Raw genomic sequence first — 57,671 nt, forward strand, 5'->3', positions numbered from 1 at the left:
ATAGGGATATATTCACGGCGACTTGCAAAAGCTCAATGCAAATGAGTTGCATCGAAAGCTGAATGCCCCTTAGCGACTTACAATTTGCGCCAACTAACATCACTACTCCCCCCTGCTCTTGTGCTAGCGATTGCTTAACCTAATACCCGACCAAATAAAAAGGGAGCCTATGGCTCCCTTGAATTGATATTGCAGCGATTAACTAGATAAACTTGTGCTACCAGCTGCGCATCTTATGGCCTTTAAGCGCATAAAATAGGATGAATAGATAACAAGGCAGACACACCCAGTAAGCTAACTGGGTATTGTCAGCGAAATGAGCTACCTTGCCGAACACTAGTGGCAGTATCGCACCACCAGAGATCCCCATAATAAGTAGCGCCGAACCTTGAGCGGTGTACTTACCTAGGCCTTCAAGCGCTAGCGGCCAAATTGATGGCCACACCAATGCATGGGCAAGCCCCATCATAGCCACGAATGTAACCGTATTTGGAATAACAGGAATGCCACTCCATCCCCATAAGATATCAGCGATAAAGGTGCTATCAGCAGAAGCCGTCGTCGCGCCGATGACACACAGAATACCCGCGATAGCAGAACCTAACAGCGCTTTTTCTTGAGTAATAAATCGCGGTATACAAGTCACACCAATAATGTAACCTAGCACCATAAATACCATGGTGTATGAAGTTAATGAGGCAAAATTATTCACTCCAAGACTCGCGCCATATAGGCCAATAGTGTCACCAGCAATCACCTCAACGCCTACATAAGCAAACAGCGCCACGGCACCTAAAATCACTTGGGGGAAATGAGTAATACTACCTTTGGTTTGATGGTCATCTGCCGCCTCAAACTCCAACTCAGGCAATGATGAAAACTTAACTAAGCCAATCAAAAATGTCAGTGCAACCGCCATGTATATGTACGGTGCTACAAGTCTTGAAGAAAGCTCACTAATCTGCGCTGTACGTTCAGCTTCAGTCAATGCCGCTAAATGGTCGGCGGTAAAGTTCTCAAACCCTGACAGTACAAGAGCTGTGAACAGGATCGGTACAATCACACCCGCACCTTTGTTTATCAGGCCCATGATGCTAATTCGCATGGCAGCACTTTCTTTAGGACCTATATGCACCACATAAGGGTTAGAAGCTGTTTGTAGGATGGTTAAGCCTGTACCTAAAACAAATAGTGCGCCTAAGAATAGAATAAAGTTGGCACTTTGAGCTGCGGGAATGAATAGCAAGGAACCGACAACCATAATGGCTAGACCGATGGCCATGCCATTTTTATAACCAGTTTTTTTTAGTATTGATGACATGGGTAATGCCATCACGGTATAAGCAATATAAAAAGCAAACGTGACAAATAACGCTTGAAATTCATTGAGCTCACAGATGATTTTAAGAAATGGGATCAAAGAGCCGTTAAGCCATGTCACAAATCCAAAGATAAAAAAGAGCACACCTATTATGGTCATAGGTAGAATACTGCTCTTAGGGCTAACTTGAGCCTGAGTCGTTGCTGTCATGTATTTAAACCTGCTTCTTATAGTAATTAATTTGATGATAGCAGAATCGCCTGCTATCCCATCCTTCCATTTTATAGTCTTATCAACAACAGATATTTATCTGTTTTAAGTGCCCTACTTCAGGCTTTTGTTTCACTGATGTTAAAACATTACCACCAAAAAGACAACGCTGTCATTTTTACTTTTAACCAATTCATTTCACAACGTCACCCTTAAGGTAGCGACTTCGAATGACAAGTGTTGAGCATGATAGTAACAAAGCCTTAAACTTTTATGAAAATGGCACGCTTATACATCCAATAAAGCACCAACCACTGCACTAGTAATAATCCTATCACTGCCATTAAGCTCTGAGCCGATACAGGAAAACTATTGATTATCCCACCAAATAAGCTTTCAGCAGTATACTTCCAGTTAACAATACTGGTGGCAAGGTAGATAACAATCGCGTTACAGCCAATCACAATAAGTGGAAAAGCCCAGCGGCTAAACTTCATGACATCGATAACGCCATAAAAAAATGCCAGTAACAACATACTCCAACCAGATGTAACCAGTACAAAGCTGCTGGTCCACAAGGTCTTATTGACCGGAATAATAGGTGATATCAGCCAGCCCAGAACTAGTAACCCTATACCTAACAAACACATTACAGCAAGCTTATACCACTCCCCTTTAGCATGGGTTTTAACAATAAAGTGACCGACAAAAACACCTAGAAGGCCGTTAACTACTGCGGGAATAGTTGATAAGATCCCTTCAGGGTCAACCGCTGCATTTTGATAAGTGACGCCAGGTAATAGCATACTATCGATAGCCGCATTAATTGATCCGGTAGCTGTAAACGAGCCAGTAGCATCAAGTGTTATAAATGGAAACAGTTGCAATACCGCGTAAGCAACTAAAATAGTAACGCTGGTGATCACTTGGGTTCTGAGGCTGGTATGCCAAACTAGCAAAGCACAAAAGAACCAAGCAAAAGCAATGCGGCCGAGTACACTCGCGTAGCGAATATCGCCTAATGCCATAGGAGCACCGGTGCCCCAACCATGGTTATAAATGACCCCAAGCAACAGTAATAGCAGTAGCCTTTTTACTGCGTGCTGATAGAGTGGCATTCGCTGGACCATTGGCAGCTTATCTAGTCTTTTTGGCGATAACCCAAGTGCAACACCTGATAAAAATATAAATAGCGGAAAGATTAAATCGTAGAAGGTGAAACCATGCCAAGCACTATGGTGCATCTGTTTATCGAACCAATGTAAGCCGCCCCACCCCGTTAATACGATGAGTGCTGCGAAAATGGCTTCACCACCCAAGATCCAAAACATATCGAACCCACGAAGCGCATCGAGTGACTTAAGTCTTACTTTGTTCTGTTTAGGACTGAGATCTGTCTGTGAATGGATTTCTTTTATTATTGTCATTAGTATCACTCTTTAAACAAATAGCTGCTATGGCTCAATTTCAACGATTTTGATGTATAACAAAAAACCTCGATAGCCTAAGCTACAGAGGTTTAGCTAAAATGAGTCTCATATCTTTTAACGCGCAGAAAAAATTAATTGCCCGCCAATATAGGTTTGCTGCACCTTATATTCATCGTTGATTAACACTAAATCAGCACGCTTTCCAATCTCTAGCGAGCCGAACTGCTTGTCTAACCCTAAGAATTTAGCGGGGTACAAAGAGGCCATCCTTATCGCCTCCTCTGGCGACAGCTCAAGCATGGAAACAGTATTCTTAACCGCCCCAGCCATATCAAGTACGCAGCCAGCAAGCTCGCCAGTCACCGCATTAAGCCTGTCACCAACACGTATGACTTCTGTGCCAAATAGCTCGAAACTCTCTTCGCTATCAAGCCCTACTGGCGGCATAGCGTCAGTGACTAACATGACTTTGCCTTTAGGCTTGGCGTTAATTGCCACTTTAGCGGCTGCTGGGTGGACATGATGCCCATCAACAATAAGTCCACACCAAGCATCAGCACTCTCAAGCGCTGCGCCAACCATGCCAGGACTACGTGAGCCAAAAGCTGACATTGCATTAAACAGATGAGTAAAACCTGTGGCACCGGCATCCAAAGCAGCCTTTACCGTGTCATAGTCAGCATTAGAGTGACCCAAGCAAACCTTTACGCCACTTTCCACCAGCGCCGATATAACTTCAGGTGAAACATTCTCCGGCGCAAGAGTGACAACTCTTACTCCTAAATCTTGACGGCTAAACACCTCAAGCTCAGCATTTGAAATACGTCTAATATGTGGCTGTGGGTGAACGCCCTTTTTCGGTATCGATAAATGCGGCCCTTCAAAATGAACGCCTAAAACACCAGAGCTTTTAGCGGCTATAGCATCAGCAACAGCGTCGGCAGCATGTTGCATTACGCTTACGTTGTCGGTTATTAATGTTGGTAAGTAGGCTGTCGTGCCAAACTTTGCATGAGCAAGGCCAATTGCTTCGATCCCCTGACGAGTAGGGGTTGCATTAAACAGTACACCGCCGCCGCCATTTACCTGAACATCAATAAAGCCAGGGCAAACAGTGCCTTTCACTTTAGACTCTTTAGCGCCCTGAACGGTATCAAACGCGATAATATTGCCGTCTTCAAAAGTGATAGGCAGCTCAGAATGAAACTGCTGCCCATCAAAAAGTCGCTCTGCTACTATTGTTTGCTTCATTTGAAACTCACTTTCAATTTTTGTCTATGCCAACCGCGAAACAGCACAAAGCTATTGCTGTTGCTGCTTATTATGCTCTTGCTGTGCGTAGAATGCTGCGCCCCACTCTGGAGGTTGTAGCGTCGGGGCTATTTCAGCTATAACATCATCATCTAACCAATTGGCCAGCGGTTCAGCAAGACCACCAATCATAGAGAAACGCGGTGGTTCTATTGTGAATAGTTTTCTTGCCAGCTCGCTTATATAGCCAGCGCCCTCACGCACAATGTCTTGCGCCACGCCATCTTTTAGTTGAGCAGCTTCGAACACATTTCTCGCTAACTTGGCATAGGTACTAGACGATTGCCCAGCTAAATTGTCTACGATCCCCATGGCATTGTTAACATTGAAATGAGCGAATAAGCGCTCTGTGAGTATGGTTTTCTCTCCAAAACCATCTAGCGCGAGTAGCACCTGCTCACTGGCTTGTTGTCCAAGCCACGCCCCACTACCTTTATCACCTAATCCAAAACCATGACCACCAAGACAAAGTTCCTCACCAGCAACATGTGCATAGCCGCAAGAACCGGTGCCGGTAATGATTACTGCGCCATCACTACCTTCATGAGCACCGATACATGCAGTATGAAGATCAGTGGTTAGGTACATACAAGCAAACGGATGTTGCCAATTCAATACTTGCTCATAAAGCCTAGAGACATTAACACCTGCAAGTCCAAGCCCTGCTATTAAGCGTTTGCTGTCCGAGCTTTTAAGCCCTGCATCTGCCAACGCCAACTGAGTTGATTCTTCAATAGATTGGAATGTTTGTGCTAAACCATGCAGCGGATTGGCACGCCCTGCGACGCCCGTTCCCACAATGCTGAAATCACTCGCATATATAGTTGCGCGGCACTTACTGCCACCACCATCAATACCTATATACAAGGATGCTTCTTTCGCCTGGCCTATGCCCATGACAAACCTCTTTATTGTTCTAATAATTAGTGTTGAGCTGCTCTTGACTAAGAAAGCCACTAAGTTAATCACATGTTACAATACAAATGACAGCGTTGTCATTTGTTTTTTTAACCGAATCCTTAAAACCAATTTAATTGCAGTAACTGTTGAGGGTTACCGCAATTAAACTAAGTAAACACTTACATCGTGATAAGTGACAGAGTAAAGACTTTGTTACTGCACTCTCAACATCCGACCTTTTCGCTGTCCATCTGCCGCAATGGCGCGCACCTCGACCTCACCTTCAACTGCTACAGCAGCCTTATAGCGCTGCCAATCGCCACCATTCACTCGATACTCTATTGCCAATCCTGGATAGATAAGGTTAGCCAATAGTTTATTATCTTTAATTACAGCACCAACGGTCGGCACTCGGTAGCTAATGCCGGCTTTATCTAGCTTTATCAACTCTTTGTGGCCTAAGGTATTAGCAATTGTCTGCCACTCTAATGCCTGCTGCGCTCGCATATCTTGAGTAAACATTCCGCTCTGTTGATTGTAAATAGCGCCTTGATATTGATAAGGAACTTCCCAACTTGGTTTATGCCATGCTCGCTCGGCTAACATCAGCACACGCGGGAACATCAAGTACTCAGCAATCTCGTCACTGCGAACTGTTTCGCTCCAAAGCTGACCTTGAATGCCGCTAAATTTAGCCGACTTAGCAAGCGGTCCACTTACAACATTGCCATTTTCATCACGTTGAACTGTGTCATCAGCTTCAAACGGCAAGCCCTCAATATCAGTCCATTGCTCAGCATTGGCAGGCAAGTTATCGGTCATAAAACTATGCACGTGCTTGCTGTTACTTTGCCTAATGCCCCAGTAATAGCCGTGCTCCTTCGGATCAGCTTCATAAGGGAAGTCAAAGTAAAGTACTTCAGGCTGACTCAATACCGTCTGCCAACCCAAGTTAGCTTGTTGATGAGCGCGCTTGTGGCCTGCATGTGCAACAATGTCCCAAATGTTTGACTGTACCTTTTTTGGCATATTTTCTGGGCGAGTATGGCTCATACCATCACTCCAACCAGCGGCTTCTATGCCTTTTGCTGCAAGTAACGAAGCGGTTCTTTCGATGAAATAAGCCCCAAGTTCACTGCTGTCTTTAACACCTTTATCGTTATTGGCGATAAAGGTGTTACACACAGGAGACTCAAGCCAGGCACCAGCGGTTTCGTCAGCACCAATATGGTACAGCGATAGCGGTACGCCAGCCGTTTTATGCAATTGCGCTATTTCATCAATGACTTTATCAATAAAGGTAAACGTCGACTCCATACACACATTTAAGGTGTTATCGTCATAGTATTGCACCGATGAATAAACCGTTTTGTCGTTACTATCTGATAGTAAATACTGTTTTGCTTCAGCCATTAAGTCTTGCGCAGCCAGCTTACGGTAACGTGCTTCCATCGACTTAATCGCGGCGCGAGAATGGCCCGGCATATCCATTGATGGAATTACTTGGATTTGTCGTGCATTTGCAAATTGCAGGATCTCGATGTAGTCAGCTTTACTGTAGTAGCCATTCACCTTTACATCACTAAAGGGACCGCTTCCAAGTTGAGGTAGCAAACAGTTATCCTCAGTTAAATCATGGCAGCGTTTACTGCCGATATCTGTAAGCTCGGGAAGCCCTTCAATCTCTAGACGCCAACCTTCATCGTCGGCCATATGCAGATGCAACTTATTAAGTTTATAAGCGGCCATTTGATCCAACAGATCTAATATCAGCTGTTTACTATGGAAGTTGCGAGATACATCGATGTGCATGCCACGAAAATCATAGCGTGGGGAATCTTCCACTGACATTGCGTTTACGACTAGCGTGTTTACATCAACCAAAGATGTTAACGATGCTAACCCGTATGAAAAGCCAGCATCGTCATTAGCAGAAATAGTAATCTGTTGTGAGTTAATATCGAGATGGTAGCTGCCTGGCACGGCTTTTACTGATAACGGTAATAACGTAACCGAGAGCCCTTTGTCTGACTCAGTAACACCCAATCTAGCTAGACGTGTAAGTGCAGCCTTAACCGCCTGAGGGTTAACCTTGTTATAGCTAATCTTTAAGCCATCTTTCAAAGAGACTTGCGCAGCATCACGGGTTAACTCCACCGTTGTTGGTGTTGGTATAATGCGGTTTTCTGCCAACTTAGCGTCAATTTTAGTCGCGTGGTTATTTGCATACAAAACGCTTGATGTTGCCCACTCTACTTTATCGTTTTCAGTGCGCTTATACTGCTTTTCGGCATCAGTAAAATCTACAGCGTAAGGGCGGAGTTCTAGGCCAGTCTCTGTATCAATTGTAACCTTGGTACTGTCTATTAATATTGGTGCAGAGCCATTAGCAACAATATAATAGTTAGGCATTGCATCGGTTTCTGCTAGTTGCCAATTATCGCCTCTAAAACGAATCGTTTTAGTCTGCCCTTTAACTAATCCTTTAAACCCTGTTGAAGGTTCAATTTTGTGCAGATCGCCTTTAACACGAGAAATGGTAAATTCATCACCTTCGATAGATTGCACAGGTCTCATCTGAGAGAAGTAAATAGCCCAATCTTTAGCTGCGACATCCACAGGAAAGGTCAGATCTATTTCTGCTACAAAACACTTGCCGCCCGCAGAGTCTTTATCGCACTTATTATCAGCAACATTAGTCACGACTCGATAGCTCACAGCTAACTGCTGACCAATAAGGCTCAACTTGTCTTGACTCAGCGCAATGGGGGATCCGTCTTGTGCACCTTTAGCCGTTATTTCACCATCCTTTTGAGAACACGCACTGGTCGCCAATATCAAGCCAACAGCTGCTACTATTAATCTTTTCTTCATTACAATCCTCATTTCCATATTCTTTTTTATAGGTGGAACGATTTAACCAAGTCGCGTAATTTCTCCCCCTGGTGAAATAAACGATCACTTGATTTTGCAAGTTTTTCACTGTCTATTGAAGCCGAACCCGACACCGCCACTAGATCATCTAAGCTCTTAGAGATCCCGGCTGTAACCTCGGTTTGTTCCTTTGCTGAACTGGCAACATCTAAATTCATATTGCTGATATTAGATACAATTTCAGTCACGTTACCTAGTAAAACTTTAATCTCTTTAGAGTGAGTTAGCGCCTCAGTAGATAAAAGTTGGCTTGACTGCATTACTGTCACAGTTTCTGTAACTCGATGCTGTACCAGCTGGATCATCTTTTGTATTTCACCTGTGGCCTGTTGTGTTCTGCTCGCTAGCGTTCTCACTTCATCGGCGACAACCGCAAAGCCTCTGCCCTGTTCGCCAGCTCTGGCTGCTTCAATCGCTGCATTAAGTGCCAGTAAGTTGGTCTGCTCCGCAATGGCGTTTATCACTACCACCACTTCATCAATTTTCTGCGTCTCTTGCTGTAACTGCTCAACAGATGATGCTGAAAGTGTTAGCTCATTAGCTAAACGGTCAGTAAGCGCTAACCCCGCATCAAATTGTGACTGGCTGTGCTCAACCTCCTGATCGGCTCGAGTAGCCTCATCCGCTGTTGATTTGGCACTATTTGCTACTTCAAAGGCGCTACCACTTAACTGAGTTATCGCGGTTACAGCGGCTTCGGCATCGAGTAGTTGTGACTGTACTCGCTGATTATTGGTATTAGAAAGTGCATCAAGCGCTGTGGCGTCGGCTAATATCTGCTCCGAGGTTTCACTGACTTTAATGATAGTGCTATGGATCTGCGCAATAAACTGATTAAAGGCTAAGCCTAATCGGCCAATCTCATCTTGACTCTCTACCGGCAATTTACGACTTAAATCACCATCACCAATTGCAATCTCATTCATAGCCTCGACGACATGAGCCAGAGGGGCTATCACTAATACGCGTAAAATAAAGAATATAGCCACAACACTAAAAACCAAAATAAGCAGCGCCATAACAATATAAGTCGTCATGAGTTCATTCATTGCGCTATGAATTGGCGCGGCTGAAAACTCAATTGATAATTGCCCAATCGCTTTACCATTATTGGTAAATTTAATGCTGTGGGCTAATAGCTCACTAGCATCAACGGAATAGGGTTGACTGGTCTCTGCCATCGATTTACCACGATGGTCGAGGACTGAAATTGAGTAGATTTTGGAGGACTTTAATGATGTCGATAGCGCTGCACTAATCTGCTCAAAATCATAGTTGAATATCGGTTGTGCCAGGGTAACTTCTAGATTGGCTAAGGTATTTAGTTGGTAATCTTCAAACTGCTGCTCTAGTTTAGATTTTTCAAGTAGGTATGCAGAGCTAAAAAGAATGGTGACGACAACAAACAACGCCGAAGCTAGACCAATTAATACTCTTGTAGATAAAGAATTCATTACATAGCTCCTTCAATACTAAACAGGTCCAACCATAGCTCTGATCTTGATATCGGCGTGAGCAAGCTTAACCCTGGGGTTTGCAAACGAATGATGGCTCGTTGCTTAAAATTAGCTTTGGCATAGAGCTCATCTATCTTCAGGTGCTGCTTGAATAACCGATCAAAACTGCCGTCACCTACCATCAGCTCTAAGCCTTTTAATAGGTCTCTTGCAAGCTCTGGTTGCTGCGGAGAAACGAAGAAATAAGCTGGTGAGCGGTACTGCAGTAACACGCGGTCATCAACCTTTAAACGAGGATCAGGATGTTTATCGAGTTCGCCCCAAATCTCCTGTGCACCAAGGGCTAAATAGTCAAAGCGCTCACCTTCAAGCATCGGGTACAAATTCTTGTATTTATAGGTGGTAACAATAGGAAGACCACCTGCACGAATGATGTCGGCATCTGGCCAATAATGATTTTGCCCTGCTGTAAATTGCTCAAAGTCTGCTTGATTGAGAACACGATTAAAATCAGCTTGAGACTGCTTGCGAATAATAAGCAATCGATTGCCAAGCAAACCTTTAAATATAGGGATCCGAATAGGTAAAACCTGCGACTCAAGCTCAGCTGAAGTCATACTCCAAAATACATCAACATTACCTGCCAGCGATTCTTCCACTTTACGCTTTTGATTCATCTCAGTGGTGATTATTTTAGACTGGTACTGGCTATTGACTCGCTCAAGAGCTGTTTCCATTAGCGTTAATTGCCAACTCTGAGGAATAGTGGTCACCACGTCCTTTGCAAACGCATGACTAGCCATAAGTAATGCGCTAAATAGCAGTATTAACGTCACAGCTATTTTGTTCATATTAGTCACTCCATTAATGGCCTAATCGTGACTATGGTTGTCAACGCTAGGTAAGAGCTATTATTTTTATTATCTAATGATTAAAACTGGTCGAGTCTCTGTAGAAAAAAATGGCCGAGTACTTAACAAGCACTCGGCCTACACTAGTTTCTGGGGAGAGACTATAGGAATAACAAACACAAATTGTTTGTTAAAAACAACACGAATTAGGAGACCTCATCCTATCCATGCAGACCTTACAAACAGCTGCCACACAAGCAGATGACAACGCTGTCATAAGTAAACATACACAAGAACAAACAAGATTTCTACATTTTTTTGACAATTGTTTTTAGCAAAAAAGGCTATATGCAGAGCCTAGTTCTACGCTCCCCTATTCACTAAGGCTTTCACTAAAATTTAGCTGTTGGAATATAATGACAACGCTGTCTAAAGTAAGTAACATCTTGGACACATCTGAATGATATTTTAAGAATAACTAATTCGTGAGGTGTTCTTTGATTGTGCAGTTTTTAGCTGGTTTTCAGCCTAGTAGATTTAAAAAGATTTCTTTCATTACACTATCAGCATTGCTTTGGCTTCTTTGGGCTATGTCATTTGACTCTAGCGTTGAAGTGACGAGTCATTATTTCTACTTTTTATTTTTAGGCATTGTCGGTGCCATATTTGCCAACACCACGGGAGCGGGTGGAGGTGTGATATTTATTCCTATTTTTAACTCACTAGAATTAAGTGAACTGCAAGCTCTCTCTACATCTTTCGCAATTCAATGCTTTGGTATGACCGCAGGTACATTAACCTGGTGGAGATACTATAAAGACAAAGTAAAACATCACTCACAGCTCAATGCTAATGATTGGTCACAGTATCCAATCATTTTAAAATGTTGTATTCCGGCCTCTATAGCAGGCCTATGGCTTTGTCAATTCACCAACCTTCAACCTCCACAATCGATGCCCTTTACTTTTGGGGTCTTTTCCATTGTTCTCGGAGTTATTTTGGGGATCAATTGCATTTATCGAAATCAGCTATCAGATCGTCTCGTTTTATCAAAGAAGGATCTGTATACAATAGTATTCATAAGCTTTTTGGGCGGGGTTATCACTGGCTGGCTTTCTGTTGGTGTCGGTGAGTTGGTCGTCATATATTTGCTATTAAAAAGAACAGCACCAATAGTCGCTATAGCCTTAGGAGTGACCATATCAGCAGCTACTGTGTGGGCTAGCGCATATATTCATTTTACTCCAACAACTCAAACCTATTTTCAGATTGTTCTCTTTGCTGGACCTGGAGCAATTCTTGGTGGGCTATTAGCGCGAAGAATCGTAACGTTTATGTCGGTTAAGAATCTAAAACTAGTATTTTCTTGTTGGATTATCGGTAGTGGCGTTTTTATGTTGCTGCTATAACCAACTAGAACAAAAATAAAGCATAACTAAAATAAGGAGTTCAACATGGAAGCAGCATACGTAGCTTTGAATAACAAAGAACATCAAAACATTCGTATAAAAGACATTAACAGTTTTGAAGAGTTTAGCAGTGACCACATAGCACCATTGATGGTACAAGAGTTCATGCAGGCTTCAGCATCTTTCCCAATCATCTTTACCAAAGATCCAAAATCTACACAGTTCAAAGCTGTCGCTTTATTTGGACTCACTCCCGAGACTAATCAGTTTGTAGTTGAAGGAGAATGGACTGCACGTTACTTACCAATGGTATTGCGAGGACAGCCTTTTATTGCTAGAGAAAATGAAAAGCAAAGCATCATGATAGGTTTTAACCGTAATTCAAAGCGTGTTAATACAACAGAAGGCCACCGTCTTTTCGATGATAATAGTGAACAAACCGACTATCTAAAGCAACAAGTAGCGTTCATGGGCAAGATTGCCGAGTATCACCATATAACCTCATTATTTATAAAGCATCTAACTGACAATGAGTTACTGCAGCAAAAAGTACTAACAATTAAAGGACCAAATGGTAAAGATCATAATATTCAAGGCATTTACGCCATAGATGAAGAACGCCTTAAGGCACTGCCCGATGACAAACTATTAATGTTCGCCAAACAAGGATTATTTGGCCCTATCTACTCTCATTTATCCTCTTTAGGACAAGTTGATTTATTAATAAAGTAGTTAATTAAGGCATGCAAATTTGCGGTGCCAACAATATGTCATGGCGGGAGTGTTTTGATGAAAATAAAACCAAAAAGTATCGTAATTGTTGGAGGCGGTACTGCTGGTTGGATGGCAGTAAATAGCTTACTTTCTTCATGGGGAAATTCAGTTAAAATTACTCTTGTTGAATCAAAAGATATTGGCATTATAGGGGTTGGTGAAGGCTCAACTCCCTACTTGAAACAATATTTTAGCAGCTTGGGAATTAAAGAGTCAGAATGGATGCCAGCTTGCGATGCAACCTACAAAGCGGGCATCAGCTTTCCCGATTGGTCTACAAAAGCTGGATATGAAAGTTACTTCCACCCTTTCTTTTCCAAACTAGATCTAAAGCCAGCAGATCTATTTTTTCATAATAGCGGACTAAGAAGAAGGGGAGTAAATGTTGACGCCCTACCTAACCATTATTTTGTATCATCGCAGCTCATAGAGTTAAACAAATCACCGGTACCCAAAATCGAGCTGCCGTTTGATGTTGATTACGGCTATCACTTTGACTCTGCCAAACTAGGTCGTTTTTTAAAAGAGAGAGCGTTAAAGCTTGGACTTACACACGTCATAGGCAACGTTGCAAGTGTAGATACCTCAATTGATGGCCATATTACTGCTGTTAATGTGGAAGCTCAGGAGTCACTTAGGGCTGATTTTTTCATCGACTGTACTGGATTCGCTGGTTTACTCGTTAATAAAACATTGGGCCTTTCATTTTGCAGCTATAAAGACTCCCTTTTCAATGATGCTGCAGTCGCTATCCCTACCAGTTTAGATCCCCACGCACAGATTCCTCCCCAAACAGTTTCTAGAGCATTAACCAATGGTTGGTCATGGAGAATTCCATTAACCTCAAGATGGGGCAATGGTTATGTTTTTAGTTCTGATTTCATTAGTCCTGATAATGCAGAAACTGAATTACGAACTCAGCTTGGGTTATTAGATGCAGATATCGAGGCTAGACACTTAAAAATGCGTGTTGGACGCCTAAATCAACATTGGCACAAAAACTGTTTAGCTGTAGGTCTGTCACAGGGTTTCATTGAGCCACTAGAAGCGACTGCATTAATGCTAATACAGTTTACAATCGACCGTTTTATTAGCAGTTTTGAGGACGAGTCTAAGTCTGCAGAGTTAACTAAAGCTGACTACAACAAAGATTTAAACAAAACTTTTGATGGTGTCAGAGATTACATTGTAGCTCACTACAAGTTAAATAGTCGTAATGACAGCACTTATTGGCGAGCATGCAGAGAGGACGCACTAACGCCAGATTCATTAGCCAACTTAATAACGACGTGGGACAGTGGAGGCGACTTTGAGAGTGCACTTAAACAACAACAAGACTCATTGGTATATTTACGCCCATCTTGGTACTGCCTTTTTTCAGGGATGGGATGCTTTCCCTCTCCGACTATCGAAGATGCTCAATCTGTTCCCGCGCTAAGAGCAAAAAAATATTGCCAAAAGATAGCAAACGAATATTTTCTCAGCCATAAAGCACAGTTAGAGCAAGTATATCAGAGGTGACCTCAACATTAATCAAGCACAGTAATAACTACAGTGCTTGATCTACATATTACGAATTATAAACTTGCATCAACTGTGCTCTATGTTTTATAAATCCGCTAGCCTTTTCAAGGCATGCCTCTTTGGCTCTTTGATGATTACGTTTTCCAGCTCTAACTGCTGGTTTGCAAGCTTGTTGAAAATGTTCCATTCCAGCCAAAATACAATACCAAGATGTTTTAAAATAAACTTGGTTGTGCATGCTTTCTCGCAGTACTTGGTCAAAGTTACGATTTCCAATCCAGCCATCTAAGATTGATTTAAGCTCTTTAGATTGAGAAATATTAGATCTGCAGTCTTTCCAATATTGCGAGTCATCACGGCCATTGAGTTTGTAATGTGCTTGCAAATAGTCTCGAGTTCCATCAATTAGTGAGTTAATGTCAGCATTAAACTCTTGCTGATACTCCCGAGTGAACTCTGATTTTTCATATAGCTCAACGAAATTCTCAATGCTGCGTTGAATGATATTTAACATAGGAGCTTCTAAAGGCTCTAAAAAACCCTGAGACAGTCCTATAGCGACACAGTTATTCTTCCAGTGCTCAGTTATTCGACCTGGCGTCCAACTTAAATGCAGCGCTTTAACACCTTCAGCTTTCTCTCCCAAATGTTGCCTTAGCTCAAGCTCTGCTTCTTCGGCTGATATATATTTATTGCTATATACGTAGCCGTTCCCATACCTATTCGCTAGAGGGATGTGCCAAACCCAGCCATGACTAAGTGCTTTTGACACTGTTTCAGAAGAAAGCTCCTCATCACCGTTGATGGCTGTCGGAATCGCCACTGCACTATTATTAAATAACTGAGATTGATAACTAACCATCTTCTCACCTAATGCTTGCTGAATCAGTAATCCTTGAAACCCTGAGCAATCAACAAATAGATCAGCAATCAACTCTCCAGCATTAACAGTAATCACACTGCTAATATCTCCATTGCTGTCTAACCTGACATCAGTAACCTTGTCATCAATGTGTACGATCCCTCTTTCAATTCCTTTTTTCTTTAAAAACTCTCCTAATAACCCAGCATCAAAGTGATAACCATAATCTAATCGTTGATGATTTCCCTCTTTGGCAATGGGTGAGCGACATTGCGCTGCCAGCTTCGAAGTAACAAAATAATCATCAGGATGTGCATCAACGTCTAATCCTTCTCGACGAAGGTTAGCATTTGCAAAAAATAGCGGTACTTGTGGGCTATCAATGTAGGAATAGAAAGGATGAAAGTAACTATCTGTTTTAGCAGTTGTAATCCAATTAGGGAAACTAATACCACATTTATAGGTAGCATTCGCCGCTTCCATCCACTCAGACTCGGGAATACCTAATCGATCAAAAAATCCTTGAAAAAATGGAGTCGTTCCCTCACCCACTCCAACAGTACCAATATTTTTTGACTCAACTAACGTAATATTACAGCCTAATTTCGACCATTGATGAGCCATCAAATTTGCAGCCATCCATCCAGCGGTGCCTCCGCCAACAATGACGATTTGATTTGGGAGAGCATTCATATTATCCACACCTTAAAGTCGATGACTAAATCTAATTAAAAACGACTTCCTTTTATGTAACTGTATAGAAATAAAAAGCCAGTCAAATGACTGGCTTTATTACTTTCTAATTAACAATCATTACTCAACATTGGCTTATAAACGGAAGCTTGCACCAAGATAATAACGACGACCATTTGAACTCTGAGTGCCACCTAAACGAGCACCATCTGAAGCACGTTCGTAGTAGTTTTCCCAGATTTCATTGGTAAGGTTGAGTGCTTCGAAAGAAATGGTAATATTCTCAGTTGCATTCCAGCTTAACTGGGCATCCACTTGCTGCTGCTCGTCTCGATACTGGTTACCGATCTCAGTTTTAGCAAGGAAATACTCACTACGGTAGTTATAGTTGACGCGAGCGCTAAACAGGTCATCTTCGTAATAAGCACCTAAGTTATAAGAATTCTTAGATGTATTTGGTAATTCTACATAGCTATCTTGTGTCGCAGCAACGACACTACCATCTGGATTAGTAATCAATACAGCTTCAGTGACTTTAGCATCTGCGACATCAGTGTAGGTATAGTTAACATAACCACCAAAGCCATTGTCGAATGCATGTTGCATCTGGAATTCAACACCGTCGATAGATGTATTACCACCATTGACAGGCGTTCTTAGCTGGTTAATCTGCTCACCTTCAATTACAGCTGAAACAGTTGTTGTGTATATGAAGTTGCTTATATCTTTCTTAAATGCTGTTAAACCAATTACTGATTCAGGAGTGAAATACCATTCGGCACCCAATTCATATTGAGCTGCTGTTAATGGCTCTAAGAATGGGTTACCAGCAGAGCCTGAACTAGTCTCAGGAGTTAGGTTAACCGCTGGAGCTAGCTGGAAGGGTGCAGGTCGAGTTAACGCACGACTTGCCGCTGCACGTAAGATAACGTCAGATGACAGGTCATAGGCGATATTAATACTTGGTAACCATTCAGAATAATCACTTTCATATTTAACTGGGTCGCCTGCAACAGTGCCTTCAGAAGTCGTATCAGTTTCGACATAACGAAGACCAACGTTACCGCGTACGCCTTCAACATTGAACTTGGCCATTGCATATAGTGCACTGATTTTCTCTGCTACATCGAAAGAAGAGCTACCTTGGAATACATCTGTATTACGGCATAAACCAGCACTAGTTGCGGTACATTCATCAACTGCGTATAGCGCGTTATACATAGTGTCACGGTCAGGCATAAAATAGCTTTGTGATGGCATGCTAGTGTCAGCGTGATCAACATTGACCATATCGCCAGACCAGAAGTCACTCGCAGGGCCTAAACTACCTGCACCTATAGGATCTAAACCAGCAAGGTCAGTCTTCCAACGATTCTGTTCCATTGAGCGATCGCGGTACTTACCACCTACTTTTATTTCTTCCACACCACCAAAATCAACGTACCAAGAATAATCTAACTGTGCATAGGTTTCTTTATCGGTTGTTTCATTCAATTGATCAAAAATACCACCTAACCACATTTCATCACCAGGGTTAGTCAACCATGGACTCGCTCCAGTGAAATCAATAGCTGGTGCTGTTCCACCTGGGTTGGTGAAATCAAATGCAGCACGAGGATCCGTAGCATCTACCCAAAACTCAGTAAAGAAATCTCGGTTAGTCCCCTTACCTTCTGTCATACCAATTTGCCAATGCAGCTTGCCAGTATCTAATGCATAATTACCATCGAAATCGATAACTTGGGTCGACATTTCAGAACCATCACGGAAAATATTGTCGTAAGCCATGTGACGTGCCCAGCCTGGACGGTTTGGCAGACCTGTAACATCTAATGAATCAACAATACCGTTAGTTACTGTACCTTCGTTAGTATCTTCACCTAAAAACGCAACACCACGGAATGGGATACCGATTAAGTTAGAGTTAACGTTATCAGCTTTCATGGTTGAGCTAAGGTAATGCAGCGTCATATCAAGTTCATCAGTTGGCGCCCATTGAGCGGTAACATCATAACCAACGCGTTCACGTTCTTGCTCGAATAATGCAGATCCAATTCCCCAAGGAGTTGCGCCTTTTTCATCGGCTCCTTTAGGTGGCTCCATTAATGGATCAATACGCTCGATTGACGGACCAAACCAGCCAAAATCTTCGGTCGTTTCACGACGAACTGAACGTTTCTGATACGATGCAGAAACTAACATACCAAATGTTTCTTCTTCGTTTTTCCAGCTATACAGTCCAGATAGACCTGGATCCCACTCTTCAGAGAGATCGCCATACTGGCCTTCTACTGATGCATTAAAAGTATTAGCCTCTAAATCAAGTGGCTTACGGGTATGTAAAATAACGGTACCACCAAGAGCACCTTCATCAATATCCGCTTGAGATGTTTTATACACTTCGAGCCCAGAGATCATTTCTGATGCTAAAAGCTCAAAGTTAAAGTTACGGGTTGCATCTGAAAGAACAAACCATTGGCTAGTACCAACAGCTTGACCGTTTAATAGTGTTAAGTTTTGGTCAGGCTGTACACCACGAATAGTTACGCCTTGGCCTTCACCAAATGTTCGGTCAATAGTAACACCAGGTATACGTGCTAGAGTTTCTGCAACGTTTTTGTCTGGAAATTTACCAATATCTTCAGCCGAGATGGCATCAACAGTTCCGTCAGCAAAACGCTTTGAGTTCAAGTTGGCAGCCTGTGAAGCACGAATACCACGCACTTCGATTTTTTCAATATTTTCGTCCGCACCTGCGGCATCAGCATCAGCTGCCATTGCAGACATAGAAACAGCGCTTCCAAGCAGAAGCGCTATGTTTGTAGCTAGTACAGTTTTCTTAAAAGTAGATGGTCGCATCTCGTTTCCCTTCCATAACTTATTTTATTTTTTTATATCCATAACCATTCCCCAACCGGAATGACAACGCTGTCATGTCTAGAGCAAACATTACACAATATTTAACAGCTGCGCCACAACAAAATAACTAGCGCATCAAATATATCTCTCAAAAACAACATCGAGACAAAGGGCAAAACATTATTAAACTTTAAATACAGTTAGTTAAACAACCAACATCTGTTACATAAAGATGTAATATTTTTTTTAATTCTGGAAAAAAATCTAAAAAACTACTCCTTGATGATTGCTAATTCCCCTAAAAGTTCGCACTATACGGCTAAAATCGATAACAAATACTGCTATGCACAACCTAATTGTTAATGGTGTGTAGTTGCTGAAGTACTGTTGTCCAGCTCTCTAATTAATGAGAAAACAGCTTTATGAAAGTCACAATTAATGATGTCGCTAAATATGCTGGCGTATCGATAAAAACAGTTTCGAGGGTCACTAACAACGAACCTTCAGTTAAACAGGCAACGATTGATAAGGTTAATGACGCAATTCAAGCGTTAAATTACCAACCAAACCTTGCAGCTAGAAACCTCGCGGGAACAAGCTCTTATGTCATCGGTTTTATTTATGATAATCCGAATGCCTATTATATTATCGATATGCAAAATGGTATCTTGTCTGCTTGTAAGGATCTTGGCTATGAGCTTCTCATTCACCCGTGTGATTCTAAGTCTGCTGACATCTGCCAGGAATTGGTGAAGCTTGTTAAGCACAATCGTTTATCTGGGTTAGTGCTTACCCCACCATTATCTGAAGATCCGGTGATATTGGCAGCGCTTGATAAGATTGATGCCAGCTATGTGCGCATTATTGCAGGGGAGAAAGTTGAAGATAACAATGGTCTCGCGGTACTAGTAAACGATAAATCAGGCGCCATTTCGATCACTCAGCACTTGATTGATCTCGGCCATAAACGGATCGCTTTCCTTAGTGGTGACGAACAACATGAATCAACCAAAGAGCGATTGGCGGGCTTTAAGCAGGCATTAAGAGATAATCAAATTACTCTCGATGATGGTTTAGTCATCGATGGACAATATTCTTTCGAGTCGGGAGTGACTGGGGCTAAAAAAATACTTAACCTTAAAGATAAGCCAACAGCAATCGTTGCCTGTAACGATGAGATTGCAGCTGGGGCATTATTTGCAGCAAGGCTTGAAGGAGTCGATATTCCTGCTGACATTTCAATCGTAGGTTTTGAGGATAGCCCTTTCTCTCGTCAAACTTGGCCTAAACTTACCACGGTACATCAGCCTAATGAGAAAATAGCCCATATCGCAACCGAGCTGCTAATTGCAAAGCGTCGTGCCCAGGCTTCTGAACAATCAAGAGTATTTGTACCTGAACCTGTCATTCGCGACTCATCAGCCTCACCTAAATAATTATTTTAAACAGCTAAGCAGAATAATTAACAATGTGACTTAACATCTTTTCACATGCTTTATTGGATTAAAGCATGTGAAAATACTTTTGCTCGCTTAAACAGCCTCTTCGTTTTCTTCACCGGTACGAATTCGGATAACACGTTCAATATCTGTGACGAAAATCTTGCCATCGCCAATTTTCCCAGTGCGGGCAGTATCGACAATCACATCAATCGCTTGATCAAGTTGCTCATCCTGGATGACTAACTCAATTTTAACTTTTGGTAAAAAATCGACCATATACTCTGCGCCGCGATATAACTCTGTATGGCCTTTTTGACGGCCAAACCCTTTAACCTCAGAAACCGTCATACCGGTAATACCAATATCAGCAAGTGACTCTCGCACATCATCTAACTTAAATGGTTTAATAATGGCTTCGACCTTTTTCATTGTAATACTCCTAAAACTTGCTGAACTGACTCATTCTATGCCAGATAGCTTAGCACGCAGCCCCAAAACTCTGAAGTCTAAAGTGATTTTACGCTGACCTTAAAAGTAAATGCAGTCTTCTTATAACGGAACAATCTAAATAATCAGCCTAGGTTGACTCGCCCACAAAACTACACTCATTAGTCCATCCCACTATATCATTCAAGGATTGAATTTGATGTTAAAGCAAGATCAGGGGTTTACTCTAATAGAATGCATGGTAACGTTAGTTATCCTCACAATCTTATTAAGTGTATCCATTCCCAGCTTAAGTGCAGTCTATGCACAAGTTAGAGCAAACTTATCCATAAAAGAGATAAAACAATCCATTCAACTAGCAAGAAGTTATGCAATATCTTATGGCCAACGTGTGACCGTTTGCCCACTAATAGAAACCCGTTGTAATTCTAACTGGAGTAACAACATTTCAGTTTTTAGTGACACCGGAGAATCAAATCATATTGATGGAACAGATCAATTACTATTCACTATTGGGCCTTTTGATTCTCGAGATTTTGTTCAATATAATCGTAGAGCAATACGATTCTTGCCCTCCGGCCTAGCCTCTGGCACCAACGGTACACTCACTTATTGCCCCGAGTCACTAAATAGCCAATATTCAGCCGCGATTATTGTCAGCCAATCGGGACGCTCAAGGTTTTCTAATAACAAAACCATTGCCTGTAAATAGCCGTAAACGCCATCAGTACTTACCCGCCAATATTTAGCTACTTAGTCATTATTTTGACTAGAAATTAACGTTAATTTCTACTGTAACTATCTATTAACTCCCATATACTAAGAGGGATATTCAAAGAGAGATAAGTAATGAATAAGCGATATTATGACAAAGCATTCACCTTAGTAGAAATGATGGTCACTTTGGCTATTGCTACCATTTTACTGGTAATAGCAGTGCCGTCATTTACCGATTTTTATGAGAACTCGCGAAGTGAAGCCGCAAGCAGTAATATTCAACAATCACTCTTTATGGCTAGAAGCCATGCCATAAGTTATGGCGCAACGGTCACTGTCTGTCCACGTTCAGGCTCTACATGTGGAACAGATTGGATTGATGGCTTTGATGTATTCATCGATGTCAACGGAAATGGTTCTTATGATTCAGCAACAGATCAAGTCATCCGCACAATTGACGCATTTAATAGCGATGATTTTATTAAAACTAGCCTCAAAAGCATAAGTTTTAGCTCTGAAGGGATGATTTCCGGCACGGCAGCTTCCACAAGCACCCGACAATTTATCTATTGCCCATCAAGTAAAACCAGCTCAAACTCCAAAGCAATCGAGGTATCTGTAACAGGAAAAATTAGGCAATCTTCAGGAAGTTTAAGCTGCGGGTAATATTACTTTTAACCAGCAACTAATAAAGCACCGGCAAATAAAGGCTTTAATAGCGATATATCTCAAGCTAATGCCAAAAACCTTTTGCGGCAGCCAAAACCGTAACCGCATTATCTTAGCGTTGCTCTATCAAGTTTTTTAGCTTTGATACTGGAGAAATCTTCCTCTAACGCGACACACTCATATACATCTTTTATATAAGCACTCTGCCCTCGCTCATTTTCAGCGGCTCTAGATGCTGGCAAAGAAGCCATTAGACTCGCAGCCTTATCCACTTGCCAACGATAAAAAACGACTTGCTCATTTATACTTGTGTCTACATAACATTTAAAGTCTTGTTTGGAGATTTTTTCCTCTTCAGCATATACAACACTATTCATTAAGAGGCTCATGAGTATTAACCACTTCATTACCAACATCCTGTAGGGCTCTTTGCCCCAGTTTCTGTAATTTCAATCACTTTGCACGCAGAATCTCTAGATGCCTGCTCTCCTTGTGCAGTCGCTTTCAAAGTAAAACTGCCGGTACCACTTGTTGTCGCAGCGACGCTATAATAGCCACTTTCAGTTACATAAGGATTTTTAGCATAACCTAAACTAACCATATTCGATGTATAGCTGCGATTATCCAAATAGAACTGCTCCTGACGGTTTGCCCCATCCGTTAACACAGTTAAACTTTCAGCCCTAACTCCTTTTGCGACATAATCGATATAAGATGGGTATGCAATAGTTGATAAAATACCAATCAGTGCAACCACGATCATCACTTCAATTAAGGTGAAGCCCATTTTTTTTCTCATACTCTCGCCTAGTCATCAACATGATAGTAAATTCGGTTCACTCCCGGGCCACCACCGATACACTTGTTGTCCCCAGGTTCACAAGGAGGAGGTGGCGGACAATTCAAGCTTCCTTCAGGGCAATCCTTATACTCCATTTTATCTCCAGCTGCACCGATCCCAATTAGGTACATATAACTATCATCCTCACCATTTGGTGGAATAACAAGTTGAGGGGTATCAGGAACTCGCTCACCCATCTCCATATACTCGTGAGTATATGATCGTATTCCTCGGTGCAAATCAAAACCATACAACCTGCCAACGCCAGAAACTAAACATTGGTTTGCATCAGAATTGTCACCCGGTACATAGGAAGTAAAAAAGACTCGTCCTTGAATTATTGTTGCGGCAGAGAGACTTTTCTCACCATTACTACCAAATTGATAATACCAACCACGTTTAGTACCAAATTCAATATTTTCAGATTCTGTCTTAGGTGAAGCGGTAGATACATTGTACAGGTTAGCTAAAGTTATTGCGGCAGGGATCTCGTTACCTGTGGCACCATTAAACGGGCGAGTTACAACGTTTCTATCTTGCAAAGTGAAAAACTTGTCACTTCGCAGCAGATCTAGTGGATGTGGTCTATGCCCAGAACCAACGACAACTGCATCGTAGGGTACATTTTGATAGGTCTTAGTGGTCGTTGTTGTGCCGCCCACAGTTACATCCACTTCTGAAATATTAGTAAACATCGTTTGAGCTACTGCTGGTTCAGCAAAGAAGCGCCTATCTGAAGTCGTAGCACCTCCACCAAGATCGGCAAACTTAAACGCGGTCCAAGGCTTAGTAGAGTCCTTTGGATTGGCGCTAGGTAAATCGATACGCCAAACATTTGCCCCGGTATCTGTTGCGTAGATCCTGTCTGTTAGTTTGTCTCCGTTACTGTCTAGTACAGCAACGGAATTAGGAATACTATCGGTTATCCCAGGAAGCTGAGTAACTGACGCGCCCCCGCTAGCTGCAAATGTATGAATCAGAGCTCCGGTTTCTGCGTCAACAATAAATACCCCACGCCCAAGAGTATCAGGGCTACCAACAGCTGCGCTATCTTTGGTTGCTGGGGAGTAACCTGCGCCCAAAATAAGCACTGGTTTAGCTTTAGAGAACTCGGTATTCCCTGCTGGCCAACCAGGTATATAAGTCACTACGGGTTCAGCCCAAGTCTGTCCAAGCTCCTCCATACCAGTACTATTGGAGTTTATCTTCCACATAAAAGTTGGTTTATCGGGCTTACTTATATCTAAGGCATAGTATGACTTTCCTCCTCGACGCATGCCAACAAAAACCCAGGCCTTTTCTATTGAACCGTCTGCAGCCGATTTGACATAGGAAACAGGAGCGCTATCTAGTCCATATACAGAATGGACACCGGTTGGCACGTTAGCTTTCAATTCACGGATATTAGGTAATAGCTCATAAGGCATAAATGCCCATGATTCAGATACTGAAGTATCTTCATCTTTAAACATATGCAAATATCCATGATTAGTACCAACGATTACCCTAATATCTGGTGAGCCTGCTGTACCAAAGTTCATAGCCAATGGTTTAGAGTGCAACGGGTCGCCAAAAATGTCTTGTCTTGCATCAGTTTTTGAAGAGTCGTTATCGTCATCATCGACATCCTTACCTTTAGCCCAATCAAAATAGCTGTTTAAGCTACTTTGAGTCACTCCCATATAACTCGCTAGTGCAGCATCCCCACCAGCTACAGACGACGCATTGCTCTTACTAAAGGTAGCCAATCCACCATTGGAGCCAAAGTTTCCATATAGTGTACGACTAGAGGTTGTTCTCAACTCGTGTGCGATACCACCAACTCTTACATCGTTGCCATCGCCTCCGCCACTACTAGCGCTACAAACACTGTTAGGGGTCCAATAGGAACAGGCTGAGTTACTTAAATTACCATCAGCTCCAATAGCTTTTTTACCATTTTTATCAACTATATCTCCGCTGCCTGTGACCTTAAACTTCTTAATATTCCCCATCCACCTAGGGCCCTTATTAGGCAAGAACATTGCGTAATAAACAGAGTCAAAGGTTTGAGTTCTATCGAAGTTGTTACTTGCTATCGACGGCGAAGTAAAACTAGCATTAACCTCCAAGATTTGTGAAAAAACTTGTTGCAGAGCTGATTGTAATTGAGTCGCATTTTTAGCGGCAAAGTATGTTCCACCGCTAAGCTCAGCAGTCTTTTTAAGGATAGGAGCAGCATCGGACGCCCCTTCGCTAAAACCAATGGTATAGGTGGTAACAAATTGATCACCCGCTAGTGAAGGATTAACATCTTTACGATGCATAATGCTTGCCAGAGCTGGAAGGTAACTCCCATCAACTCGCTCTGAAGACTTATAGCCACTCATTTTGGACACTTTATAATTTGCAGCAGAATCTTGAGTCGGTGAACCATCTGTGATGTAGACGACATAAGAGCGATTTGAACACTGGGAGCTCTTAAAGGGAGAAATATAATTACTGCCACTTTCAATACTTTTATCTCTAGTAGGCGTCATGCTGCCCGCTTCTTTGGCAAAATGAACTCCACCGCCTGAGAAATAACGATATGCTTCGTACAATGTTTCACAAAGTGGTGTGTTAGTTTCAGCATTTAGGTCGTTAATTTTATCAACGAGACTAATTTTGTCTCCGGTACTAAGTCGCTTAATACCGGAAATTATACGTCCACCGTCGGAACTTTTGCTGGTGTTATAGTTAAAAATTGCAAGACCAAAATCCACGCTTGGCGTGGTGACTACCGTATCTTCCATTACCCGTTTAGCAATTTTCATTCGAGTCTGCCAACTACTCGATTTATAACCATGGTACCAATTGACATAGCGCTCAGTATAAAGTGTTACGGATTTCCCAGTACCAAACTTGGTTAAGAATGCGCTATCTACCGCATCTTCAATATCAGAAGATGACGCACTGCTTGAAATGTTAGTATATGGAACAGGCGCCGCCTTTGAGCCTAAGCTATCGACTGGAAATCCATTTGCAACACCATTAGCATTGCCAAACTTTAAGCTGCTATCGGTTTCAAAGTCTTCAAAACAATCAACTTGGGATACTGAGCTCCCTAAGGTATCCGGTAGCTCTAGCCAAGTACCATTTTCACCAACAAAACCATACTCCCTTAAAAAGCCCGTAAATACTCCATAATCAGTTAAGTACTCTTTTGATGACTCACAACCATTAACTGAATGATAAAAATAATTACTGCTTGTTGGATCAGGGACTGCGCCACCACCTTTTGCATAATAAAGCTTTGTGCTATCCGAAACAGTCTCACCGCGAGAGTAGAAGCTTTCACTGTACTCTTTCGTTCTCATACTGCCTGAATTATCAAAAATGATGAGAACTTGAGGTCTAGAACCTGAGCGTGCAGAAGATTCAAATACATAAAGCTCAGTATCATCAGAATAACTAGCACCAGACACCATAGTAAGCGCTGTCGCAACTGTGATTAAAAATTGTCTAAATTTCATAATCAGTTCCCTGTTGACCCTAATATTTCTTGCTCAATTCCGGAGACAACAGTGAGTTGTCCCATATTATTTCTGCCAAATGTCGCCTGACTGGATATTTCTATCGTCACACAGCCGATCAAATCAGGTTGAGTAGCCTGGCTACTCCTTTTACAAACTCCGTTATCAGCAAGTAGCGTAAGTGCACTTGTTACAGGGAATTCACTATCAGTGATATCTGCAGGGTTAGCCGTCAAAGAAGCGAAGTCAGTCCCTTTGTTATTGTCTACCAGTCGATCGATTGATCCATGAGCGTTAGCCATCGCTTCAATACGTTCAGAACCTGCACCTGCCATTCTTATTGATTGGGTCGAGTTAACCGCTAATGCAACTCCTATTACCGTCATAATAAGGAGGATAATGATTGAGAAAAACAACACGATCCCTTTCTCTTTACGAATCTGCATATTAATTACTCACCAATATTGGATTTTCTAATACGATAGTAGAAGACAATACCCGCCTTCTAAAACCATCATTGGTTGCAGCTATCGTCTTATCGCCAAGTTCATAACTATTGTCGTTATCGTAACTATCATCTTCTTCGAGCGTTCTAATTAAGATATAAATTCTAAGAGCCACTAATCTTTGAGCTGGCGAACCATCCCACATTGCAGAAGTTATGTTCTCCGCAGGCATAAAACTGTCTGCACTATCATCACCGTCAAAATCGAAGCCATACATAACCCTAAGATTCTCAACACCTTCAACTAGTTGTTCATAACTAGCACTGGTTTTCATCCCACCAACTCCGAGTACTCTTCTCATCAGCACTGGGACACCATTGTCAGTTTTGATGAAGTAAATATGATGTTGATATTCCCAAAACCTTGCATTATCTAACGACGGTGCGGCTTGGCTACCAGAAAAAATAACGGCTTGATTCAGGTTAGTCGCCATATAGTAAGAATTAGTATTAAAAGTGGTCACAGCAGGGCCAATTAGGCGCTTTATTTGCAAGACATCTGTACCAGATAACGTAGAACTTAAGCAGCTAAACGACTCAGTGGAGACTCCACTTTCATAGCCCCACATTTTCCTAAAGTTGGCCAGACTATTTTGAACCGGAAAGCTAGCATTGTTAACCCCTCCTCCAACACAATCACTCGTAGTAGCAATAGCACTAGCCTGAATCGTTGTATTCACGCCAACACTGAGATTAGTACCTGTCAACTCAGCCATGAAACCTGCTTGACTCACATCCCGTTCGATCAGTGCCAACGCTACACGGCCATTTTCTTGAAGTTGGTTAAACTGACTAGTTGTCGCCACATTAGATGATGACATTGCGAACATAGAAAAAAGACCAGCCGATAAGAACAAACTCACCAACATTGCAACCATCAGCTCTACTAACGAAAAGCCTGTTTGCCACTTCCCTATTATTTTTTTATTCATAATTTAAATAATTATTGTTTTCAACGAATAAATTCGACGGCGCTTGTTAGCCGAACCACACCCTTTTACCAAAGTAGATTGATTAGTTCCAGCAGCACCATCACTCATCTCCCTGATCCCCCTCCAACTCATCACTACTTCAACACTGCCGCTACTCTGCGCAGATATACAGGCTGTTGTGTCATCCAGTTCAGTAAATAATGTTTCCCATTGATAGAGATCCCAAGATAAGGTTTCTGCATTAGTGCAGGTAACATTAGTACCAACACTTACATCGCAAGATTTCGCAGGTTTAGATAACTTGCCTGTATAGGTTCCGGTATATGATGTGAGCAAGCTACGGTTGAGTTTAATTCGGTTGACAATATCGTTGGCAAGATAAGCTGCTTGAGTTTGCTGAAAAGATTCAAAACTGCCACGTTTGGCAACAAGGTGTAGATTAAAAATACCAATAAGACCAACAACTAAAATAACTAACGAGACCATTAGTTCGATTAGCGATAGCCCCCGTTGTTGATTTTTCATTGCTGTCAATTCCTTTGCCTTCGTCATATTCTTGACGTTAATTTAAGGTTTTTACTCTTTAAAATCTGTGACTTAGCGAGCAAACACCAGCATACATGTTAAATGAAGTTTAGTCGAATACTTGCTTAGTACAAGTCATCGTTTATAGAGTAAACAGCAATGATGTGTCTGAATTTTAAGCATAAAAAAAGAGGCTTCAGCCTCTTTAATATTTGATGTTTAGCAGTAATCGTTAGCGTAATTCAGCGGGTACCGCAAATACGGTATCTTCTAATCGCCCTTCCACTTCGGTAATAACGCTAGGTGCCATATCAGCAATAGCATCTACCACCTGCTTCACTAAAACTTCTGGAGCGGATGCGCCAGCAGTGACCGCTACTCGCTGAATACCGTTGAACCAAGTAGGATCAACATCATCGGCATTGTCTACCAAGTATGAGTTAGTGCCCTTCTTTTGTGCTAATTCGCGCAAACGATTAGAGTTTGAACTGTTCTTGGAGCCAACTACGATAAATAACTCGACTTCTTCGGCAACATTACGCACTGCGTCTTGGCGATTTTGGGTTGCATAGCAAATATCATCTTTACGCGGCCCCTCAATAGCAGGGTACTTCTGTTGCAATGAAGCTATCACGTCCGCAGTATCATCCATTGATAGCGTCGTTTGAGTCACAAAGCATAAGTTGTCTGGATCTTTAACCTCAAGCTTTGCCACATCTTCAGGAGACTCAACTAAGTGTACACCGCCTTCTGGGTTATCGTATTGACCCATTGTGCCTTCGACTTCTGGATGACCAGCGTGACCAATCAAAATACACTCGATACCTTTACGGCTTGCTCGAGTGACTTGCAAATGCACTTTTGTCACCAGTGGGCAGGTAGCATCAAACACTTTCAGGCCGCGAGCTTTAGCTTCTGCGCGTACAGCTTGTGACACACCATGGGCACTAAAAATAACAATGCTTTCATCAGGTACTTGATCTAACTCTTCAACAAACACCGCCCCACGATCTTTAAGGTTCTGTACCACGTAGCGGTTATGCACCACTTCATGACGAACATAGATAGGAGGAGAGAAAAGCTCTAATGCACGCTCTACAATACTAATTGCGCGGTCAACACCAGCGCAAAAACCTCGTGGGTTTGCCAGAAGAATTTTCATAATTACAGTACCTGTACCACTTCAAGCTCAAAGGTTAATACTTGACCTGCCAATGGATGGTTGAGATCGATTGTCACTGAGTCACCAATGACGTCACGCACCATGCCTGGCACTTCACTGCCACCTGGGCCTGCAAAGCTGACTATCACACCAGGCTCAAGCGTCATATCCGCTGGGAAACGGCTCTTATCCATGTGATGCACCGCATCTGGATTAGACTCACCAAAAGTATCGGCTGGCTGCAAGGTAAAACTGTGCTTGTCACCCTCTTTAAGGTTAACAATTTCAGTCTCAAACGCAGGGCTTAAACTTTCATCGCCAACATTAAATCGTGCAGGCTTACCACTTGAGCGAGTACTTTCAGCTGTGGAGCCATCTTCAAGTACGATATTCATGTGGCATAAAATTGAATGGTTATCTGACATTCAGATCACTCCTTTATATCATCTGATTTTTTGACATCTTTATCCGATACAAAAGAATCTAAAATAATTAAACCCGCACCAACACAGATTGCAGAATCGGCAATATTAAATGCTGGGAAATGGCTGGTTTTCCAATAAAAATCTAAGAAGTCGACCACAAAACCATGCTGCAGACGATCGATTAGATTTCCTAGTGCGCCGCCAATGACTAACGTATAAGCGAGATTTAAGCGCCACATTTTACTTGGTTGCTGACGTAGCCATACCGAAAGTAAAATACTAAAGCCGACCGCGACGAAGGTAAATAACCAACGTTGCCAGCCGCCAGCATCACTTAAAAAGCTAAATGCAGCGCCATAGTTACGTACATAGGTAAAGTTAAAGACTGGCAATAACTGTATAGACTCACCAAGATTAAAACTCGACAACACCCACTGCTTAGATAGCTGGTCGGCGATAAACACCAACACAACTATCCAATACCAACGTAGGCCACTGTCTTTCCAAGAAGTGGGCATTACGGATCCTTTATGCAAACTGGCGAGTTTCGCCTTCACCTTCAATATTGGTCACACAGCGTGTACACAGTGTCGGATGCTCAGTCACTTGACCTACATCTTCTCTGTGATGCCAGCAGCGCTCACACTTCTCTGCTTCAGACTTTTTAAGCCCAAGTTTTAGTGATGCAAGCTCAGTTTCAATCGCATCAGCTGGCGCTTCACTTAGTGCTACAACCTCTGTTTGAGAAGTTAACAGTACAAAGCGTAACTCATCACCAAGTGTGCTAAGCGCGGCAGACAATGCTTCATCAGCAAACAGAGTAATTTCAGCTTCTAGTGAACCACCGATCTGCTTTTCACGACGAGCATTCTCAATCACTTTGTTAACTTCTGCGCGAACTGCCAGCAATTGATCCCAGTATTCATCACTCAAGTCTGAATCTAACGTGACTGATTGCAGACCTTCGTACCAAGTTTCAGTAAAGACAAACTCTCCACGCTCACCAGGAAGAAGCTTCCAAATTTCATCTGCAGTAAAGCTTAATACTGGCGCAATCCAACGCACCATAGCCTCAGAGATAAGGTACAGTGCAGATTGACAACTACGACGCGCATTGCTGTCATCTTTTGCTGTGTACTGTCTGTCTTTAATGATATCGAGGTAGAAGCTACCCAATTCTACTGAGCAGAACTGCATCAACTTCTGCGTAACTAAATGGAAGTTGTACTGATCGTACGCTTCTAGTAGCTCTTGTTGCAGCGCAGCTGCGCGACGAACAACCCAACGGTCCAATGCAACCATATCTTCAACGGCAACCATATCGGTCTCAGGGTTAAAGCCATTGATGTTCGCAAGTAGGAAGCGAGCGGTGTTACGAATTCGGCGATATGCATCGGCGCTACGCTTTAGGATTTCGTCAGAAACCGTCATTTCACCACTGTAATCTGTCGCAGCAACCCATAAACGTAAAATGTCAGCACCTAGCTTATTGGTTACATGTTGCGGTGCAATCACGTTACCAACAGATTTAGACATCTTGCGGCCTTTACCGTCAACGGTAAAACCATGAGTCAGCACTTGCTTGTATGGCGCTTTGCCATTCATCGCAGTAGAGATCATTAATGATGACATAAACCAACCACGATGCTGATCGCTACCTTCTAGGTAAAGATCGATTTCGTGGCCGTTAAATTCTGGACGTGAAGCAACCACTGACGAGAAGGTAGAACCTGAGTCATACCAAACATCTAATGTGTCAGTCACTTTACGGTACTGCTCAGCTTCATCACCTAATAGCTCTGATGCATCTAGATCCCACCAAGCTTGAATACCTTCTTGCTCGATGCGGTTAGCAACGCGCTCCATCAGTGACACACTATCTGGGTGTAGTTCTTCTGTTTCACGATGTACAAACAGCGTAATTGGCACACCCCAAGTACGTTGGCGAGAGATACACCAATCAGGACGATTCTCAACCATTTTCTCGATGCGGCTCTGTCCCCAATCAGGGATCCATTGCGTTTGCTCAATTTCGCTCAACGCTTGAGTACGCAAACCTTTTTGATCCATAGAGATGAACCATTGTGGCGTAGCACGGAAAATAATCGGTGTTTTATGACGCCAGCAATGCGGGTAACTATGGTTAATAGCCACATGATTAAGCAGCGCGCCTTTCTCTTCCAATAGTGCAACAACACTCTTGTTAGCTTTAAATACGTGCTGACCTGCAAATATTTCAGTATCTGCTTTATAAACGCCATTATCGCCAACAGGGTTAGCAACCTCTAAGCCATATTTTTGACCGACGACGAAATCGTCTTGACCATGACCTGGAGCGGTATGCACCACACCAGTACCAGACTCGACCGTAACATGCTCGCCAAGGATCACTGGCACATCAAAATCATAGAATGGGTGGTTAAAACGCAGTAGCTCAAGCTCGCTACCTAGCACGTTGGCTAGTACCTTGTGCGATTCTGCACCAAAACGCTCAACACATGATTCAACTAACTCTTGTGCTAACACTAGTGCTTGAGTTTGGCCATCTTTAACCATCTCAACCAAGGTGTACTCTAACTGTCCTGCTACTGATAATGCACGGTTAGCAGGCAATGTCCAAGGCGTGGTGGTCCAAATAACCATTGAAATAGGATGCGCGTACTCAGTTAAACCAAATTTGGCTAACAGCGCAGGCTTATCAACAACGGTGAATGCAACATCGATTGCTGGAGACATTTTGTCTTCGTACTCAACTTCAGCTTCTGCTAGCGCAGAGCCACAGTCTGTACACCAATGCACAGGCTTAACACCTTTGTGCAGGTGACCGCTGTCGATCACTTTTGATAGTGAACGAACGATATTGGCTTCGGTGTTGTAATCCATCGTTAGGTAAGGATTTTGCCAATCGGCAAATACACCTAAACGGATAAAGTCATCACGCTGACCATCAACTTGCTTTGCTGCATATTCACGGCACTTTTGGCGGAACTCAGAAGCGCTAACCTTATGACCCGGCTTACCGACTTTTTGCTCAACTTTAAGCTCAATAGGTAGACCATGACAGTCCCAACCAGGAATGTACGGCGCATCAAAACCAGACATGGTCTTTGACTTAATAATAATATCTTTAAGAATTTTATTAACTGAGTGGCCAATATGGATATCGCCGTTCGCATATGGAGGACCATCATGCAAAATAAACGGTTTACTATCTTTACGGCTTTCACGGATCTGTTGGTACAGTCCTTTCTCGTTCCAGGATTTCAACATCTCTGGCTCACGATTAGCCAAGTTACCACGCATCGGAAACTCTGTTTCCGGCAAATTCAAAGTAGATTTATAGTCGCTCATTAACCCTTTACCGTTTTGTTAGCTAAGCTATTAGCCTGCATCGCTGCCGAGTAAAGCTTTCGCTTTATCAGCATCATTTTTAATTTGTTTTTTCAGCGCATCTAGTGATCCAAATGGCTGCTCGTCTCTAATCTTTGCCACCAACTCAACTTCAACAGTTTTACCATAAAGGTCACCATCAAAATCAAACAAGTGGACTTCTAACTGACATACTTGGCCATTAACCGTTGGTCTAAAACCGACGTTAGCTACGCCTTCATATATATCACTATTATCCCAATAAAGCTTAACGGCAAACACACCTCTAACGGGAGTGACTTTGCGCTTCAATGCGATATTAGCGGTTGGAAAACCAATGGTTCGCCCAATTTTCTGGCCATGTGCGACCTTGCCACTCAGAATAAATGGATGACCAAGCAAGCGTCTTGCCTGTTCCATATTTCCCTCTGCAAGTAGTCGTCTGACTTCTGTAGAGCTAACCCGTGTGTCGCCAAGGACGAAACTTTGTGTACTGACTACAGCAAAACCAAACTTCTCACCCGCTTTTCGCAGCATATCGAAATTGCCTTGACGCTGCTTGCCAAAGCAGAAATCATCACCTACCACTAAGTACTTTACACCAAGAGCTTTGACCAATAACTGCTCAACAAAATCTTCAGCTGTATAATCGGCAAACTTCTTATTGAAATTTATACAGAGCATTCGATCAATTGATAACTCATCGAGTAACATCACTTTGTCACGCAATAAGCTCAACCGAGCTGGTGCATTATCACCGCGAAAAAACTCTTGTGGCTGCGGTTCAAATGTCATCACAACCGCTGGTAAGTCTAAATGCTTTGCTTTATCTACCAGCCTATTAATCACTTCAGCATGGCCACGGTGGACGCCGTCAAAGTTGCCTATTGTTAATACGCAACCATGATGCTGAGGCAAAATATTATGAATACCGCGGATCAATTCCATTATCTTACACGACACATGAGAGTAAATGGGCGGATTATATACCAGCTAGCCTTTATAATCAGCACTCAAACGGCAGCTTTCATCTTCCAAGGGCGAATTCCCAACAAAACTAAGCAAATAAAGTAGCAAATTGCTGCAATTGCAATCAACTTTGCTAACTCCAACCCACGTTCTAACAATGAAAACTCCAACCATGTGACAATCGGCGGCTCTAGATAATAGATGGCTGCGACCATGATGAGGCCAGCAACTAACGACTTCATTGAAAAGATCAAGGTCGATGCACTTAAGCGATACACATTAGCTTTGTGTAATCCCCGATACAATAGACACGCATTTAACAATGCCGACATAGAAGTGGCAATAGCCAAACCAACATAACCAAAAGGTATAGCAAATATTAGGTTAAATACCATATTACTCACCATGGCAATAATGCCATACCGCACTGGCGTTTTAGTATCTTGGCGAGAGTAATAACCTGGCGCTAGAATCTTAATCAACATAAAACTCAGTAGGCCACTGCCGTATGCCATTAAGCTATAGGAGGCCATTTCTACGTCTTCGTAAGTAAAAGCACCGCGCATAAATAATACCATCAACATCGGCTTAGCAAGCATGATTAAGCCACACATAGCAGGAAGCCCGAGTAAGATGATAGCTTTTACGCCCCAGTCCATTGTTTGTGAAAAAGCTTGGCTTTCTGCGTTTACATGACGTTTCGACAATGCAGGTAAGATGACTGTCGCAATCGCAATACCAAACAGGCCAAGCGGAAACTCGAGTAATCGATCAGAGTAATAGAGCCAACTAATGGAACCTGTCATTAAGAAACTGGCAATAAAGGTATCGAATAACAAATTGATTTGTGAAACTGACACACCAAAAAGTGCAGGGATCATCAATGTTCTAATCTTGGTGACTCCTGGGTGACTCCAGCCCCAACTCGGTTTTACAATCGCTTTTTCTCTTAATAAAAAAGGAATTTGAAACAAGAATTGGATCAATCCACCAAAAAATACCCCCCACGCTAAGCCTATTTCAGGCTGCTGTAGATTAGGCGCTAAAAATAGGGCTGCGGTAATAATGGCAATGTTAAGGAAAACAGGCGTAAACGCAGAGACCGCAAAACGGCCGCGAGTGTTCAATATCGAGCCTGCCAAAGCGGTAAAGGTTATAAACCAAAGATAGGGGAAGGTTATTTTTAGCATTAGAGCAGCAAGTTCAAACTTTTCTCCGCCGGGTGCATCATTTAACCAGGCAAGAAACCAACCGCCACCAAACAACGCCGCTAACACTGGAGAAGCGATAACGCCAAATAAGGTTACCACACTGACGAGAACACCCAGTGTTCCTGCCACCTTCCCGAGAAGTTCCCTGACCTCTTCGTCACTGTTTTTTTCTTGATACTCAGTTAATACCGGCACAAAGGCTTGTGCAAATGCACCTTCAGCGAAAAGTCGTCTTAAAAAATTAGGGATCTTATTAGCGAAGAAAAAAACATCTGCACTGCTTCCAGCTCCCATGAGGTTGGCGATAACCACATCTCGAACCAAACCTAAAACGCGTGAAATTAGTGTCATAGCACTGACAATCATGCCAGATCTAAATAGCTTTCTGCTCAAAACGTCCCCTGCTCTTGTTATTAGAGCTAAAATACTTAGGCGATATCACGCACAAAATGGCGCTTGCCTCTATTGTCTCAAAGCAATACCTGCTAGAATTGCGCACCATATTACACGAGTTAGGTTGAAGATAGCCAAGCTGGTTGGATTATTTTGAGTTAATCGAACTGATTCAATCATTGTCATTGACAAAGTGACATAAATAGGGCATATTCCTCGACCTTAAAAATACCAAACCCAGTTTTAGGAGTTGCACCTTGGCTAATAGCAAGTCTGCAAAGAAGCGCGCGCTTCAGTCTGAGAAGCGTCGTCAGCACAACGCAAGCCGTAGCTCAATGCTACGTACTTACGTAAAGAAAGTAATCGCTGCAATCAATGCAGGTGATCACGAATCAGCTACTGCTGCTTTCGTAACAGCACAACCAATTGTTGACCGTATGGCGACTAAAGGTCTTATTCATAAGAATAAGGCTGCTCGTTATAAGTCACGCTTGAATGCTAAAATTAAAGCACTTGCTGCTTAAGTTATAGTTTAAAGCAATTAAAAACCGGCCTAGGCCGGTTTTTTTATGCCTGTAATTTGAGCCCGAGCGATAGTAGGCAATCAATGTACAAATTTCAGACAAAAAAATAGAGAGGATAGCCTCTCTATTTTTTTACAACTAGTGAAACGTTAACATTACAAAGAAAACCTAACTTAGCTTTCTTCTTTTTAATGCTATTACGCTACCGTTTGTAAGCTTTCGCTGTAAATATTATTAAGTAGCTTAATAATCTCAGCAACTTCATCACTTTTTAACGAGTAATATACTGTTTGAGCTTCTTTGCGGGTTTCAACTAAATTGTCTTTACGTAACCACGCAAGGTGCTGCGAAAGCGCTGACTGGCTCAATCCCAATTTCTTGTTCATTTCACCAACGCACATCTCCCCTTCGTTAAGAAGATAGCACAAGATAAACAGACGACGTTCATTAGCCATCGCCTTCAACAATACAACGGCATGGTCTGCTCGTTGCTGCATTAATTCTATATTCATTACGAGCTATTTCTCCTAAAACAAACCGACGGTCTAATATAGCGTTGACTTACAGATATAGTCGGGACATGAAGCACACTTTTTGCTAGATTGTTTTCAAAAATGGGACATAAGTAATAAAAACAAAGGAAACTCATGAAAAGTATCTATCTCAAACTTGCCGCCGGTGTTTTTTTAGGCAGTTTACTGGGGTGCCAAACTCAACCAATAAACAGCCCAAATGAGACGGTTGCCATGCAACTTCAGCAGCAAGCATTAAGCTCAAATCTTGCTTACGAACTGGTCGAGTCATTAACCGTCGAGGTTGGCCCGAGACTCGCTGGCAGCGATAAAGATCTTATTGCAGTGCAGTGGGCAGAATCAAAACTTAATTCACTTGGTTTTGATAAAGTCTACAAAGAAGCGGTACAGGTGCCGGTATGGCACCGAGGCGAAGCCAAAGCTTCTATCGTAGCCCCTTACCCTCAACCGCTTGTTATCACAGCTTTAGGTGGCAGTGTTTCAACGCCTGCAAGCGGTGTTGAGGCCAATATCATTCGTTTCGACAACTTAGCTGCGCTAAAACTGGCAGAGCCTGCTGATGTACAGGGCAAAATTGTCTTCATCGATCACATTACCGAACGTCATATTACTGGTAAAGGCTATGGAAAAAGCGTAGGAGGCCGCTCTAGAGGCGCTGTTGCTGCAGCTGAAAAAGGTGCTGTGGCAGTCATGATCCGCTCTATTGGCACCGATCATGACCGAATGGCCCATACTGGCATGATGAGATATAAGGAGGGCGTCGCTAAAATTCCAGCTGCAGCTATGTCTAGCCCGGATGCGGATTTGATCAACGCGATGTTAAAACGTGATAGCAATATTACCATTAACTTGCAGCTTTCGTCTCAAAACCAAGGCTTTGCCACTTCATACAACGTTATAGCTGAAGTCATTGGCTCTAGTAAACCAGAAGAGATAGTGTTGATAGGTGCTCATCTAGACTCTTGGGACGAAGGCACTGGCGCGATTGATGATGGCGCCGGTGTGGGTATAGTCACTGCCGCTGGTAAGCTAATTCAAGATCTACCCACCAAGCCAGCTAGAACGATAAGAGTTGTTTTATATGCCGCTGAAGAGGTGGGGCTTGTTGGTGGTAAGGCGTATGCAAAAGCGCACCAAGCGGAGCTAGGTAATCATTATATTGCCGCCGAGTCTGATTTTGGGGCGGGTCGTATCTATCAAGTTGATTTTAGAGCGAGTGAGAGCGCCTATCCCCAATTATTAGCCCTTTCAGCGCCAATGGCTAACAATGGCGTGGTTTTAGGCACTAATAAAGCCTCAGGAGGCCCTGATGTCTCTATGTTACCTTCACTAGGTGTTCCAGTTGCTTCATTAAGACAAGATGGCACAGATTACTTTGACTACCACCACACACCCAATGATACCTTAGATAAAATAGAGCCAGCTGCACTTAAACAAAATGTCGCCGCTTACGCTCAGTTTGCTTACTTAATGGCACAGTCAACCATCGAGTTACGTCCAATAGTGGCAAAATAGTAGTGGCAAAATACCCCAGCTTAATTGGGTAAACTTGTGAAAATAAAAAAGCAGCCATATGGCTGCTTTTTTTCGAGTTGGCGACTACTGCTCTTCTCGCAAGAACACTGGCGCAGCAACCGTCGATTCAGCTTCGCTATAATAATAACCAGCACTATCAAATTTTATCAGTGCATCCAATGATTCAACATTGTTGTCCAGAATATAGCGCACCATCATCCCTCGAGCTTTCTTAGCAAAGAAGCTGATCACCTTATATTGAGCGTTCTTTTTATCCTTAAAGACTGGCGTCACTAAGTTTGCAGTCAGCTGTTTATGCTTAACCGCTTTAAAGTACTCGTTAGAAGCAAGATTAATAATAAACTCATCACCTTGAGCGGCAGTTGTCCGATTGATTTCATCAGTAATAATATCGCCCCAGAACTGATAAAGGTTTGTCCCTCTAGCATTACTTAAGCGCGTTCCCATCTCTAAACGATAAGCTTGCATCAAATCTAATGGTTTCAATAATCCATATAAGCCAGACAGGATCCGTAGCTGCTGCTGTGCTTTCTGTAAGCTCACTTCTGACAATGTATCAGCATCAAGACCGGTATAAACATCACCTCTAAAAGCGAACACCGCTTGTTTCGCATTCTCAGTAGTGAAATTAGCATCCCAACTACTAAACCTTGCTACGTTGAGTCCAGCAATTTTATCACTGACCTTCATCAAAGAGGCAATATCGCTTGGTGTTAACTTACGGCAGACATCAATCAGCTGCTCACTTTGAGCCAACAGCGTAGGAATTGAATAACTTTGAGTACCCGCAGGGTTTTCAAAGTCTAATGTTTTTGCAGGTGAAACCAGAATTAACATGTGATGTCCTATACATAGATATTGTTAAACTGTGACAATCATACTGATCAAAAACAAAAAAACCACGCTTATAAAGCGTGGTTTTTTAGATTGCGCTAATTCAACTTACCGCATCAAGCTTAAACTTCTATTTAAGACTTGGTTGTAGCGCTCTTTCCATCAGACCACTCACCCGTCTCAACGCCTTTTATTTCAGGGAATTGAGTGGCATCAAATGTTGGCACTAAGCCTTGCTTAATCTGACGCTCATAATCTTTAACGACAGCAAATGCCACCTTAGACAGCATCACAATTGCAGCGATATTGACCAAAGCCATGAGTCCCATCGAAACATCTGCAAAGTTCCACACTAACTGCAGCGAAGCCACAGAGCCTGTCATCACCATCGCCAACACAAGGGCGCGGAAAACATACAGAATTTTCTTACTCTTGGTCAGGAACATGATGTTGTTTTCTGCATAACTGTAGTTAGCAATAATTGATGAGAAACAAAATAGTATTATCGCGAATGCGATGAAGTATGCAGACCAACCACCTAGCTCATTGCTAAGCGCTAACTGCAATAGACCAATACCCTTCTGCTCACCAGGGTTGTCTAACACACCAGACAGTAGGATAATTGCCGCCGATGCACTACAGATAACGATTGTATCAACAAATACGCCAATCATCTGTACAAAGCCTTGTGACGCAGGGTGGTTCGGGTTTGGCGTTGCAGATGCAGCAATGTTAGCCGCGCTACCCATACCCGCTTCGTTTGAGAATAGACCACGAGCAATACCCGCCATCATTGCACCCATCGCGCCACCAGCCGCTTCTTCCCAACCAAATGCACTTTTAACAATTAGCGTTAATGCAGCAGGTACTTGGTCAATATTAATGACCAAAACAACCATAGCGATTGCTAAGTATGCGACGGCCATCACTGGCACGATAAGCTCTGACGCACGTGCAACCTTTTTCAAGCCACCACAAATAATGTAGGCAGACGCCATAACAATGACTAAGCCAACAAGTGTCTTGTCTAAACCGAATGCGTTATTCAATGCATCAGTCATGGTGTTAGCTTGTGCCGCGTTGAAAGCAAAACCAAAAGCAATAATAAGTAGTATGGAGAAAAGTATTCCCATCCACTTCTTACCTAGGCCTTTTTCCATGTAATAAGCAGGACCGCCGCGATATTGCCCGTCACTGTCTTTGACTTTGTAGACTTGAGCAAGTGTTGACTCAATAAATGCGGTTGCCATACCAAGAAGTGCAATTAGCCACATCCAGAAAATAGCACCAGCGCCACCTACGGTTATCGCAACTGCAACACCAGCCATATTACCGGTACCTACACGAGCAGCCATTGAGGTACAAAAAACTTGAAAAGAGGAGATACCATTGACTTTTTCGCGTCCCTGGAGCACTAACTTAACCCCATGGCCAAACAATCTAAACTGTATAAAGCCCAAGCGAAGCGTAAAGAGTACGCCAGCGGCGACTAATACATAAATAAGTAAGCTTCCCCACAACACGCCGTTGACGGCGTTGATTGTAGATTCAACTGCATTAATTAACGGTTCGAACATAATTATTATTTATCCCCACGACAAACATAATCGAGCGTTGTGACACTGGATTAGGTTTGGCTTGTGTTTATCCTTCCTAATGTATTTAAATGTCGGCAGATTTTCTTTTTGAATTATCCATACGTGATTAAATTACCGTCACGCCTGCCGCATTCCGCGCTGCAAAATAGCATAGCATTGCTTTAACCCTGAGTGATATAGATCACACATCATCATTTAGCTGACATCCGAATCACAGGAACCTTTAAACATATCCAACTAGATTAACTAAAATAACACATCATTTACATCTAGTTTTACTACATTTATCAGTACAAATTACTTTCTATAAATAAGATGTAGGACACGTTTTTGTAATAAAATTACAAATATAGTAGTTCCCATCAAATTTGTTTAACTTTCTGATTACGTAAATGGGGTTATTTATGTCACATCAACAAGAGATCGTTTCCTTAAAGAAATTCGTTAGAGCAACTAACTTTTTGGCGACATCACAAATTTACCTAAAGCAAAACGTGCTACATAAACGTGCTTTAGCTCACACAGATATTAAGCCAAGACTACTTGGTCACTGGGGAACATGTCCAGGTATTAACTTTGTATACGCAAACGTTAACCGACTGATTACTAAGCATAATCGTTCATTTGTATACCTTGTTGGCCCTGGTCACGGTTTCCCAGCAGTACAGGCGAACCTCTTCATGGAAGGCTCACTTAGTCATTTTTATCCTGACACTATTCCATATAATGAAACGGGTATCACTGATATCTGCCAGAAGTTCTCTGCAGCATATGGCTACCCTTCTCATGCAAACCCTGAAGCACCAGGTCAAATTCTAGAAGGTGGTGAACTTGGTTACTCACTTTCAGTTGCGTGGGGCGCCGTACTAGATAACCCAGATTTAATTGCAGCTTGCCTAATTGGTGATGGCGAATCAGAAACTGGCCCACTTGCAGCCTCTTGGTATGCAAACCGTCTTGTTTCACCAAAGAACAACGGTGCAGTACTTCCTATTGTACATATTAATGGCTACAAGATTTCAGGCCCTACTCGTATGGGAAGAATGAGCCATGAAGAACTTGACCTAGAATTCCGCGGTCTTGGTTACCACCCAATCATCGTAGACGATGAGCTAGAGCAAGATGTCTATGAGCAGATGACTGCTGCTATGGACTTGTCATACGAAATGATTAATGACATTCAAACTCGCGCTAGAGCGGGCGAAGATGTTGTTAAGCCACGCTGGCCTGTCATTCTAATGCGCACAGCTAAAGGTTGGACTGGTACTTCTGAATATAATGGTAAGAAGCTTGAAGGTAACTGCGAGTCACACCAAGTTATAGTCAACAAGTGTGCTACCGACAAAGGTCACCTTGACGCACTAAACACTTGGCTTGCTAGCTATAAGTTCAATGAGCTTTACAGCATTAACGAACAAGGTGAGCTGATTTTTGACAAAGATATTCAGTCCCTCATTCCGCCTAAAGAGCTATCTTGTGGTCGTCAGCACCTAAGTTATGGTGGTGAAGTGGTTCGCGCCTTAGCAAACCCAGATCTTGAAAAGCTAGCCTACGGCCCTGAGACACCTCGTGGTCAACGTGGTCTATCAATGTTCAAGATGGGCGAGTGGATGCGTGATGCATTTAAACTTAACCGTGACCAACGTAACCTGCGTATCTTCTGTCCAGATGAAACCTATTCTAACCAGTTACAAGCTGTGTTCGAAGAAACTGACCGCGCATGGCAGTGGCCTATCGAAAGCTGGGACGAGGACATGTCTCGCGATGGTCGTGTCATTGAGTTGCTATCTGAGAACCTACTTTTCGGTATGCTACATGGTTACACAGTAACTGGCCGCCACGCGATGTTCCCAACTTATGAAGCTTTCTCACAAGTTGTTTCGTCAATGGCTGACCAATACTGTAAGTATGTATACGCTAGCCAAGGTGTACACTTCCGTAAACCAGTACCTGCTTGTAACGTAGTACTTTCGTCACTCCTTGAGCGCCAAGATCACAACGGTTACTCTCATCAGAACCCATCTTTCCTTGGGGCAATGCTTGAGAAGCACCCTAAGATTATCTCAGCCTACCTTCCAGCTGATGGTAACAGCACGCTTGTTTATACTGAACGTGCATACGCTGATCGCGACAAGCTAAACATCTTAGTCGCTGGTAAGAAAGACCTTCCACAGTGGCTAACACTTGATGAAGCACGTCAGCAAGCTAAAGACGGTGTCATGGTTTGGGATTTTGCGTCTGATGAAAACCCAGATGTGGTACTGGTTGGTTGTGGTGACTACGTGACTCAAGAAGCGATGGCAGCACTGGTACTTATCAGAGAGCTATTACCACGCGTACGCATTCGTTTTGTCAGTGTCACTGAGCTTACGAGTAGCGGCTTAGGTAGCTTAGACTTCCAAAGCAAGCCATGGTTGATGGATGAAGTATTCACAGCGGATAAAGGTGTGGTATTCAACTACCATGGCTACCCGAATACGATTAAGAAACTCGTGTTTGACTACAAAGGCAGCGACCGTTTCAGAATCAAAGGCTACGAAGAAGAAGGTTCAACAACCACACCATTTGATATGGGTGTTCGTAATGGTACTTCTCGTTACCACCTTGTTATTGATATGGCTTACAAACTATTCCAGCAAGGCGTTATTGATGAGACCCAACACGTCGCATTAACTACCGATATGTTGCAACGTTTGGTAGACCACAGAAATTACATCAAAGCGAATGGTGTTGATCCTGTAAGCATTGAAAACTGGGTGTGGACGCGATAACGCCTCCTTAAATTTCCCCAAATAGAAAGGTGCCCTCTCAAGAAGGCACCTTTTTTTTGCAAAAAATTTACACCCTTATCAACAATAAAGTGGAAAATGTTACATTCGCGACGGATAATAGTGTCAGCTAGCTATAAAACCAAAGGATCTCCGTGATAAGCGCTAGCACTACTTAAGTATTAAGTAGGCGGAGGAGTTTTATAAATAAAACATAAGGATTACGAATGATGAACAAAACTCTACAAGCAGTATTGCTAACTTCAATGCTACCTTTTGCAGCCACGGCTGCAGATGGTATGAGCCCTTGGTATGTTGGTGGCGGTTTAGGCGTCAACAACTATGAGCCTAATTGCGATCAAAAAACCATGAAAACCTGTGGTGATGATGACCCATATGCATGGGATGTGTTTGCTGGTTATCTATTTAACGATTACTTTGGTGTTGAGTTAGGCTATCGCGACTTAGGCCGCGCTGAGTGGGTAGACTACTCAAACAAGCTTAATGACGTCGGCGCCCGAGGCATGAATCTAGGCTTAGTCGCATTTTGGCCATTTGCCAATCGCTGGAGCTTATCAGCAGAAGCAGGTGCATTTAACTATCTCATCTCCAACAACAAAAATTACGGCAGTGAATACTATAGTGATAGCGGTGTAGCACCATATATTGGAGCAGGTATCGGCTACAACATTACCGATAACCTAAAACTACAAGCTAAGTATCGTCGTTATGAAAATCTAGACGAAGATAAGTGGAAAACACTGGAGATGGAAAGCAACTATTGGGGACTTGAACTAAGCTATCGCTTCGGTAGTAAGTCTAAGCCGATTGTGCCTGTAGCCGTTGTCGTTGGTGATGCTGATAACGATGGCGTCAATGATGATATTGATCAATGTCCAGATACGCCAGCGACTCACAAAGTTGATAGTAATGGCTGTACCATCTATCAAGAGACCGAAGATAAATTCGAGATTGAAGCTAAATTTGCCACGAATTCAGCCACAGTAAAAGAAGCATCTTACAGTGACATTAAGGATCTAGCCGAATACATGAATAAGCACCCAAATTCAGAGGTCATCATTGCGGGCCATGCCTCTAATACTGGCGCTGCTGATTACAATATGGCGCTGTCTGAACGTCGAGCTATTGCCGTTGCAGATGTACTTATCAATGAATATGGCATAGCACCTGGAAGAGTATCATCTAAGGGTTACGGCATTACCCAACCGTTAATTGAGGGAAGCTCTAAAGAGGCTAACCAAGCTAACCGCCGTATCGACGCGCATGTAACTGGAACGGAAAAAGTACCAGTGCTTAAGTAAACACGATCTTATTATTTCGATAATAATTGATATCGTATTTGTTAGTTGATTTTGACAAGCTCACAGTTTTATAGCTGTGGGCTTTTTGTTTAATTGCTGCAGCCACTATACTCAACAACTAAGCTTTAGCGCATTACTCAATATTTATGTTTTAGCAGCCTATCGCACAGAAATTTCATCAGACTGCAAGAATCGAACGTTAATATTGGTAGCTATATTACCAAAAAAAGCTGTTTTACTGATTTTTTGCAACTTTTCTGTAATTTTTTTTCATATTTAGTTGGAATGATCATTAAAATGGCTTTTAATACCTGCTAATTAACCATCAAACTTATGCTGCTCATTGAGAAGGATGTAATTCACATGGCCAACACATTAGAACAACTTAAACCCATCACGACTATCGTGGCGGATACCGGTGATATTGAAGCCATAAAACGTTATCAACCAGAAGATGCAACAACGAACCCATCACTCATCCTAAAAGCATCACAGATCCCTGAATACAGTGGTCTAATTGACAATGCTATTACTTGGGCAAAAAGCCAAAGTGACAATATTGAACAGCAGATTGAAGATGCTGGTGACAAACTTGCGGTAAATATTGGTTTAGAGATCCTTAAAATTGTTCCAGGCCGCATCTCTACAGAAGTCGATGCTCGCCTATCTTTCGATAAAACAGCCTCTATCGCAAAAGCACACAAGCTTATAGCTTTGTACAGAGAAGCTGGTATCGACAAGTCACGTATTTTGATTAAACTTGCCTCTACTTGGGAAGGGATCTGCGCAGCTAAAGAGCTTGAACAAGAAGGTATCAACTGTAACCTAACGCTACTATTTAGTTTTGCTCAAGCTCGAGCTTGTGCAGAAGCTGGGGTTTACCTGATCTCTCCATTTGTCGGCCGTATTCTTGATTGGTATAAGAAAGATACAGGACTTGAGTATTCAGCAGCAGAAGATCCAGGTGTGGTGTCGGTAACAAGTATCTACAACTACTATAAGCGTCATGGCTTTAACACTGTCGTTATGGGAGCAAGTTTCCGTAACACAGGTGAAATCATCGAACTCGCTGGTTGTGACCGACTCACTATTGGCCCCGCGCTGTTAGAAGAGTTATCAAACAGCAATACACCTATCGTACAAAAATTGCTACCTGCAACAGAAACGGTTGCGGCCGAGCCTGCAATGTCTGAAGCACAGTTCCGCTGGGAGTTTAATGAAGATCCAATGGCTGTAGAAAAACTAGCTGAAGGGATCCGTAACTTTGCAGTAGACCAAGGTAAACTTGAAGTCATGCTTAAAGCAGAGCTATCGTCTTAAAGGAATAGGACTACTAAAATGACCGAACTGACTCAGCTTGCCAGTTGGCAAGCACTCCAGCAACATAGTAAAACTGTGCCGCACATGCGCGAGCTGTTTAAACAACAGCCACAGCGATTCGATGATATGTCTACCAAGGCATGCGGGCTGCTTTTAGATTACTCTAAAAATAGAGCTTCAACAGAAACTTTGTCACTGCTTTTTGCATTGGCAAAAGAATCTAAACTTGAAGAAAAAATCAAAGCCATGTTTGCCGGTGACACCATTAATAATACTGAGCAGCGAGCAGTACTACATACTGCACTTCGAGCGCCAAAAGATAAGGTCATAAACGTTGACGGTGTCAACATTGTTGCTGAAGTTCAGCAAACCTTAGACAAAATGGAAAGCTTTGTTGGCTCGGTAACAACTGGTGAGTGGAAAGGCTATACAGGCAAGACCATTACTGATGTTGTAAGTATTGGCATTGGTGGGTCATTTTTAGGTCCTAAAATAGTCTCCCAAGCGCTGCGTCCCTATTGGACTGGCCAGCTAAATTGTCATTTTGTTGCCAACGTTGATGGCACATCAATTACTGAAAAGCTTAAAGGGCTCAATGCAGAGACAACATTGTTTGTCATGTCCTCTAAATCTTTCGGCACCCAAGAGACATTGACCAATACATTAAGTGCTAAAGATTGGTTTTTAGCACAAGGGGCTGTGCAAGCAGATGTTGCTAAGCACTTTGTTGCCGTTAGCTCTAATGTTGCTAAAGCCACTGAATTTGGTATTGATGCTAATAACATCTTCCCAATGTGGGACTGGGTTGGCGGTCGTTATTCACTATGGTCAGCAATTGGTTTACCTATCGCACTGCTTGTTGGTATGGACAACTTTCGTGAGCTGCTTGCTGGTGCCCACGAAATGGATATTCACTTCCTAGAGACCCCGCTCGAAAGCAATATGCCGGTGATCATGGGAATGTTTTCTCTGTGGTACGGTAATTTCTTTAATGCACAATCTCACGTAGTACTGACATATGATCACTACTTACGTGGTCTGCCTGCATACTTCCAACAGCTTGATATGGAAAGTAATGGTAAATCAGTCACGCTTAATGGCACTGATGTGGACTACAGTACTGGACCTGTGATCTGGGGCGGTGAAGGCACCAATGGACAGCATGCCTACCACCAGCTACTTCATCAAGGTACTGCACTTATCCCAGCCGATTTTATTATGCCGTTAAATAGCCATAATCCAATTGGTGAGCACCATGTTCAGCTAGCCTCAAACTGTTTTGGCCAAACCCAAGCATTAATGCAGGGAAGGACTTTCGACGAAGCATTAGCTGAATTAAGCGGTAGCTCATTGTCAGATAGTGAAAAGCAGCTTATTGCGCAACACAAAGTGATGCCAGGTAATAAACCGAGCAACACACTGCTAATGGACAAGCTTACGCCTACAACATTGGGTGCGCTGATTGCACTGTATGAGCACAGAACTTTTGTTCAAGGTGCGATATGGCAGATCAACTCTTTTGATCAATGGGGTGTAGAACTAGGTAAACAGTTGGGTAATGATGTGCTGGACAGATTAACAGCCCAATCTGATGCTACAGATTTAGATACTTCAAGTAATGCGTTAATTAACCTATTCAAGCAGAATAAAATTTAACCATTCGGTTTAATAGTTAATAACACTAAAAAAGCCAGTTTCGACTGGCTTTTTTGATTTTCATCGCCAACATTCCCAAATAAACATGAATAAAATTCAAGTTTATCAAAATTAACACCTTTCTCTAGACACTGAAATTTCATACCCGATTAACATAAATGAAACATTTATGTTGCACCATACTTGAAAAACATGCTATTTATTTGATGACAAAATAAACAACAGGAGGTTGCCATGAATCGACTTGATTATGGTAGTGCGCTAGATAGTATAGTTGAGAAGCCAAGCCGCTCGAGAAGCTCCAACAAAAAGCGGAAATGGCGTGAAATTGAAGCTCTGAAGGAAAAGCACCGCTTACTTAAAGAACTTCAGGACATTGACACCAGCTTTGAAGGTGAATTGGACACCCTCCTGATGTAACAAAACCAAAAAAAGAGCGTTGATTCGCTCTTTTTTGTTTTTAATGCCAACTCTACAAATAACGCTGCTACTCATCAGCTTCTATATACTCTTTCAACTCTTCAAATAGCACGTTATCGCTTTCACTGAATAACGGATCATCTATAAGCCTTGCATCGCACATCTGCACAACCGTTTGCCAATCAGATTCAGTTATCACGTTCGCCCATTTGGGGAAGACTGTCGACTCCTCAAAGTCCATGTGCGACTGTTGCAACGCGACATAGCTTGCTAAGTCACCGACGAGTTGCTCTTTAGACACCACCACATCGCTTAATATAAGGTTCAAAGTGGCCATTAATGAGGCTGATGCATCAACAAGTTTCTTATGTTCCGAGGTGAGCGTTTCGTTAATATGCGCCCTACCCAACTTGTTCCAATAGAACTCAGAGATCACTTCCTCCAGTGGATGGTGGCTGTGTTCAGCGTAGCTCTGCATATATTCAACAATATCTCGAACTAAGTTGTAATTAATCCCTTCACCGGCCGCTAGCTTAATGTGTTTGGCCTTTAAAATCTTAAGCAAAATACCAATATGCTTGTGATCGTGCATGAGTCTGGCTAGCATAGTTTTCTCCACCCGAATTAAGCCCCACTAGATACAATATTAGTAAACCGTACGAATAACACCCAACTATAACAAAATGATAAATAGCCTGTTCGTGATAGAGATCAACAAAATAAGATGGTGATACAATCACTTACTTATAAGCATCTGTAAATATCGAGCCGTTACAGAATTATTCCAACTCAAAATTTGTTAGGAATGGAAAATAACAGGAATCATGACAATGTTAACAAGTCATCTCATCGGCGCACATGTCAGTGCAGCAGGTGGCATTGCCAACGCCCCCAAAAATGCCGTAGCGATAGGAGCGAATGCTTTCGCATTGTTTACCAAGAATCAGCGTAGATGGGTAAGTAAACCTCTAGATGAAGAACAAATAGCATTGTTTCAACAAAACTGTGCAGAAGCTAATATCTCAATGGATGCCATTCTCCCCCATGACAGCTATCTCATTAATCTAGGCCACCCCAATGATGAGCTACTTACAAAGTCGAGAGAGGCCTTCTATGACGAGATAGCAAGGTGCGAACAAATAGGCTTAACACTGCTTAACTTTCACCCTGGCAGTCATCTAAGGCAGATAGATACAGACAAGTGCTTATCGCGCATTAGTGAATCGATAAACTTTGCACTGTCGCAGTCAACCAAAGTCACTGCGGTCATCGAAAATACCGCAGGTCAAGGCTCTAACCTTGGCCATAGCTTCGAGCAGCTGGCGCAGATAATTGATGGCGTTGAAGACAAATCACGTGTTGGTATCTGTATTGATACGTGTCATATGTTTGCGGCGGGCTATGACATTCGCACCCAAGAGAGCTGTTTGTCAGCCTTTAACCTGTTTGATGAAGTTGTCGGTAACCATTATTTGAAGGCAATGCATCTAAACGACAGCAAGACCAAGCTTAATAGCAGAGTGGATCGCCATCAATCACTAGGCAAAGGGGAAATAGGTGCTGAGGCTTTTTCAACGTTAATGACGCTTGAAGCTGTAAGAGGGATCCCACTGATTTTAGAAACAATAGACGCCGATCTTTGGCCAGCTGAAATTAACTGGCTACGTAGCTTAGTGCCACAATAGCTAAGCAGAAAGGAGCGAAACTAAAGTAAACACTTATAGATCACTGCAACCACCCTAGTGGGTTCACCTTGGTCTATTTGCAACCATACTATATGCGTGCCTTGGATCTCTTCACCCTGCTTAATGGCGCTGAGCTTTGCATCGGCCAGCGCATTTTCACCACGCCCAAGACCTGTAACCATGGCAAAGCTATCACAGTGAGTCACTTCAAAGTCGTATGCTTCGTTTATTCTATGGTAAAGCTCAAACTCTTCGCTCGCACAACCACTTAATAGAGTAACTAATAATATACTGGCAAAGAAACGTAACACCGATATGCACCCACAAGGAAAACTGCGCGCATAATATAGAATATAGACAGCAAAAAAAATGGTGAAAATAACACTAAGGAAGATTTAGACGATACATTTAGATTCAGTTGTGAGCGGGTGAAAACCTTTTCAGATCACCCATAACAATCCCCCCACAGGAAACCGGATTAAAATACAGACAGCACACATATCAACCACAAAAAAAAAGAAGCCATAACAGCTTCTCCTTTCATTCCATCAATGTCTGTCAATAAAATTATTTATCTAACACATCAAACAAGTGAGCCTTCAGAACCTCAAAGTCTGCTGCAAGTTCTGCCGACAAAATAGTCTTAGAAACAACATTTTCAAGTGCTGTAGGAAGAGGGAGTTCAATCTCTAACACTTGTTCAACCACTTCGTTAAATTTAGCAGGGTGCGCAGTGCCAAGGAAGATACCTTTTTCATCTGCAGACATTGTTTGATTCAATGCAAACGCTGCAATTGCAGCGTGGGGTTCAGATAGGTATCCCACATGATGTAGCGCTTTAACTGAATCACTGGTATCAGCTTCAGAGACTCCCACGCCTTTGATATCGGCCAAAGACCAGTTCATCGACTCAACAATTGCTTCAACTCTTGGCCAGTTACTTGGTTCTGCCACATCCATAGCATTTGACATGGTTGCCACTGTTAACTGCGGCGACCACTCACCACTATCAAGGTAACGTGGCACGGTATCATTACTATTCGTCGCAGCCACAAAGCGCTTAACAGGTAATCCCATCGCTTTAGCAAACAAACCAGCAGTTAGATTACCAAAGTTACCACTTGGCACTGCAATAATCGGATCGTCACTGTTACTTTGCTTGTACTGCGCAACAGCCTCAAAATAATAACAAATCTGTGCCAGTAAACGACTAATGTTAATTGAGTTGGCAGAGTTAAGGTGCAAGCCATCACGGATATCGCTGTCTTCAAAAGATTGCTTAACTAAGGTCTGGCATGCATCAAAATCAGCGCTTACTGCAACAGTATGAATATTTCCACCTAATGTAGTGAACATCTTCTCCTGCAACAGACTGATCTTGCCTTTGGGGTACAAAACGACAACATTGATATTATCAAGGCCGTAAAATGCATCGGCAACCGCTGCCCCAGTATCGCCTGAAGTCGCGGTTAGAATGTTTATCTTTTCATCTTTCGCTAACTCATTTAAACACTGCGCCATAAAACGGGCACCAAAATCTTTAAAGGCTAACGTAGGACCATGAAAAAGCTCCAAGCTATAAAGATTTTTGTCTGCTTGCACCAATGGCAGTTCAAAATTAAATGCTCTCTCAACCAGTCGATCAACCGTCTCTTGCCCCAGTTCTGATGCAAGCCAAGCTCCAATGACTTTTTTACTACGTTCAACGAACGGCAAGGCAAGTATGCTATCAATATCTTCTAAGCTAGGGATACTTTTTGGAAAGAAAAGCCCACGATCTTTTCCAAGCCCAAGTTTGACAGCTTCTGTAAAGCTCACGACTTGTGAGGGATGCTTTAGGTTGTACAATTCCATGACTATTTCCTTTAATTCTTTATATCTATTCGCTAATTGCACTTCACTAGGCAAAAGCGTAAAAATCTATTTAGACGCAACGCGCCCCTAAATCATCAATTTTACAAATATGAGAAAAACCCAACTGTGGATCTATATAGTGTTCATCTAACCACTGCTTGGCAGCTTGCGCAGTTTCCACATCATCAGTAATGGTAAACAGAGTCGGGCCGCTGCCGGAGATCCCCGTGGTTAACATGCCTAACTCATTAAGCGCCAATTTGGCTTGCTGATATTGCGGGATCTCTGCGGCGCGGTATGGCTCTGCAAGAACATCTTTTAGTACCGCAATGGCAAGCTTGTCATCTTGCTTATAACAAGCATGTACAAACGCACTTAAATAACGACCAAAATCGATAGCTGTTTGCTTTGAATAATGCTCAGGCATCAAGTCACGCATACGTGCTGTTGATAGCGAAATGCCCGGATATGCAACCACCCAATACCACTGTTTAAAAGTCGGTATAGGTTCGCAAATGGCTTGTGGGGTATCTAGCATTAACTGCATACCACCAAGGAAACAAGGTGCCACATTGTCGTAATGCACTGAGCCACTAATTTTACCTTCAAAGTCGCCCATTAGTTTGAGCACTTGCTGCTCGGAAAAGGGTTGCTCAAAATATTCATTTAATGCCATCAATGCTGCAACAACTGAACTCGCACTAGAACCTAGGCCACTACCAACAGGTAAATTCTTCTCAAGTGTCAGCTTAAGCCCAACATGTTTGCCCAAGTGTTCAAGAAAGAACACTGCGCATTGATAAACAATATTGTCATTTTGATTGGCCGGAAGCTTGTTAGCCCAATGACCAACAACCACCAGCTCAAGCCCTTGATCAGCGCTCTCTACGGTGACCTTATCACCGAGTAAGCTGCCATCAACAGGTGCTAACGCGCCGCCAAGTAAGTCAAAACCCACCCCAACATTGCCCATTGAAGCTGGAGCATAGATTGTTACGCTCATACACCCACCTCACGCGTCCAGTTCAATGTTCTTAAAATATCTGCAAAAGCACCTGCAGCTGTGACATCAGTACCGGCACCATAGCCTCTTAATACAAATGGGATTGGTTGGTAATAACGGCTATAAAATGCCAAGGCATTCTCGCCACCTTTGACACTATAAAGAGGGTCACTCGCATCCACCTCCGCTATTTTCACCTTACAACCTTCATCATCAATCTGTCCGACATAACGCAACACTTTCCCTTCGGCTTTAGCGGTCTCGATGCGTTGTGCGATAGCAGCATCAACAGCAGGTAAATTCGCCATAAAGGTGTCAACATCACCCGCTGCATCAAATGACTCAGGTAAAACGGATTCCACATGTATGTCTGACAACTCAAGCTCCATGCCTACTTCGCGAGCCAAAATCAGTACTTTTCGCGCAACATCCATACCACTTAAATCATCACGCGGATCAGGCTCTGTAAAGCACTTATCTCTGGCAATACTTGTGGCCTGGGATAGCGTCATCCCCTCATCTAACATACCAAATATATATGATAAGCTACCCGATAATATGCCATTAAAGCGCAGCAGTTTATCACCGGCAAATAACAACTTTTTAAGGTTGTCGATAACTGGTAGTCCCGCACCAACAGTTGTTTCATATAGGAATTGACGGCGCTGCTTTAACGCAGTTTGACGCAGCGCACGATAATAATCCATGTCACGAGTATTAGCCTTCTTATTCGGCGTAACTACATGAAGCCCAGCATTCATTATCGCAAGGTATTGATCAGAGACGAACTCACTAGAGGTACAATCCACAAGTACAGGATTAAGTAATTGTTGCTCTTTAGCCCACAGCAGCATCTCTTCAATATTGGCAGCCTGCTCTGTTTCAGCTAACAATCCCTGCCAGTTAGACAAGTCGATACCTTGAGCATCCAATAGCATCTGTTTAGAGTTAGCGATACCGCATACGCGTACGGCAATATGCTGCTCTTTTAACATCTGACGTTGTTGTTTAATCTGCTCAAGTAAACCGGCACCAACATTACCGCAGCCAACAAGGAATACATCTAAATAGTGCTGCACATCGAAGAAAGATTGATGACAGGCAGATATCGCATGTTTAGTTTTTCGCTGCTCGACTACTGCTGAAATAGACCGCTCAGATGACCCCTGTGCAATAGCAACAATATTGACAGTGGCTTGCGCCAACGCTTGGAAGAACTTGGCTGCAACACCTTTATGGGTGCGCATACCATCACCAATTAGAGAGACAATAGCCAATTCGTGACGCATCTCGATAGGCTCTAGTAGTTCACTCTTAAGTTCTAGGTCGAACTCCTGCTCTAACGCATATTTCGCTTTAGCAGCATCTTCAGTAGCAACACAGAAGCTGATACTGTACTCAGATGAACTTTGTGTAATCAAAGAAACTGACACGCCAGAACGAGATATTGCGCCTAATATACGGCTCGCCATCCCTACCATCCCTTTCATACCGGGCCCTGAAACATCAAACATAGTTTGATCATCAAGATTAGAGATAGCTTTTACATTGAGTCCGGTTTCATCAGGCTCATTTGATACTAGAGTACCAACTGCTTCAGGGTTTAACGTATTTCGGATGTAGCAAGGAATGTGGTATTGAGCAATTGGCGCCACTGTTTTTGGGTGTAAAACTTTTGCACCAAAATAGGAGACTTCCATCGCCTCTTGATAACTCATTTGTGAAAGAAGCTTGGCGTCAGCAACTACACGAGGGTCAGTATTGTATACACCATCGACGTCGGTCCAGATCTCACAACAGCTTGCTTCAAGACACGCTGATAGTACCGCAGCTGAATAATCTGAGCCATTACGCCCTAAAGTGACTATCTTACCGTCGCTGTCTCCAGCGGTGAAACCAGGCATAACCCATACATGAGCAACACTCAGATCTAGCGCGCCAAATCGCAGTTTACTTGCTTCAATATCAACTACCGATTCCAACCGCGGACCATGTCCTACTAGAAGAGACTCTGGTTCCAATATCGCAGAGGAGTAATTAGCGGCCTTCATCACTTCTACCATTAATGCAGAAGACAATTTTTCACCGCCCACTAACACTGCAGCCTCAACACTCTCAGGGCACTCATTGAGTAGGCTCATACCGGCAAGCTTATCGCTCCAAAAACTCATCTGCTGCTGCAGTCTATTAGCTAAGTGTTGATTTTGTTCATCAGTTAAAGCGCTTGAAGCTTCACCATACAAAGCAATAAAAACCTGCTCTACTTTGGCCAACACGACTTTATAGTCGCCACCTTTAACTGCAACGTCTACCATTTCAATTAAACCATTGGTAACCGTTGCTGGCGCAGATAATACCACCGCTGTACTTTCTGATTTTGCAGACTGGACTACAATATCGGCTGCTGTTCTAAATCGCTGCCAATTTGCAAGCGAGGTTCCACCAAATTTCATTACTTTCATCGAAAACTCCTTGTACCGCGCCACGTTAAGAAACAAAAAAGCCCGCTCCTTTGTGGGGAGCGGGCTTGATATTTAACTTATATCAGGTTGTGCTTAGCCCGCCCCCACGTTGGTAATCGTGGTGGTTGTAATAATCGTGGTGATCATTATCTGATGGCTAGACATATAAATTAGGTTTAATCCAATTGGAATAATTTGTGTGCTAACAGAATTGCTTTTTAACCAAGAAGTGTCAACCCCTAAATTTTCATTATTGTTATTAATAGCCATTTTCTCGAGTAAACAGCAATAAAGCGCTATAAATAACAATTTGAATAAGCAGTCGTTAATACTCTCTTGCCCCAACAAATGTTACGTTAACGTAAACATAAAGCAGATGCAAACATAAGGCTTTGTTAATAAACAATTTATATACATTTTTAATAATGATAAAATTCAAAATATTCTCACTATAGAGATTACAGTCAACTTTTATAATATAGGCTCATTTTTACATTTTAGCCTCTAGGGCTGAAGCGGAGATCTAGCGCAGTTGCTGATAAAATTAAAAAGCACTATTTATGATATTTAGCTATAAGAGGCGACTAACCCTTTTTATTAAGCCCAATCTATTCCTAATAAAGATGTGGCTTAGGTAGCATAAGTCGATCCAATCTGTCGCAAATTGACACAATCCAAGCTAGAATGCGCGCAAATTACCGATTGGAGCCAATATGAAAATCACCGAAAAATGTGCAGTAAGCATCCATTACCGATTATCAGATGCAAAAGGCCAGCTTGTAGAAAGCTCTTTTGAAGGCGAGCCGATGCTATATTTGCACGGTGCAGAAAATATGATCCCAGGCCTAGAGGCTGCTCTTGAAGGTAAAGAGCAAGGTGACGTACTCGATGTAACTGTAGATGCAGAGCAAGGCTATGGCGCATACCATGATGGTCTATGCCAAGAAGTTCCATTATCAGCTTTTGGTGACATCGAAGATATCGTACCTGGCATGCGTTTCATCGCAGAAACAGAAATGGGCCAACGTCCAGTTCAAGTGACAGAAGTTAAAGATGACGTTGTAATCGTAGATGGTAACCACCCTTTAGCTGGTCAAACACTGAGCTTTAATGTTGAAGTGCTAGAAGTACGCGCTGCGACAGAGGAAGAGATCGCTCACGGTCACATTCACGCAGCGGGTTCTAGCTGTGGCGGACACGAACATTCCCATGAAGGTGGATGTTGTGGTGGTGGCGAGCGCAACCACGAAGGCGGTTGTTGCAGTGACGACGAAACCAAAGAAGCTAAAGAAGGTTGTGATGGCAACGGTGGCTGTGGTTGCAGACACTAAAGCTATCTAGTTCTTTAGACTGATTTAAGGCGCGTTTCATTACAAAAATGAAACGCGTTTTTTTTATGCTCTACACTCTGTAGCATCATTTTGCGCAAAAGGAATTGCCAATGCTATCGAAACCATTTTATGAAGCTTTACCCTACTGCTACATTGCTATCGGAAGCCTCTCACTATTAATTATCGAGCAACCCTTTGCGCAAGGACTAGCAATTATTGTCTTCCTATTAGGCAGCAGAGTTTACGCTCTTCGTTCCAATAACCGCCGCACAGATTCAAAAAAGCGTCGTAAGAAAGGCTGGCTGCCCGCTCAGGTTTATGAACATATTCCTGCTCTGTGTTTTCTAGGTGCACTCTTATCAAGCAAGTTAGACGCCAAAATAGCCCCAGTTGTCGGTCTTTGTCTGTGCAGCTATAGTATGTACATATTTCTTCGACGGCTCAGTTATCGTAAGCATAAAGTTATTCATTCAAGCTACATTTAACTACAAGGTTAGCTGCTTTATCTGCTGACGCTGCTCCTCTGACATATGTTTAAGGTAATTAGAACAGCGAGTAATGGTAGCAATACTGATCTGGTACTCCTGAGCGATTTGTCTCTGGCTCATCTCTTTATGCAGTAAGGTTTGAAAAACCTTTAATCGCCCAGCAACGGCACTGCGCTCCTCTTCAGTCAACAACAGTTCAAACAGCGTAACAAGCGCGCTATGATCATTTTGCGCCATAACTTTATCTAAAACTAAATCCCACTCTGCGCGCATATCTGCCTCAATGGTGTACTAGTGCATCATTACATTAAGTTTATCAGGATTCGATTGCCAGTCACGCATTTTGATACAACAAATATATGCGCCGTATCACACTCAATTGTAACTAAGCGTAATTTTGTTCAAAAACGATTGTAGTCAGCTAGCCAAAAGTAGGTACAATGTGTGCAACAAGTCGCATAACATAATAAAAACGTGAGAGTAACCATGAAAAAATCATTGAAGATGAGCCTTATCGCGCTAGCAGCAACAGCAACTATAGCTACCTGTGTACAAGCCAACAATTTTAAAGAAACTGACGATGCTATTCATTATCGTCAATCCGCTTTTGGAATGATTGCCTATAACTTTGGTGACATGGGCGCAATGCTCAAAGGTAAGAAAGACTTTGATGCCAGCGTATTCGCCATGCGCGCAACAAA

General features: G+C 42.6%; 48 protein-coding genes (1 of these 48 running past the window's edge). 17 read left to right on the top strand and 31 right to left on the bottom strand.

Annotation, left to right across the window (positions count from 1 at the left end):
* Positions 1-217: 217 nt before the first annotated feature.
* From AB4135_RS00005 to AB4135_RS00035, 7 genes are all read right to left on the bottom strand, one after another.
* Positions 218-1,531 carry a sugar MFS transporter gene (locus AB4135_RS00005; protein WP_371989215.1) on the bottom strand — a complete coding sequence of 438 codons (1,314 nt, stop codon included), beginning with the start codon at positions 1,529-1,531 and terminating at the stop codon, positions 218-220.
* Between the two features lie 263 nt (positions 1,532-1,794).
* Positions 1,795-2,958, bottom strand: coding sequence for a transmembrane glucosamine N-acetyltransferase NagX (gene nagX / locus AB4135_RS00010; protein WP_371989217.1), 1,164 nt, complete (start codon positions 2,956-2,958; stop codon positions 1,795-1,797).
* Between the two features lie 117 nt (positions 2,959-3,075).
* Positions 3,076-4,212: an N-acetylglucosamine-6-phosphate deacetylase gene (nagA, locus tag AB4135_RS00015; RefSeq protein WP_371989219.1), complete on the bottom strand. Its 1,137-nt coding sequence runs from the start codon at positions 4,210-4,212 to the stop codon at positions 3,076-3,078.
* 51 nt (positions 4,213-4,263) lie between these two features.
* Positions 4,264-5,169, bottom strand: coding sequence for an N-acetylglucosamine kinase (gene nagK / locus AB4135_RS00020; protein WP_371989221.1), 906 nt, complete (start codon positions 5,167-5,169; stop codon positions 4,264-4,266).
* A 216-nt stretch (positions 5,170-5,385) separates the two neighbouring features.
* On the bottom strand, positions 5,386-8,046 hold the full coding sequence (locus AB4135_RS00025; protein ID WP_371989223.1) for a family 20 glycosylhydrolase: 2,661 nt from the start codon (positions 8,044-8,046) through the stop codon (positions 5,386-5,388).
* 26 nt (positions 8,047-8,072) lie between these two features.
* The gene (locus AB4135_RS00030) at positions 8,073-9,560 is read right to left on the bottom strand and encodes a methyl-accepting chemotaxis protein (protein WP_371989225.1); all 1,488 of its coding nucleotides are present in this window, start codon (positions 9,558-9,560) and stop codon (positions 8,073-8,075) included.
* A complete protein-coding gene (locus tag AB4135_RS00035) occupies positions 9,560-10,414 on the bottom strand; it encodes a pilus assembly protein PilM (protein ID WP_371989227.1) in 855 nt (284 codons plus the stop codon). Before AB4135_RS00035 ends, AB4135_RS00030 begins: the two co-directional genes overlap by 1 nt.
* 503 nt (positions 10,415-10,917) lie before the next feature.
* On the opposite strand from AB4135_RS00035, the gene AB4135_RS00040 reads away from it, so the two are divergent.
* Genes AB4135_RS00040 through AB4135_RS00050 form a run of 3 tightly spaced genes read left to right on the top strand, consistent with a single transcriptional unit; the run spans position 10,918 to position 14,118 of the window.
* The gene (locus AB4135_RS00040; protein WP_371989228.1) at positions 10,918-11,823 is read left to right on the top strand and encodes a sulfite exporter TauE/SafE family protein; all 906 of its coding nucleotides are present in this window, start codon (positions 10,918-10,920) and stop codon (positions 11,821-11,823) included.
* A 45-nt stretch (positions 11,824-11,868) separates the two neighbouring features.
* Complete coding sequence (locus AB4135_RS00045; RefSeq protein WP_371989230.1) at positions 11,869-12,555, top strand: SapC family protein; 687 nt, start codon at positions 11,869-11,871, stop codon at positions 12,553-12,555.
* Between the two features lie 57 nt (positions 12,556-12,612).
* Positions 12,613-14,118 carry a tryptophan halogenase family protein gene (locus tag AB4135_RS00050; RefSeq protein ID WP_371989232.1) on the top strand — a complete coding sequence of 502 codons (1,506 nt, stop codon included), beginning with the start codon at positions 12,613-12,615 and terminating at the stop codon, positions 14,116-14,118.
* Positions 14,119-14,167: 49 nt separating this feature from the next.
* On the opposite strand, the gene AB4135_RS00055 is transcribed toward AB4135_RS00050, so the two are convergent.
* Together AB4135_RS00055 and AB4135_RS00060 are read right to left on the bottom strand one after the other, a co-directional pair.
* Positions 14,168-15,676, bottom strand: coding sequence for a tryptophan halogenase family protein (locus tag AB4135_RS00055; protein WP_371989234.1), 1,509 nt, complete (start codon positions 15,674-15,676; stop codon positions 14,168-14,170).
* A 135-nt stretch (positions 15,677-15,811) separates the two neighbouring features.
* Entirely contained in the window at positions 15,812-18,463 is a 2,652-nt protein-coding gene (locus AB4135_RS00060) for a TonB-dependent receptor (protein WP_371989236.1), read from the bottom strand.
* 494 nt (positions 18,464-18,957) lie between these two features.
* On the opposite strand from AB4135_RS00060, the gene AB4135_RS00065 reads away from it, so the two are divergent.
* Complete coding sequence (locus AB4135_RS00065; protein WP_371989238.1) at positions 18,958-19,971, top strand: LacI family DNA-binding transcriptional regulator; 1,014 nt, start codon at positions 18,958-18,960, stop codon at positions 19,969-19,971.
* Between the two features lie 96 nt (positions 19,972-20,067).
* On the opposite strand, the gene AB4135_RS00070 is transcribed toward AB4135_RS00065, so the two are convergent.
* Positions 20,068-20,406, bottom strand: coding sequence for a P-II family nitrogen regulator (locus tag AB4135_RS00070; protein ID WP_020913743.1), 339 nt, complete (start codon positions 20,404-20,406; stop codon positions 20,068-20,070).
* A 217-nt stretch (positions 20,407-20,623) separates the two neighbouring features.
* On the opposite strand from AB4135_RS00070, the gene AB4135_RS00075 reads away from it, so the two are divergent.
* Complete coding sequence (locus tag AB4135_RS00075; RefSeq protein WP_371989240.1) at positions 20,624-21,136, top strand: GspH/FimT family pseudopilin; 513 nt, start codon at positions 20,624-20,626, stop codon at positions 21,134-21,136.
* Positions 21,137-21,273: 137 nt separating this feature from the next.
* Positions 21,274-21,807, top strand: a complete 534-nt coding sequence (locus tag AB4135_RS00080) for a GspH/FimT family pseudopilin (protein WP_371989242.1) — start codon at positions 21,274-21,276, stop codon at positions 21,805-21,807.
* A 110-nt stretch (positions 21,808-21,917) separates the two neighbouring features.
* On the opposite strand, the gene AB4135_RS00085 is transcribed toward AB4135_RS00080, so the two are convergent.
* From AB4135_RS00085 to murJ, 12 genes are all read right to left on the bottom strand, one after another.
* Positions 21,918-22,217 carry a TapY2 family type IVa secretion system protein gene (locus AB4135_RS00085; protein WP_371989244.1) on the bottom strand — a complete coding sequence of 100 codons (300 nt, stop codon included), beginning with the start codon at positions 22,215-22,217 and terminating at the stop codon, positions 21,918-21,920.
* Positions 22,217-22,609, bottom strand: coding sequence for a type IV pilin protein (locus tag AB4135_RS00090; RefSeq protein ID WP_371989246.1), 393 nt, complete (start codon positions 22,607-22,609; stop codon positions 22,217-22,219). The genes AB4135_RS00085 and AB4135_RS00090 overlap by 1 nt, the downstream gene beginning before the upstream one ends.
* A gap of 8 nt (positions 22,610-22,617) precedes the next feature.
* On the bottom strand, positions 22,618-26,145 hold the full coding sequence (locus AB4135_RS00095; RefSeq protein WP_371989248.1) for a pilus assembly protein: 3,528 nt from the start codon (positions 26,143-26,145) through the stop codon (positions 22,618-22,620).
* Positions 26,146-26,147: 2 nt separating this feature from the next.
* Entirely contained in the window at positions 26,148-26,591 is a 444-nt protein-coding gene (locus AB4135_RS00100; RefSeq protein ID WP_371989249.1) for a PilX N-terminal domain-containing pilus assembly protein, read from the bottom strand.
* 1 nt (position 26,592) lies between these two features.
* Entirely contained in the window at positions 26,593-27,582 is a 990-nt protein-coding gene (locus tag AB4135_RS00105) for a PilW family protein (protein WP_371989250.1), read from the bottom strand.
* A gap of 3 nt (positions 27,583-27,585) precedes the next feature.
* The gene (gene pilV / locus AB4135_RS00110; RefSeq protein WP_371989251.1) at positions 27,586-28,107 is read right to left on the bottom strand and encodes a type IV pilus modification protein PilV; all 522 of its coding nucleotides are present in this window, start codon (positions 28,105-28,107) and stop codon (positions 27,586-27,588) included.
* Between the two features lie 232 nt (positions 28,108-28,339).
* Positions 28,340-29,269, bottom strand: a complete 930-nt coding sequence (gene ispH / locus AB4135_RS00115) for a 4-hydroxy-3-methylbut-2-enyl diphosphate reductase (RefSeq protein WP_371989252.1) — start codon at positions 29,267-29,269, stop codon at positions 28,340-28,342.
* A gap of 2 nt (positions 29,270-29,271) precedes the next feature.
* Positions 29,272-29,694, bottom strand: coding sequence for an FKBP-type peptidyl-prolyl cis-trans isomerase (gene fkpB, locus AB4135_RS00120; RefSeq protein WP_371989254.1), 423 nt, complete (start codon positions 29,692-29,694; stop codon positions 29,272-29,274).
* Positions 29,695-29,699: 5 nt separating this feature from the next.
* Positions 29,700-30,212: a signal peptidase II gene (gene lspA, locus AB4135_RS00125; protein WP_371989256.1), complete on the bottom strand. Its 513-nt coding sequence runs from the start codon at positions 30,210-30,212 to the stop codon at positions 29,700-29,702.
* Between the two features lie 10 nt (positions 30,213-30,222).
* Positions 30,223-33,045 carry an isoleucine--tRNA ligase gene (gene ileS, locus AB4135_RS00130; protein ID WP_371989258.1) on the bottom strand — a complete coding sequence of 941 codons (2,823 nt, stop codon included), beginning with the start codon at positions 33,043-33,045 and terminating at the stop codon, positions 30,223-30,225.
* Between the two features lie 30 nt (positions 33,046-33,075).
* Positions 33,076-34,011 carry a bifunctional riboflavin kinase/FAD synthetase gene (gene ribF / locus AB4135_RS00135; protein WP_371989260.1) on the bottom strand — a complete coding sequence of 312 codons (936 nt, stop codon included), beginning with the start codon at positions 34,009-34,011 and terminating at the stop codon, positions 33,076-33,078.
* 65 nt (positions 34,012-34,076) lie between these two features.
* Positions 34,077-35,636, bottom strand: a complete 1,560-nt coding sequence (gene murJ, locus AB4135_RS00140; protein WP_371989261.1) for a murein biosynthesis integral membrane protein MurJ — start codon at positions 35,634-35,636, stop codon at positions 34,077-34,079.
* Positions 35,637-35,893: 257 nt separating this feature from the next.
* Here murJ and rpsT point away from each other — a divergent pair, with 257 nt between their 5' ends.
* Complete coding sequence (gene rpsT / locus AB4135_RS00145) at positions 35,894-36,160, top strand: 30S ribosomal protein S20 (RefSeq protein ID WP_020913759.1); 267 nt, start codon at positions 35,894-35,896, stop codon at positions 36,158-36,160.
* Positions 36,161-36,357: 197 nt separating this feature from the next.
* On the opposite strand, the gene AB4135_RS00150 is transcribed toward rpsT, so the two are convergent.
* Positions 36,358-36,672, bottom strand: a complete 315-nt coding sequence (locus AB4135_RS00150) for a metalloregulator ArsR/SmtB family transcription factor (RefSeq protein ID WP_020913760.1) — start codon at positions 36,670-36,672, stop codon at positions 36,358-36,360.
* Positions 36,673-36,807: 135 nt separating this feature from the next.
* Here AB4135_RS00150 and AB4135_RS00155 point away from each other — a divergent pair, with 135 nt between their 5' ends.
* Positions 36,808-38,208: a M28 family peptidase gene (locus AB4135_RS00155; RefSeq protein WP_371989264.1), complete on the top strand. Its 1,401-nt coding sequence runs from the start codon at positions 36,808-36,810 to the stop codon at positions 38,206-38,208.
* Between the two features lie 84 nt (positions 38,209-38,292).
* On the opposite strand, the gene yaaA is transcribed toward AB4135_RS00155, so the two are convergent.
* Together yaaA and AB4135_RS00165 are read right to left on the bottom strand one after the other, a co-directional pair.
* Positions 38,293-39,066 (bottom strand): peroxide stress protein YaaA, encoded by a 774-nt coding sequence (gene yaaA, locus AB4135_RS00160; protein WP_371989266.1) that lies wholly within the window; start codon positions 39,064-39,066, stop codon positions 38,293-38,295.
* A gap of 131 nt (positions 39,067-39,197) precedes the next feature.
* Positions 39,198-40,640 (bottom strand): alanine/glycine:cation symporter family protein, encoded by a 1,443-nt coding sequence (locus tag AB4135_RS00165; RefSeq protein WP_371989268.1) that lies wholly within the window; start codon positions 40,638-40,640, stop codon positions 39,198-39,200.
* A gap of 425 nt (positions 40,641-41,065) precedes the next feature.
* On the opposite strand from AB4135_RS00165, the gene AB4135_RS00170 reads away from it, so the two are divergent.
* The 5 genes from AB4135_RS00170 to AB4135_RS00190 all read left to right on the top strand — a co-directional run bounded on the left by AB4135_RS00170 (position 41,066) and on the right by AB4135_RS00190 (position 48,147).
* A complete protein-coding gene (locus tag AB4135_RS00170; RefSeq protein WP_371989270.1) occupies positions 41,066-43,432 on the top strand; it encodes a phosphoketolase family protein in 2,367 nt (788 codons plus the stop codon).
* Positions 43,433-43,656: 224 nt separating this feature from the next.
* The gene (locus tag AB4135_RS00175) at positions 43,657-44,751 is read left to right on the top strand and encodes an OmpA family protein (protein ID WP_371989272.1); all 1,095 of its coding nucleotides are present in this window, start codon (positions 43,657-43,659) and stop codon (positions 44,749-44,751) included.
* A 363-nt stretch (positions 44,752-45,114) separates the two neighbouring features.
* Positions 45,115-46,071: a transaldolase gene (tal, locus tag AB4135_RS00180; RefSeq protein WP_371989274.1), complete on the top strand. Its 957-nt coding sequence runs from the start codon at positions 45,115-45,117 to the stop codon at positions 46,069-46,071.
* A gap of 18 nt (positions 46,072-46,089) precedes the next feature.
* On the top strand, positions 46,090-47,727 hold the full coding sequence (pgi, locus tag AB4135_RS00185; protein WP_371989276.1) for a glucose-6-phosphate isomerase: 1,638 nt from the start codon (positions 46,090-46,092) through the stop codon (positions 47,725-47,727).
* A gap of 234 nt (positions 47,728-47,961) precedes the next feature.
* Entirely contained in the window at positions 47,962-48,147 is a 186-nt protein-coding gene (locus AB4135_RS00190; protein WP_020913769.1) for a DUF3545 family protein, read from the top strand.
* A gap of 67 nt (positions 48,148-48,214) precedes the next feature.
* On the opposite strand, the gene AB4135_RS00195 is transcribed toward AB4135_RS00190, so the two are convergent.
* The gene (locus AB4135_RS00195; protein ID WP_371989278.1) at positions 48,215-48,754 is read right to left on the bottom strand and encodes a hemerythrin domain-containing protein; all 540 of its coding nucleotides are present in this window, start codon (positions 48,752-48,754) and stop codon (positions 48,215-48,217) included.
* A gap of 223 nt (positions 48,755-48,977) precedes the next feature.
* Between AB4135_RS00195 and nfo the strand changes: the two genes are divergently transcribed.
* Positions 48,978-49,832 carry a deoxyribonuclease IV gene (nfo, locus tag AB4135_RS00200; RefSeq protein ID WP_371989280.1) on the top strand — a complete coding sequence of 285 codons (855 nt, stop codon included), beginning with the start codon at positions 48,978-48,980 and terminating at the stop codon, positions 49,830-49,832.
* 20 nt (positions 49,833-49,852) lie between these two features.
* Here the strand turns inward: nfo and AB4135_RS00205 are convergent, their stop codons facing one another.
* The 4 genes from AB4135_RS00205 to thrA all read right to left on the bottom strand — a co-directional run bounded on the left by AB4135_RS00205 (position 49,853) and on the right by thrA (position 55,151).
* On the bottom strand, positions 49,853-50,143 hold the full coding sequence (locus tag AB4135_RS00205) for a hypothetical protein (protein WP_371989281.1): 291 nt from the start codon (positions 50,141-50,143) through the stop codon (positions 49,853-49,855).
* 256 nt (positions 50,144-50,399) lie between these two features.
* Positions 50,400-51,686 (bottom strand): threonine synthase, encoded by a 1,287-nt coding sequence (gene thrC / locus AB4135_RS00210; protein WP_371989283.1) that lies wholly within the window; start codon positions 51,684-51,686, stop codon positions 50,400-50,402.
* A 70-nt stretch (positions 51,687-51,756) separates the two neighbouring features.
* Complete coding sequence (gene thrB / locus AB4135_RS00215; RefSeq protein ID WP_371989285.1) at positions 51,757-52,689, bottom strand: homoserine kinase; 933 nt, start codon at positions 52,687-52,689, stop codon at positions 51,757-51,759.
* Positions 52,686-55,151 (bottom strand): bifunctional aspartate kinase/homoserine dehydrogenase I, encoded by a 2,466-nt coding sequence (gene thrA / locus AB4135_RS00220; protein WP_371989287.1) that lies wholly within the window; start codon positions 55,149-55,151, stop codon positions 52,686-52,688. The genes thrB and thrA overlap by 4 nt, the downstream gene beginning before the upstream one ends.
* A gap of 713 nt (positions 55,152-55,864) precedes the next feature.
* On the opposite strand from thrA, the gene slyD reads away from it, so the two are divergent.
* Together slyD and AB4135_RS00230 are read left to right on the top strand one after the other, a co-directional pair.
* The gene (slyD, locus tag AB4135_RS00225) at positions 55,865-56,482 is read left to right on the top strand and encodes a peptidylprolyl isomerase (protein WP_371989289.1); all 618 of its coding nucleotides are present in this window, start codon (positions 55,865-55,867) and stop codon (positions 56,480-56,482) included.
* 110 nt (positions 56,483-56,592) lie between these two features.
* Positions 56,593-56,967 (top strand): hypothetical protein, encoded by a 375-nt coding sequence (locus AB4135_RS00230; RefSeq protein WP_371989291.1) that lies wholly within the window; start codon positions 56,593-56,595, stop codon positions 56,965-56,967.
* Here the strand turns inward: AB4135_RS00230 and trpR are convergent, their stop codons facing one another.
* Positions 56,968-57,243: a trp operon repressor gene (trpR, locus tag AB4135_RS00235; protein WP_371989293.1), complete on the bottom strand. Its 276-nt coding sequence runs from the start codon at positions 57,241-57,243 to the stop codon at positions 56,968-56,970.
* Between the two features lie 225 nt (positions 57,244-57,468).
* Here trpR and AB4135_RS00240 point away from each other — a divergent pair, with 225 nt between their 5' ends.
* Positions 57,469-57,671, top strand: the 5' end (the start) of a protein-coding gene (locus tag AB4135_RS00240; RefSeq protein ID WP_371989386.1) for a cytochrome c. 247 nt of this gene lie beyond the right edge of the window; the window shows 203 of its 450 coding nt (coding positions 1-203); the start codon lies at positions 57,469-57,471; its stop codon lies off the right edge, out of view.

This window comes from Shewanella sp. 10N.286.54.B9, assembly GCF_041468565.1.
Lineage (GTDB): Bacteria > Pseudomonadota > Gammaproteobacteria > Enterobacterales > Shewanellaceae > Shewanella.

What these genes read in the sequence shown, in the direction of transcription:
- AB4135_RS00005 (WP_371989215.1), bottom strand. Translation starts at nt 1,531, where the DNA reads ATGACAGCAACGACTCAGGCTCAAGTTAGCCCTAAGAGCAGTATTCTA.
- nagX (WP_371989217.1), bottom strand. Translation starts at nt 2,958, where the DNA reads ATGACAATAATAAAAGAAATCCATTCACAGACAGATCTCAGTCCTAAA.
- nagA (WP_371989219.1), bottom strand. Translation starts at nt 4,212, where the DNA reads ATGAAGCAAACAATAGTAGCAGAGCGACTTTTTGATGGGCAGCAGTTT.
- nagK (WP_371989221.1), bottom strand. Translation starts at nt 5,169, where the DNA reads ATGGGCATAGGCCAGGCGAAAGAAGCATCCTTGTATATAGGTATTGAT.
- AB4135_RS00025 (WP_371989223.1), bottom strand. Translation starts at nt 8,046, where the DNA reads ATGAAGAAAAGATTAATAGTAGCAGCTGTTGGCTTGATATTGGCGACC.
- AB4135_RS00030 (WP_371989225.1), bottom strand. Translation starts at nt 9,560, where the DNA reads ATGAATTCTTTATCTACAAGAGTATTAATTGGTCTAGCTTCGGCGTTG.
- AB4135_RS00035 (WP_371989227.1), bottom strand. Translation starts at nt 10,414, where the DNA reads ATGAACAAAATAGCTGTGACGTTAATACTGCTATTTAGCGCATTACTT.
- AB4135_RS00045 (WP_371989230.1), top strand. Translation starts at nt 11,869, where the DNA reads ATGGAAGCAGCATACGTAGCTTTGAATAACAAAGAACATCAAAACATT.
- AB4135_RS00050 (WP_371989232.1), top strand. Translation starts at nt 12,613, where the DNA reads ATGAAAATAAAACCAAAAAGTATCGTAATTGTTGGAGGCGGTACTGCT.
- AB4135_RS00055 (WP_371989234.1), bottom strand. Translation starts at nt 15,676, where the DNA reads ATGAATGCTCTCCCAAATCAAATCGTCATTGTTGGCGGAGGCACCGCT.
- AB4135_RS00060 (WP_371989236.1), bottom strand. Translation starts at nt 18,463, where the DNA reads ATGTCTGCAATGGCAGCTGATGCTGATGCCGCAGGTGCGGACGAAAAT.
- AB4135_RS00065 (WP_371989238.1), top strand. Translation starts at nt 18,958, where the DNA reads ATGAAAGTCACAATTAATGATGTCGCTAAATATGCTGGCGTATCGATA.
- AB4135_RS00070 (WP_020913743.1), bottom strand. Translation starts at nt 20,406, where the DNA reads ATGAAAAAGGTCGAAGCCATTATTAAACCATTTAAGTTAGATGATGTG.
- AB4135_RS00075 (WP_371989240.1), top strand. Translation starts at nt 20,624, where the DNA reads ATGTTAAAGCAAGATCAGGGGTTTACTCTAATAGAATGCATGGTAACG.
- AB4135_RS00080 (WP_371989242.1), top strand. Translation starts at nt 21,274, where the DNA reads ATGAATAAGCGATATTATGACAAAGCATTCACCTTAGTAGAAATGATG.
- AB4135_RS00085 (WP_371989244.1), bottom strand. Translation starts at nt 22,217, where the DNA reads ATGAAGTGGTTAATACTCATGAGCCTCTTAATGAATAGTGTTGTATAT.
- AB4135_RS00090 (WP_371989246.1), bottom strand. Translation starts at nt 22,609, where the DNA reads ATGAGAAAAAAAATGGGCTTCACCTTAATTGAAGTGATGATCGTGGTT.
- AB4135_RS00095 (WP_371989248.1), bottom strand. Translation starts at nt 26,145, where the DNA reads ATGAAATTTAGACAATTTTTAATCACAGTTGCGACAGCGCTTACTATG.
- AB4135_RS00100 (WP_371989249.1), bottom strand. Translation starts at nt 26,591, where the DNA reads ATGCAGATTCGTAAAGAGAAAGGGATCGTGTTGTTTTTCTCAATCATT.
- AB4135_RS00105 (WP_371989250.1), bottom strand. Translation starts at nt 27,582, where the DNA reads ATGAATAAAAAAATAATAGGGAAGTGGCAAACAGGCTTTTCGTTAGTA.
- pilV (WP_371989251.1), bottom strand. Translation starts at nt 28,107, where the DNA reads ATGAAAAATCAACAACGGGGGCTATCGCTAATCGAACTAATGGTCTCG.
- ispH (WP_371989252.1), bottom strand. Translation starts at nt 29,269, where the DNA reads ATGAAAATTCTTCTGGCAAACCCACGAGGTTTTTGCGCTGGTGTTGAC.
- fkpB (WP_371989254.1), bottom strand. Translation starts at nt 29,694, where the DNA reads ATGTCAGATAACCATTCAATTTTATGCCACATGAATATCGTACTTGAA.
- lspA (WP_371989256.1), bottom strand. Translation starts at nt 30,212, where the DNA reads ATGCCCACTTCTTGGAAAGACAGTGGCCTACGTTGGTATTGGATAGTT.
- ileS (WP_371989258.1), bottom strand. Translation starts at nt 33,045, where the DNA reads ATGAGCGACTATAAATCTACTTTGAATTTGCCGGAAACAGAGTTTCCG.
- ribF (WP_371989260.1), bottom strand. Translation starts at nt 34,011, where the DNA reads ATGGAATTGATCCGCGGTATTCATAATATTTTGCCTCAGCATCATGGT.
- AB4135_RS00150 (WP_020913760.1), bottom strand. Translation starts at nt 36,672, where the DNA reads ATGAATATAGAATTAATGCAGCAACGAGCAGACCATGCCGTTGTATTG.
- AB4135_RS00155 (WP_371989264.1), top strand. Translation starts at nt 36,808, where the DNA reads ATGAAAAGTATCTATCTCAAACTTGCCGCCGGTGTTTTTTTAGGCAGT.
- yaaA (WP_371989266.1), bottom strand. Translation starts at nt 39,066, where the DNA reads ATGTTAATTCTGGTTTCACCTGCAAAAACATTAGACTTTGAAAACCCT.
- AB4135_RS00165 (WP_371989268.1), bottom strand. Translation starts at nt 40,640, where the DNA reads ATGTTCGAACCGTTAATTAATGCAGTTGAATCTACAATCAACGCCGTC.
- AB4135_RS00170 (WP_371989270.1), top strand. Translation starts at nt 41,066, where the DNA reads ATGTCACATCAACAAGAGATCGTTTCCTTAAAGAAATTCGTTAGAGCA.
- AB4135_RS00175 (WP_371989272.1), top strand. Translation starts at nt 43,657, where the DNA reads ATGATGAACAAAACTCTACAAGCAGTATTGCTAACTTCAATGCTACCT.
- tal (WP_371989274.1), top strand. Translation starts at nt 45,115, where the DNA reads ATGGCCAACACATTAGAACAACTTAAACCCATCACGACTATCGTGGCG.
- pgi (WP_371989276.1), top strand. Translation starts at nt 46,090, where the DNA reads ATGACCGAACTGACTCAGCTTGCCAGTTGGCAAGCACTCCAGCAACAT.
- AB4135_RS00190 (WP_020913769.1), top strand. Translation starts at nt 47,962, where the DNA reads ATGAATCGACTTGATTATGGTAGTGCGCTAGATAGTATAGTTGAGAAG.
- AB4135_RS00195 (WP_371989278.1), bottom strand. Translation starts at nt 48,754, where the DNA reads ATGCTAGCCAGACTCATGCACGATCACAAGCATATTGGTATTTTGCTT.
- nfo (WP_371989280.1), top strand. Translation starts at nt 48,978, where the DNA reads ATGTTAACAAGTCATCTCATCGGCGCACATGTCAGTGCAGCAGGTGGC.
- thrC (WP_371989283.1), bottom strand. Translation starts at nt 51,686, where the DNA reads ATGGAATTGTACAACCTAAAGCATCCCTCACAAGTCGTGAGCTTTACA.
- thrB (WP_371989285.1), bottom strand. Translation starts at nt 52,689, where the DNA reads ATGAGCGTAACAATCTATGCTCCAGCTTCAATGGGCAATGTTGGGGTG.
- thrA (WP_371989287.1), bottom strand. Translation starts at nt 55,151, where the DNA reads ATGAAAGTAATGAAATTTGGTGGAACCTCGCTTGCAAATTGGCAGCGA.
- slyD (WP_371989289.1), top strand. Translation starts at nt 55,865, where the DNA reads ATGAAAATCACCGAAAAATGTGCAGTAAGCATCCATTACCGATTATCA.
- AB4135_RS00230 (WP_371989291.1), top strand. Translation starts at nt 56,593, where the DNA reads ATGCTATCGAAACCATTTTATGAAGCTTTACCCTACTGCTACATTGCT.
- trpR (WP_371989293.1), bottom strand. Translation starts at nt 57,243, where the DNA reads ATGCGCGCAGAGTGGGATTTAGTTTTAGATAAAGTTATGGCGCAAAAT.